Source organism: Massilimicrobiota sp. An142 (assembly GCF_002160725.1).
Classification (GTDB): domain Bacteria; phylum Bacillota_I; class Bacilli_A; order Erysipelotrichales; family Coprobacillaceae; genus Allocoprobacillus; species Allocoprobacillus merdigallinarum.
Window position 1 is genome coordinate 57,672 of record NZ_NFLD01000006.1, and the last position, 56,779, is coordinate 114,450.

Annotated in this window: 53 protein-coding genes, 6 tRNA genes, 1 pseudogene and 1 other annotated feature (1 of these 61 running past the window's edge); of the genes and pseudogenes, 45 read left to right on the forward strand and 15 right to left on the reverse strand. The window is 31.2% G+C overall.

Going from position 1 to position 56,779, the window contains the following annotated elements:
- Nucleotides 1-585 carry the 3' portion of an ATP-binding protein gene (locus B5E87_RS04100; RefSeq protein WP_342670394.1) on the forward strand. Its footprint begins 534 nt before the window's first position, so 585 of the gene's 1,119 nt are visible here — the last part of the coding sequence; its start codon lies beyond the left edge, outside the window; its stop codon occupies nucleotides 583-585.
- A gap of 160 nt (nucleotides 586-745) precedes the next feature.
- Here the strand turns inward: B5E87_RS04100 and B5E87_RS04105 are convergent, their stop codons facing one another.
- Together B5E87_RS04105 and B5E87_RS04110 are read right to left on the reverse strand one after the other, a co-directional pair.
- Nucleotides 746-916 carry an HAD hydrolase family protein gene (locus B5E87_RS04105; RefSeq protein ID WP_087243710.1) on the reverse strand — a complete coding sequence of 57 codons (171 nt, stop codon included), beginning with the start codon at nucleotides 914-916 and terminating at the stop codon, nucleotides 746-748.
- Nucleotides 917-1,182: 266 nt separating this feature from the next.
- Nucleotides 1,183-1,938, reverse strand: a complete 756-nt coding sequence (locus B5E87_RS04110) for an HAD-IIB family hydrolase (RefSeq protein WP_087243662.1) — start codon at nucleotides 1,936-1,938, stop codon at nucleotides 1,183-1,185.
- A 113-nt stretch (nucleotides 1,939-2,051) separates the two neighbouring features.
- On the opposite strand from B5E87_RS04110, the gene B5E87_RS04115 reads away from it, so the two are divergent.
- The 4 genes from B5E87_RS04115 (at nucleotide 2,052) to B5E87_RS04130 (ending at nucleotide 6,355) form a co-directional block, all read left to right on the forward strand.
- Nucleotides 2,052-3,368 carry a glycoside hydrolase family 32 protein gene (locus B5E87_RS04115; protein ID WP_087243663.1) on the forward strand — a complete coding sequence of 439 codons (1,317 nt, stop codon included), beginning with the start codon at nucleotides 2,052-2,054 and terminating at the stop codon, nucleotides 3,366-3,368.
- Nucleotides 3,369-3,518: 150 nt separating this feature from the next.
- Nucleotides 3,519-4,211, forward strand: a complete 693-nt coding sequence (locus B5E87_RS04120) for an ABC transporter ATP-binding protein (protein ID WP_087243664.1) — start codon at nucleotides 3,519-3,521, stop codon at nucleotides 4,209-4,211.
- Between the two features lies 1 nt (nucleotide 4,212).
- Complete coding sequence (locus B5E87_RS04125; RefSeq protein WP_087243665.1) at nucleotides 4,213-5,775, forward strand: putative ABC exporter domain-containing protein; 1,563 nt, start codon at nucleotides 4,213-4,215, stop codon at nucleotides 5,773-5,775.
- Entirely contained in the window at nucleotides 5,768-6,355 is a 588-nt protein-coding gene (locus B5E87_RS04130) for a putative immunity protein (RefSeq protein ID WP_206399229.1), read from the forward strand. Before B5E87_RS04125 ends, B5E87_RS04130 begins: the two co-directional genes overlap by 8 nt.
- 47 nt (nucleotides 6,356-6,402) lie before the next feature.
- On the opposite strand, the gene B5E87_RS04135 is transcribed toward B5E87_RS04130, so the two are convergent.
- Together B5E87_RS04135 and B5E87_RS04140 are read right to left on the reverse strand one after the other, a co-directional pair.
- Nucleotides 6,403-7,416: an ArsR/SmtB family transcription factor gene (locus B5E87_RS04135; protein ID WP_087243666.1), complete on the reverse strand. Its 1,014-nt coding sequence runs from the start codon at nucleotides 7,414-7,416 to the stop codon at nucleotides 6,403-6,405.
- A complete protein-coding gene (locus B5E87_RS04140; protein WP_087243667.1) occupies nucleotides 7,397-8,638 on the reverse strand; it encodes an MFS transporter in 1,242 nt (413 codons plus the stop codon). The genes B5E87_RS04135 and B5E87_RS04140 overlap by 20 nt, the downstream gene beginning before the upstream one ends.
- 167 nt (nucleotides 8,639-8,805) lie before the next feature.
- Between B5E87_RS04140 and B5E87_RS04145 the strand changes: the two genes are divergently transcribed.
- The 7 genes from B5E87_RS04145 (at nucleotide 8,806) to B5E87_RS04175 (ending at nucleotide 15,216) form a co-directional block, all read left to right on the forward strand.
- Nucleotides 8,806-9,324 (forward strand): DUF3592 domain-containing protein, encoded by a 519-nt coding sequence (locus B5E87_RS04145; RefSeq protein WP_087243668.1) that lies wholly within the window; start codon nucleotides 8,806-8,808, stop codon nucleotides 9,322-9,324.
- A gap of 165 nt (nucleotides 9,325-9,489) precedes the next feature.
- Complete coding sequence (locus tag B5E87_RS04150) at nucleotides 9,490-10,188, forward strand: N-acetylmannosamine-6-phosphate 2-epimerase (RefSeq protein ID WP_087243669.1); 699 nt, start codon at nucleotides 9,490-9,492, stop codon at nucleotides 10,186-10,188.
- The gene (locus tag B5E87_RS04155) at nucleotides 10,181-11,452 is read left to right on the forward strand and encodes a PTS sugar transporter subunit IIC (RefSeq protein ID WP_241147123.1); all 1,272 of its coding nucleotides are present in this window, start codon (nucleotides 10,181-10,183) and stop codon (nucleotides 11,450-11,452) included. The genes B5E87_RS04150 and B5E87_RS04155 overlap by 8 nt, the downstream gene beginning before the upstream one ends.
- Nucleotides 11,442-12,206, forward strand: a complete 765-nt coding sequence (locus B5E87_RS04160) for an HAD-IIB family hydrolase (RefSeq protein WP_087243671.1) — start codon at nucleotides 11,442-11,444, stop codon at nucleotides 12,204-12,206. The genes B5E87_RS04155 and B5E87_RS04160 overlap by 11 nt, the downstream gene beginning before the upstream one ends.
- A complete protein-coding gene (locus B5E87_RS04165) occupies nucleotides 12,203-13,717 on the forward strand; it encodes a DUF4127 family protein (RefSeq protein WP_087243672.1) in 1,515 nt (504 codons plus the stop codon). The genes B5E87_RS04160 and B5E87_RS04165 overlap by 4 nt, the downstream gene beginning before the upstream one ends.
- Nucleotides 13,695-14,354, forward strand: a complete 660-nt coding sequence (locus B5E87_RS04170) for a GDSL-type esterase/lipase family protein (protein ID WP_087243673.1) — start codon at nucleotides 13,695-13,697, stop codon at nucleotides 14,352-14,354. Before B5E87_RS04165 ends, B5E87_RS04170 begins: the two co-directional genes overlap by 23 nt.
- A gap of 40 nt (nucleotides 14,355-14,394) precedes the next feature.
- Nucleotides 14,395-15,216 (forward strand): MurR/RpiR family transcriptional regulator, encoded by an 822-nt coding sequence (locus B5E87_RS04175; RefSeq protein WP_087243674.1) that lies wholly within the window; start codon nucleotides 14,395-14,397, stop codon nucleotides 15,214-15,216.
- Between the two features lie 101 nt (nucleotides 15,217-15,317).
- On the opposite strand, the gene B5E87_RS15675 is transcribed toward B5E87_RS04175, so the two are convergent.
- The gene (locus B5E87_RS15675) at nucleotides 15,318-15,413 is read right to left on the reverse strand and encodes an AraC family transcriptional regulator (RefSeq protein WP_087243675.1); all 96 of its coding nucleotides are present in this window, start codon (nucleotides 15,411-15,413) and stop codon (nucleotides 15,318-15,320) included.
- 480 nt (nucleotides 15,414-15,893) lie between these two features.
- Here B5E87_RS15675 and B5E87_RS04185 point away from each other — a divergent pair, with 480 nt between their 5' ends.
- Both B5E87_RS04185 and B5E87_RS04190 read left to right on the forward strand, forming a co-directional pair.
- Nucleotides 15,894-17,357 (forward strand): sensor histidine kinase, encoded by a 1,464-nt coding sequence (locus tag B5E87_RS04185; RefSeq protein ID WP_158095545.1) that lies wholly within the window; start codon nucleotides 15,894-15,896, stop codon nucleotides 17,355-17,357.
- A complete protein-coding gene (locus B5E87_RS04190; protein WP_087243677.1) occupies nucleotides 17,332-18,021 on the forward strand; it encodes a response regulator in 690 nt (229 codons plus the stop codon). Before B5E87_RS04185 ends, B5E87_RS04190 begins: the two co-directional genes overlap by 26 nt.
- Nucleotides 18,022-18,211: 190 nt before the next feature.
- Here the strand turns inward: B5E87_RS04190 and B5E87_RS04195 are convergent, their stop codons facing one another.
- Nucleotides 18,212-20,170 (reverse strand): DUF4118 domain-containing protein, encoded by a 1,959-nt coding sequence (locus tag B5E87_RS04195; protein ID WP_191492496.1) that lies wholly within the window; start codon nucleotides 20,168-20,170, stop codon nucleotides 18,212-18,214.
- Between the two features lie 277 nt (nucleotides 20,171-20,447).
- Between B5E87_RS04195 and kdpF the strand changes: the two genes are divergently transcribed.
- The 19 genes from kdpF (at nucleotide 20,448) to B5E87_RS04290 (ending at nucleotide 41,908) form a co-directional block, all read left to right on the forward strand.
- On the forward strand, nucleotides 20,448-20,525 hold the full coding sequence (gene kdpF / locus B5E87_RS15680) for a K(+)-transporting ATPase subunit F (protein ID WP_143746615.1): 78 nt from the start codon (nucleotides 20,448-20,450) through the stop codon (nucleotides 20,523-20,525).
- 15 nt (nucleotides 20,526-20,540) lie between these two features.
- Nucleotides 20,541-22,289 (forward strand): potassium-transporting ATPase subunit KdpA, encoded by a 1,749-nt coding sequence (locus B5E87_RS04205; protein ID WP_087243679.1) that lies wholly within the window; start codon nucleotides 20,541-20,543, stop codon nucleotides 22,287-22,289.
- Between the two features lie 20 nt (nucleotides 22,290-22,309).
- Nucleotides 22,310-24,367 carry a potassium-transporting ATPase subunit KdpB gene (gene kdpB, locus B5E87_RS04210; protein WP_087243680.1) on the forward strand — a complete coding sequence of 686 codons (2,058 nt, stop codon included), beginning with the start codon at nucleotides 22,310-22,312 and terminating at the stop codon, nucleotides 24,365-24,367.
- Nucleotides 24,368-24,377: 10 nt separating this feature from the next.
- Complete coding sequence (gene kdpC, locus B5E87_RS04215; protein WP_087243681.1) at nucleotides 24,378-25,001, forward strand: potassium-transporting ATPase subunit KdpC; 624 nt, start codon at nucleotides 24,378-24,380, stop codon at nucleotides 24,999-25,001.
- Between the two features lie 119 nt (nucleotides 25,002-25,120).
- A complete protein-coding gene (locus B5E87_RS04220; protein ID WP_087243682.1) occupies nucleotides 25,121-25,834 on the forward strand; it encodes a response regulator transcription factor in 714 nt (237 codons plus the stop codon).
- Between the two features lie 5 nt (nucleotides 25,835-25,839).
- The gene (locus tag B5E87_RS04225; protein WP_087243683.1) at nucleotides 25,840-28,374 is read left to right on the forward strand and encodes a sensor histidine kinase; all 2,535 of its coding nucleotides are present in this window, start codon (nucleotides 25,840-25,842) and stop codon (nucleotides 28,372-28,374) included.
- Nucleotides 28,367-29,077 (forward strand): response regulator transcription factor, encoded by a 711-nt coding sequence (locus tag B5E87_RS04230; protein ID WP_087243684.1) that lies wholly within the window; start codon nucleotides 28,367-28,369, stop codon nucleotides 29,075-29,077. The genes B5E87_RS04225 and B5E87_RS04230 overlap by 8 nt, the downstream gene beginning before the upstream one ends.
- Before the next feature lie 93 nt (nucleotides 29,078-29,170).
- A complete protein-coding gene (locus B5E87_RS04235) occupies nucleotides 29,171-29,533 on the forward strand; it encodes a tetratricopeptide repeat protein (RefSeq protein WP_087243685.1) in 363 nt (120 codons plus the stop codon).
- A gap of 91 nt (nucleotides 29,534-29,624) precedes the next feature.
- Nucleotides 29,625-29,829: a binding site (T-box leader), on the forward strand.
- Nucleotides 29,830-29,943: 114 nt separating this feature from the next.
- Complete coding sequence (locus tag B5E87_RS04240) at nucleotides 29,944-31,164, forward strand: argininosuccinate synthase (protein WP_087243686.1); 1,221 nt, start codon at nucleotides 29,944-29,946, stop codon at nucleotides 31,162-31,164.
- Nucleotides 31,165-31,175: 11 nt separating this feature from the next.
- On the forward strand, nucleotides 31,176-32,561 hold the full coding sequence (argH, locus tag B5E87_RS04245; protein ID WP_087243687.1) for an argininosuccinate lyase: 1,386 nt from the start codon (nucleotides 31,176-31,178) through the stop codon (nucleotides 32,559-32,561).
- Nucleotides 32,554-33,588 (forward strand): N-acetyl-gamma-glutamyl-phosphate reductase, encoded by a 1,035-nt coding sequence (argC, locus tag B5E87_RS04250; RefSeq protein ID WP_087243688.1) that lies wholly within the window; start codon nucleotides 32,554-32,556, stop codon nucleotides 33,586-33,588. The genes argH and argC overlap by 8 nt, the downstream gene beginning before the upstream one ends.
- Before the next feature lie 11 nt (nucleotides 33,589-33,599).
- Nucleotides 33,600-34,817 carry a bifunctional glutamate N-acetyltransferase/amino-acid acetyltransferase ArgJ gene (argJ, locus tag B5E87_RS04255; RefSeq protein ID WP_087243689.1) on the forward strand — a complete coding sequence of 406 codons (1,218 nt, stop codon included), beginning with the start codon at nucleotides 33,600-33,602 and terminating at the stop codon, nucleotides 34,815-34,817.
- A 12-nt stretch (nucleotides 34,818-34,829) separates the two neighbouring features.
- Nucleotides 34,830-35,690 (forward strand): acetylglutamate kinase, encoded by an 861-nt coding sequence (gene argB / locus B5E87_RS04260; RefSeq protein ID WP_087243690.1) that lies wholly within the window; start codon nucleotides 34,830-34,832, stop codon nucleotides 35,688-35,690.
- Between the two features lie 9 nt (nucleotides 35,691-35,699).
- The gene (argF, locus tag B5E87_RS04265; protein ID WP_087243691.1) at nucleotides 35,700-36,692 is read left to right on the forward strand and encodes an ornithine carbamoyltransferase; all 993 of its coding nucleotides are present in this window, start codon (nucleotides 35,700-35,702) and stop codon (nucleotides 36,690-36,692) included.
- Nucleotides 36,693-36,997: 305 nt separating this feature from the next.
- Nucleotides 36,998-37,342, forward strand: coding sequence for a hypothetical protein (locus B5E87_RS04270; protein ID WP_087243692.1), 345 nt, complete (start codon nucleotides 36,998-37,000; stop codon nucleotides 37,340-37,342).
- Between the two features lie 145 nt (nucleotides 37,343-37,487).
- Nucleotides 37,488-38,165 (forward strand): response regulator transcription factor, encoded by a 678-nt coding sequence (locus tag B5E87_RS04275; RefSeq protein WP_241147124.1) that lies wholly within the window; start codon nucleotides 37,488-37,490, stop codon nucleotides 38,163-38,165.
- A complete protein-coding gene (locus B5E87_RS04280; protein WP_158095546.1) occupies nucleotides 38,162-39,148 on the forward strand; it encodes a sensor histidine kinase in 987 nt (328 codons plus the stop codon). The genes B5E87_RS04275 and B5E87_RS04280 overlap by 4 nt, the downstream gene beginning before the upstream one ends.
- A gap of 100 nt (nucleotides 39,149-39,248) precedes the next feature.
- On the forward strand, nucleotides 39,249-40,010 hold the full coding sequence (locus B5E87_RS04285; protein WP_087243694.1) for an ABC transporter ATP-binding protein: 762 nt from the start codon (nucleotides 39,249-39,251) through the stop codon (nucleotides 40,008-40,010).
- Nucleotides 40,007-41,908: an FtsX-like permease family protein gene (locus B5E87_RS04290; RefSeq protein WP_087243695.1), complete on the forward strand. Its 1,902-nt coding sequence runs from the start codon at nucleotides 40,007-40,009 to the stop codon at nucleotides 41,906-41,908. Before B5E87_RS04285 ends, B5E87_RS04290 begins: the two co-directional genes overlap by 4 nt.
- 20 nt (nucleotides 41,909-41,928) lie before the next feature.
- Here B5E87_RS04290 and B5E87_RS04295 read toward each other — a convergent pair.
- Nucleotides 41,929-42,282, reverse strand: a pseudogene (locus tag B5E87_RS04295) (GNAT family N-acetyltransferase); the annotation flags it as partial.
- Between the two features lie 278 nt (nucleotides 42,283-42,560).
- Between B5E87_RS04295 and B5E87_RS04300 the strand changes: the two are divergent.
- From B5E87_RS04300 to B5E87_RS04345, 12 genes are all read left to right on the forward strand, one after another.
- Nucleotides 42,561-43,679: an aldo/keto reductase gene (locus tag B5E87_RS04300; protein ID WP_087243697.1), complete on the forward strand. Its 1,119-nt coding sequence runs from the start codon at nucleotides 42,561-42,563 to the stop codon at nucleotides 43,677-43,679.
- 64 nt (nucleotides 43,680-43,743) lie between these two features.
- The gene (locus tag B5E87_RS04305; RefSeq protein ID WP_087243698.1) at nucleotides 43,744-45,042 is read left to right on the forward strand and encodes an N-acetylmuramoyl-L-alanine amidase; all 1,299 of its coding nucleotides are present in this window, start codon (nucleotides 43,744-43,746) and stop codon (nucleotides 45,040-45,042) included.
- Nucleotides 45,043-45,051: 9 nt separating this feature from the next.
- The gene (locus tag B5E87_RS04310) at nucleotides 45,052-45,492 is read left to right on the forward strand and encodes a PH domain-containing protein (protein ID WP_087243699.1); all 441 of its coding nucleotides are present in this window, start codon (nucleotides 45,052-45,054) and stop codon (nucleotides 45,490-45,492) included.
- 130 nt (nucleotides 45,493-45,622) lie between these two features.
- Nucleotides 45,623-47,035: an amidophosphoribosyltransferase gene (locus B5E87_RS04315; RefSeq protein WP_087243700.1), complete on the forward strand. Its 1,413-nt coding sequence runs from the start codon at nucleotides 45,623-45,625 to the stop codon at nucleotides 47,033-47,035.
- Nucleotides 47,036-47,116: 81 nt separating this feature from the next.
- On the forward strand, nucleotides 47,117-47,251 hold the full coding sequence (locus B5E87_RS15525; RefSeq protein ID WP_275112295.1) for a hypothetical protein: 135 nt from the start codon (nucleotides 47,117-47,119) through the stop codon (nucleotides 47,249-47,251).
- A 149-nt stretch (nucleotides 47,252-47,400) separates the two neighbouring features.
- Complete coding sequence (locus B5E87_RS14980; RefSeq protein ID WP_158095547.1) at nucleotides 47,401-47,553, forward strand: hypothetical protein; 153 nt, start codon at nucleotides 47,401-47,403, stop codon at nucleotides 47,551-47,553.
- Nucleotides 47,554-47,614: 61 nt separating this feature from the next.
- Nucleotides 47,615-48,451: a tRNA 2-thiocytidine biosynthesis TtcA family protein gene (locus B5E87_RS04320; RefSeq protein ID WP_087243701.1), complete on the forward strand. Its 837-nt coding sequence runs from the start codon at nucleotides 47,615-47,617 to the stop codon at nucleotides 48,449-48,451.
- 1 nt (nucleotide 48,452) lies between these two features.
- The gene (locus B5E87_RS04325) at nucleotides 48,453-49,145 is read left to right on the forward strand and encodes a tRNA threonylcarbamoyladenosine dehydratase (RefSeq protein WP_087243702.1); all 693 of its coding nucleotides are present in this window, start codon (nucleotides 48,453-48,455) and stop codon (nucleotides 49,143-49,145) included.
- Between the two features lie 57 nt (nucleotides 49,146-49,202).
- A complete protein-coding gene (locus B5E87_RS04330; RefSeq protein ID WP_087243703.1) occupies nucleotides 49,203-49,613 on the forward strand; it encodes a hypothetical protein in 411 nt (136 codons plus the stop codon).
- Nucleotides 49,614-49,713: 100 nt separating this feature from the next.
- Nucleotides 49,714-51,711 (forward strand): penicillin-binding transpeptidase domain-containing protein, encoded by a 1,998-nt coding sequence (locus tag B5E87_RS04335; RefSeq protein ID WP_087243704.1) that lies wholly within the window; start codon nucleotides 49,714-49,716, stop codon nucleotides 51,709-51,711.
- 299 nt (nucleotides 51,712-52,010) lie between these two features.
- A complete protein-coding gene (locus B5E87_RS04340; protein ID WP_087243705.1) occupies nucleotides 52,011-52,325 on the forward strand; it encodes a hypothetical protein in 315 nt (104 codons plus the stop codon).
- The gene (locus B5E87_RS04345; RefSeq protein WP_087243706.1) at nucleotides 52,322-52,600 is read left to right on the forward strand and encodes a hypothetical protein; all 279 of its coding nucleotides are present in this window, start codon (nucleotides 52,322-52,324) and stop codon (nucleotides 52,598-52,600) included. Before B5E87_RS04340 ends, B5E87_RS04345 begins: the two co-directional genes overlap by 4 nt.
- A 22-nt stretch (nucleotides 52,601-52,622) precedes the next feature.
- Here B5E87_RS04345 and B5E87_RS04350 read toward each other — a convergent pair whose 3' ends face one another.
- The 8 genes from B5E87_RS04350 to B5E87_RS04385 form a co-directional block, all read right to left on the reverse strand.
- A complete protein-coding gene (locus tag B5E87_RS04350; protein WP_087243707.1) occupies nucleotides 52,623-54,479 on the reverse strand; it encodes a VWA domain-containing protein in 1,857 nt (618 codons plus the stop codon).
- Between the two features lie 11 nt (nucleotides 54,480-54,490).
- Nucleotides 54,491-56,128, reverse strand: a complete 1,638-nt coding sequence (locus tag B5E87_RS04355) for an AAA family ATPase (RefSeq protein WP_087243708.1) — start codon at nucleotides 56,126-56,128, stop codon at nucleotides 54,491-54,493.
- 106 nt (nucleotides 56,129-56,234) lie between these two features.
- A tRNA-Glu gene (locus B5E87_RS04360) sits at nucleotides 56,235-56,310 on the reverse strand.
- Nucleotides 56,311-56,317: 7 nt separating this feature from the next.
- Nucleotides 56,318-56,393: transfer RNA gene (locus B5E87_RS04365), tRNA-Asn, on the reverse strand.
- 3 nt (nucleotides 56,394-56,396) lie between these two features.
- Nucleotides 56,397-56,470: transfer RNA gene (locus B5E87_RS04370), tRNA-Gly, on the reverse strand.
- A gap of 7 nt (nucleotides 56,471-56,477) precedes the next feature.
- Nucleotides 56,478-56,566 (reverse strand) — tRNA-Leu (locus tag B5E87_RS04375).
- Between the two features lie 13 nt (nucleotides 56,567-56,579).
- Nucleotides 56,580-56,655: transfer RNA gene (locus B5E87_RS04380), tRNA-Lys, on the reverse strand.
- A 6-nt stretch (nucleotides 56,656-56,661) separates the two neighbouring features.
- A tRNA-Tyr gene (locus tag B5E87_RS04385) sits at nucleotides 56,662-56,745 on the reverse strand.
- Nucleotides 56,746-56,779: the final 34 nt, after the last annotated feature.

Sequence of the window (56,779 nt, forward strand, 5' to 3'; positions counted from 1 at the left end):
ACGACGAAGGTGTTGAATTCATATAAAACGACTGATAACTCTATTTTAAGTATGATTTCAGAGCTAAAGGATTCTAAGGTCGTGAGTGTTGCATATCATGCAAATAACCCTAATGTAGGATTGTCTGCATATAAAGATTTAAACAAATTCAAGTTGTATCTGGCCGATACAGGACTGTTTATTACACTTCAATTTAAGAATAAAGACTTTACAGATAATATTATCTATGAAAAATTATTGAATGACAAACTTTCTGCAAATTTAGGCTATTTATATGAAAATGCAGTTGCACAGATATTAACGTCAACAGGAAATGAATTATTTTATTATACTTTTTCTAATGTTAAGCAAAAGAAAAATTATGAGATTGATTTTATACTATCTAGGAAAAATAAGATTTGCCCTATTGAAGTCAAATCATCAAATTATAAGGTTCATACTTCTATTGATGAATTTTATGTTAAATTTTCTGACAGAATTCTTAATCGCTATATTATTCACTCAAAAGATGTATCTAAAGATAAAGATATATTATGTATTCCATTTTATTTGACACAGTTTATTGCTCAAAAAGAAGATATATAAACTAGGGTATTAACTAAAGGGTCAAATCAAAAATAAGTTCATCTAAAAAAGTAAGATGAATCAATTATTTTGATATAATCAAAAAGGTACCAATTTTCAATTGAACCAGTATCTTAACTTAATCCTTAAAATCTTATATCATTCTTATTGACTATAATTATCATTTCATAGCTTTGATTTCTTCACCACCACTACCCATGGCTACACCAACGTGGCAATATTCTAACATTGGGATATCAATTTTAGCATCTCCAAAAGCTAGGGTATCTTCTATACTGGCATGAAGATGTTTCAGAAGTTCATCAATTACATGAGCTTGTTGGATGGCAATGGCAGCAGATTCAGGTAATTTGTTTTCATAGTTTCATAATGTTCCATCAACATTAATAAATACGATTTTATTCATTTTTTCACTCGTTTGCTTGATACCTTTATTATAGAAAACAATACACGTAAAGCTATATGCTTTTATGAAATCAAAAAAATATGCAGAAATAAGATATGAACTTTAATTTTCATGAAAAAAATTATCATTTAGAAAAGTATATCTCTCATTATAAAAGAGATATATTTTGCTAAACATATAACAAGAAGTCATCATTCTATTTTGTTATAACATTTTAAATTGGCAATCGCTTCAGTAACACTATGTACGTGATACTGAGCTATATCTTTTAATGTTTGAGGAGCATCAACAAAAGTGATAGGAATATCCACATTTGTCAGCATTGGTATATCATTATAGGAATCGCCAATACCAGCTAAGTTTGTGATTTGATAATAATCCTTAATCTTTTGTAAGGCAGTACCTTTGGAACATCCTTTAGGTACAATATCAATGGAATCAGTATTTTGAAATCCTTCAATATCTGGATATAAGTGATTAATTTTTTGTGCTTGCTGATATGCAATTTTTTCATCATGAAAAACAAGAGATATTCCTAAGATGGGATATTTTATCTCATGAATATCGGAAAACAATAGGCATTCATCATCAGAAAATTCTTTTTTTGTTTTATATGTCTGAAAATCATCAGCGTGAATAATTATGATAGCCTGATGATCATATTGCTGATAAAGCTGATGAATGATTGAGCTAGGAATCGTCTGCTTATAAATCACGTTATAATCACAATCTAAAATGAGAGAACCACTTGTGATAATATAAAAATCAGGATGAAGATTTTGAAACAAATGAACAACACCTTGATAAGGACGACCACTACATAGACCAAAGAGATGTCCAAGGCTTTGATAATTTTGAATGGCTTCACAATCTTCATAAGAAATTTGAGGCTGTCTTTCATGAAAAAATAAAGTTCTATCAATATCACTAGCCAAAGCCTGCAACATTATATACACCTTCTCTTTATTTCTATTTTAAAACATTTTATGAGAATTGAACATTTTAAAATCTTTTTCATATCAATAAAAAATGCTATGATACATATAAGGAGGAAAACATCATGAAACCAAAAATACATTTTACAGCACCATATCATTGGATTAATGATCCTAATGGTTTAATTTATTATAAAGGAAATTATCATATTTTTTATCAGCATTTTCCATATGAAAATTTTTGGGGAACAATGCATTGGGGACATGCAACGACAAAAGATTTTATTCATTTTCAGCATTACCCTATTGCCCTATATCCATCAAAAATTTATGATCGCAATGGTTGTTTTTCAGGTTCAGCTATTGAAAAAGATGGAAAATTATATCTTTATTATACGGCTATTCGCTATGCGAAAGAAAATCCTGAGTATGTACATATCCAATATAGTGATGATGATTTGATTGCATCACAGGCATTAATGATATCTGATGATGGTTTTCATTTTGATAATAAGGATGGAAAACAAAAGATTATTGATGTCATAGAAGATAAAGCTTTAGGAGATGTGAGACATACAAGAGATCCTAAAGTGTGGAAAATGAAAAATGGGAAATATGCTTTAATTGTAGGTAGTAAAGTTCCAAGTGAAACAGGATATTGTGGAGAAGTTTTATTATATGAAAGTGAAGATGCTGTTCATTTTACATATAAGAATCGTTTTTTAGATGATCGTATTGGTGATATGTGGGAATGTCCTGATCTGTTTGAAATCAATGGACAATACTTTATGATTTTTTCGCCAGAACATATTCGAGATTCACAGCCAGATAGTGTTGCTGTTATTATGCCTGTAAGCTTTGATGAAGAGACTATGACAATTACAAAACAGGGAGATTATATGTATCTGGATTATGGTTTAGATTTTTATGCGCCTCAAACTTTTCTAGATGAGAATGGTCAGCGCACAATGCTAGCTTGGATGCGTATGCGAGAACCAGTTGAAAATGAATCATGGACAGGATTATATATATTGCCAAGGGTTTTTGAATATAAAAATGATCATGTTTATCAGTCAGTACATCCACATGTTCAACAATACTTCCATCGTCAAGTAGACAGTGTCAGTTTGAAAGAACCATTTTATATGCATGTCAAATTATACTCAAATAGTCAAATTTGTTTAGGTGGCATGAAGCTTTTTATACAGGATGATTGCTTATGTTGTGATAGAATGGAAGTTTCCATTCAACATGATAAAGTTTGTAATGTGAATAAAACACCACCATTAAATGGACATTATGATTTAGAAATTTATTATGATTATCATATTTTTGAAATTTATATCAATGGTGGATATTATGTACTGAGTCAAATTGTCTATGACATCAATGATCATATTGATTATCAAAATGTAGATATCATAGAGATGAAAATGAATTAATGAAAAAAGATTCTAACGATAAGTTAGGATTTTTTTATATGATAATCAATGACATTTGATTTATGATAGCTTATAATAAAATTATCAGCTTGCCCCTTGCAAAAATATCGGAGGGGGGGTATATAATAAAAAAGAAAGAGGAGGGATGATATGATAGAAATACGACACCTGACAAAAAAATATGGAGATTTTAAAGCAGTCGATGATGTTGAACTGATTGCTGAAAGTGGAAAGATTACCATCCTATTAGGACCTAATGGAGCAGGAAAATCAACCACAATTAAGAGTATAGCAAATCTTTTAAAGTTTGAGGGGAGTATTGACATTTGTGGTTATGATAATGCCTCAATTGAGGCGAAACGATGTTTTGGATATGTGCCAGAAACACCAGTTCTCTATGATTTATTAACTGTTGAAGAACATATTGATTTTATTGGTCATGCCTATCAGATTGAAAACTATAAACAAAAAGCAGAAAAATATTTAGAATTATTTCAATTGACTGAAAAAAGAAAGAAGATGGCCAAAGAATTAAGTAAAGGTATGACACAGAAATTAAGTATGTTATTGGCCTTTATGATTGAACCAAAAGCATTATTGGTTGATGAGCCAATGGTGGGGTTAGATCCAGCAAGTATTGAAGAAACACTTAAATTATTAAGAAATATAGCTGATAATGGATGTGCCGTTTTAATCAGTACACATATTATTGATATTGTCAGTGATATTTTTGATGAAGCATATATTATGAAAGAAGGACATATTATCAAAAGAATCAAAAAAGATGAACTTCAAGAAGAGAGCTTAAAAGATTACTTCTTTGAATTAACTGAAGGAGAATAGTATGAAATCATTATGTTTATTATGGTTTATGAAAACAAAAGCGACAGTGAGAAATCTCTTTAAGAAGCCATCAAGTGCAATCTTTACGAGCTTTATTGTCCTTTTATATGGTTTTGTATTTTATAGTTTCTTATTTTTGCCAAAAGATCAAAGTTATATGGTTGTGAATTTTGAATTGCATTCATCTATTTTACTATTTGTTGGATTTTTGGCTTTAATGTTATTTTCTACGATGCTTTCTTCAAGAAAAGCTTTGTTTTCTGGAGAAGATGCTTATTTCTTATTTAGTGGACCCTTTCATAAAAAGCAAATTATGACATTCTTAACATTTCAAACCTTTTTGCAATCCATATTGTTATCATTTTTTGCATTGATTTTCTTTATTGGTATGAATATGGGAATCAGTGTAGATTTTGGATTTATAGGACTAGCATTATTAGGTAGTATGTTAACTATTATGATCTTTCTTGTTTTTATTGATTATAGCTATATTTTATCAATAGGTGATCAAAAATATAAAAAGATAAACTATATAATCGCAGGAATATTTGGGATTGTGCTGGTGATTATTTTAGGACTGACATATTTAGAAACAGGAAGGATTCAAACAATTATGATTGATTTTATTGAATCACCACTGTTTTATTTTGTACCTGTTTTTGGTTGGTTAAAGTTGACTTTGATTTCTTATGTGACCTCTCAAATGGGGATGGTTTGTTTAGGATTATTGCTTTTGGTTATAAGTTTAGTCATTATCTATCTATTATTTATTACTTATAAAGGTGATTTTTATGAACAGGCATTACAAGATTCATTAGAGTTATCTAAACAATTAAAAGAATTTAAAGCAGGTAATCAAGATGCTTTAAGAAATGTGAAAGTGAAAAAAACCAGTGTAAAAAGGTTTTATGATGGTGCTTATGCAGTGTTATCAAAAAATCTATTATTGATGAAAAAGAAAGGGAATATAATCTCATGGAATGATATTATTTCCATAGGTATTTATCTGGTTATAACTATTTTTTCTGATTTAGGATTTGGTTTCTTTATTTATATGATGATAATCTGGTTATTTATGATGATGCAAAGCAGTGATTTAGTGGGTGAATTAAAAAATTATCAGATCTATCTTATACCTGATAAACCTTATAAAAAGCTTATTGCTGTGATGATTCCAACTTTTATGAAAGTATCCATCATTGGAACTTTGTCTTTTATTGTTGTGGGAATGTATTATCATGAAACATTTTTAACCATTTTTATGTATCTGATCAATATGTTTGGTTATATTTTTATTTTTATGAGTGCTAGTGTGCTGACAATACGATTATTAAAAAGTCGTACAACACAAGTCTTTGAAAACATGATGCGTATGTTGATTATGATTGTCAGTGCTTTACCAAGTGTTATATTAACAGTGATTTTTATGATGACGAATGCATTAACGCCAACGGTTCTTACTATGCTTTCAATGGCCTCATTAGCAACGAATTTTATATTAGCGCTTATTATTCTATGGGCATGTCAAGGTATGATGAATGGCAGGGAGTTAAAGAGTGAATAAAATAGATTTAACAGATATGAAAATCAAATGGAAAAGAAAAAATCAAATTCTTTTTTCAAGGGAAAGTGCCTGTTTACAGGATTTGTTGGCGGATATCAAAAAGCAATCACATCAGGCCCTCGTTTTGTGGGCATTGAAATTTGTGGAAGAAATCGTCATCACATTAGAAAATAAATATCCAGATGACAATCGACCTAGAGTCGCTATTGAAAAAACACGTCAATGGGCAAGAGGAGATATCAAAATGCCAGAAGCCAAAAAAGCTATACTTGCTGTACATGCAATGGCTAAAGATATAACAGATGTATCAGATCAGGCTTTATGCCATGCTGTTGGACAGGGTTGTGGAACAGTTCATGTAGAAACACATGCAATTGGACTGGTTGTCTATGAATTAACAGCTATTGTCAGAAGGTATGGTATTGATGACTGTGAGCAGATGTTAATCAAAAGAATCAATGAATATCAGACATATCTTCTAGAATGTGCTAAAAAGACACATCAGTATCAATGGGCAAAATTTATTAGTGATGATCCTCATGCGAATAAGGAATATTTATTAGGACTAAAAAAAGGATAAGTTTAAAATACCCCGTTATGAAAATAGACAAATAACGGGGTTTACTCTTATTCTTTTAATAGTTTTTGATGTAAATATTGAATCATATGTTCAATTTCTGCTTCATTTAATGAATAATAAATACGATTATTTTCTTTTCTAATACGAATAAAATCTCCATCTAACAAAGCATCCATATGATAAGAGATTGTTGGAGTTTTGAGATTCATAGCTTTCGCAAGTTCATGACCATACATAGATTTCTTTTTCAACAAAGTTAAAATTTCAAACTTGGATTTATCACTTAAGACTTTTAAAAAGTATTCTAATTTTTGTTGTTCACTACGTGATTCATGATATGAAGTTAATGCTGTATTTTCTAGACCTGCTCCTATCAATAAAATATAATGATAATCTTCAACCATTAATATAAGCTTATTGTAATTAACAAAAGTAGGATAAATAGAGATAGGTGTTTCATCTATTTTTAAACCAATATGTCCAAAAAATTGATTTAAGTCATCTTGATTGATATTGTGAGTACAGTTAAAAAGCATGGGATTATAATCAATAGATTGATAAATCTCTTGAAACTGTTTAAAGATCTCAAATAATCCATGAATCATTTTATCAGGATGATAAAGTGTTTCAATCAAATCCAATTTTGCTTCATTATCAATAGATAATTTTCTAATACTTTCAATATAATCATTTTGAAAATCAATAAATTTTAAAGTATCTTCTCTTAATTCCTTTGTATCAAAATGTGTAAATTTTTGAATGAGTTCTTCTTGCATATGATGTTTTGGAAATTCACTGACAAAGAAAAATGCATTTAAAATAAAATCAGCCAAACATAAAATTTCATTATTATCTAATTGATATGATTGAAAATAAGTTTGCAGATTTTTTATTTTTTTAGCTTTCCTTATTAATAAATCATGTTGCTTTTTGAGATTTTGAAAGTGTTCATTTTTTTGTTTGATATCTAATGAAATCACTTTTGGACCATTCACACATTCAAATCCTAAATCTCTCCATTCCTTATACCATAAAGGTTCATTATATATTGTCTTTTTCATCTTGATCAATCACCTCATCAATAGAGTTATATAATAGAATTCCTCCTATTATCATAACAAATATTCCTGTAAAAATAAAAATATTTTGAATAGAAAATAAAGAACTTAAAAAACTCATGAAAAATGAGACAAGAGGAATGGTAGAAACACCAAAAGAATTCATAATCGCACTAAAACGTGCTAAATAACTTGAGTGTACTTTTTGTAAAACCATGATTTGACCATACATATTAGCAAAAACAACAATCATACCAAATAGAATAGCAAGTGTCATAATAAGCAAAGATTTGATTATTGTGATAGGGATATAAGAGATAAGTATAGACATGATATAGAAAAAACTCGCTCCAGCAAATAAAGACTGTATCATTTTTTTAGCATTCATATAAGAACTGATATAGGGATAAAGAGCCGCTCCTAAAACACTTCCTATACTAAAGCCCATTGATAAGTAAGCAACCATCTGTGGACCACTGTGATAAACTTCGACGCTTAATGCACTGGAAAAGGCATTAATAGGAACTAAAAATGCATTGATACAACAACAAATCAAGCAAAGATAAATCAATGACTGTTTTGTTTGGGTATAGTGAAATCCTTCTTTTAATAAAGAAATCGTTGATTGCTTTTGAATATTTGAATTATCATGAAAATGAATATGACCAATCATAAGACCACTGACTATAAATGAAAGACAATCAATAATAAAAGTGATCATGATTCCAAAGCTATTTAATAAGATGCCAGCTAATCCCATACCAACAATTTCTAATGATTTAGATAATGATGTATGCAAAGATTGTGCAATGTCATATTTTTCCTTGGGAACTAAAGAAGCAATCATTGGTGTAGAAGAAGGAACTCTTAAGGTTTCTAAAATAGAAATCATAAATGTTGTGAACATAATGATATAAACATTTAATTGTTGAAACATATAGAAAAGAATAAGGAGCATAACTAATAATGAACGTAGAAAATCACTTAAAGCCATGAGCCTTTTTTTATTTCTTTTTTCAATAAATGCTCCCATAAAAGGTGTCAAAAAAATAGTTGGTAAATAGTTAATACCAAAGTTGAAGGCAGAATACATAGCATCACCAGTGATTGCATAAACAAGCCATGTTAAAGCTAAAGCATCAATAGAGTCACCAAAACGATTAAATGCTGATGCAATAGCTAATTTGAAAAATTCTTTTTCATTTTTTAATTGTGTATATTTCATGATATGACCTCCTTATTAGATTGATATCTAATAATATATTCAATACATATAAAATTATAATGCTAATTAGATAAAAGTCAATACCAATATTAGATAATTATCTAATATAATGATGGTTGATTTTTATATAAAGATAGTATTTAATAAAGGTAAAGGGGAGTGAGAAGATGTCAAAAGAGGAAACAACACTATTTGTATTTTTAATTCTTGGAGGTCTTGGTGCTGTTTTTACAGTTATTGGATTTTTGATTATATTTCTACAAAAAAGAAAAATACATCTTTGCCAAGACATGACTGAAGGAAAAGTTGTTGATTATGGTTATAGAGGAAATGGTGTGATTGTGCCAGTTGTTGAATATCGTGTTTTTGGAGAAACTTATCGAAGGAAAAGAAGCTTTCGTGGTTATGTGATGAAAAGTTGGAAATCACAAGAAGAACCTTTTGTAAAAGTAACAAAAAATGACTATTTGTCTATAGCTGGTGGGAGAATGGGTAAACGTGATGCTATGCAAATGTGGCCTTTGGAATCACGTATGCCTGTTTACTATAATCCTTTTAAACCACAGATGTCTTTTGTGGAAAAGATACCAGAGAAATTATCTATAGTTGGACTTGTTTTTTTGCTTACAGGTGTTTTTTTGATTATATTTTCTGTAATTTTATTTTATATGATGAATAGTTTATAGAATGACTTAGAGATGAAAAGTCATTCTTTTTTTTGAAAATACTTTCAAAATATAATCATTTTAGATGAGTTTTAAAAAATTTTTGAAAGTAAAATCTAAAGGGTTTGAAAGCGTTGTTAAAATGAATTTTAAAACGTATAGTGTGATTAGGCAAGGAGGGAGAAGATGGAGAAATTTAAAAATCAATTAATTGTTTCATGTCAGGCATTAGAAGATGAGCCGCTTCATTCATCTTATATTATGTCAAAGATGGCATTGGCTGCCTATCAAGGAGGTGCTAAGGGAATAAGAGCCAATAGTGTTGAAGATATTCAAGCTATTCGTCATGAAGTCTCTTTACCGATTATTGGTATCATTAAAAAAGATTATGATGATAGTGATATATATATCACACCAACGATTCAGGAAGTTGATGATTTGGTTAAAGCAGGAGCTGATATTATTGCTTTAGATGCGACAAATCGCTTAAGACCTTATCATATAACACTAGAAACATTTTTTAAGCAGATTAAAGAAAAATATCCACAACAAAAATGGATGGCTGATTGTTCGACGATAGAAGAAGCGCTATATGCAGATGAATTGGGATTTGATTTTATTGGAACAACACTTGTTGGATATACACCAGAGAGTCAGCATTTAAAGATTGAACATAATGATTTTGAAATCATACGTAGAATACTTGCAAGAGTCAAACATCCTGTGATTGCAGAAGGAAATATTGATACACCACAAAAAGCAAGGCGAGTATTGGAACTAGGATGTTATAGTGTTGTGGTTGGTTCGATTATCACAAGACCACAAATCATTACACAAAGATTTGTCAAAGAAATGAGAAAGGAAAGTGAGAAAAATGATGGATAAAATTTCAAATTTTTTATTACCAATAGCTGAAAAATTATCAAAAAATAGATATTTATCAGCGATTAGAGATGGTTATATTGCAATTATGCCTCTTGTTATTACGGCATCATTGTTTACATTAATAAATAGTGTTTTAATAGGTGAAGGAAATTATTTGGAGCAATGGTTTGGTACTCCATTTAGTGATTTTTCACAACTTGGTAGTGTCATTAGTTCAGCATCTATGTCAATCATGACAGTGTTGCTTGTTTTTACAACAGCAAAAGCACTTGCTAGTCAATATAAAATGGATACATCTATTGCTGGAGCGACAGCTCTAGTATGTTTTCTATGCTTAACACCATTTGTTGCAGATGCAACGCTTGGTGAATATGTGACAACATATTATTTAGGTGCAGCAGCAATGTTTACTGGATTTATTTCAGCGTTAGTATCGGTAGAGCTTTTTAGATTTTTAATGGGATTTAAAGCATTAATTATTAAAATGCCTGATAGCGTTCCTACAGGAATTGCACGTTCATTAAATTCTATCGTTCCTGTTGCTTTAACTGTTATTATCTTTGGTATTGCTCGAATCATCACAGATGCTTTGGGAGCACCATTAAATGATTTAATTTTTAATTGGATACAAACACCATTTACAAATATTGTTTCATCACCAATAGGTTTAGTTGTTATTTATGCATTATATATGTTAATTTGGGGATTTGGTATTCATTCAGCTTATATTTTCAATCCAATTTTAGAACCAATCTATTTGGCAAGTTTAACAGCCAATGTTCAAGCTATTTCATCAGGTGTAGAACCTGCAGCGATTATTACAAAACCATTCCTTGATAGTGTAGCGTTCATGGGTGGTGCTGGAAATATGTTGGCTTTAGTGTTGGCTATCTTTATTGTTTCAAGACGTGAAGACTATCGTACGATAGCTAAATTAGGTTTCGTACCTGCATTGTTTAATATTTCTGAACCATTAATGTTTGGATTACCTGTTGTTATGAATCCTATCTTGATTATTCCTATGATTGTTTCGACTTTAGTTGGTTTAGGTATTGGTTCTTTAGCAACATCTATTGGAGTCATGGCTTATACTTATGTTCAGACACCTTGGACGACACCACCTGTTTTAAGTGCTTTCTTGGCAACTGGGGGAGATGTTCTTTCTGGTATTGTTGCATTAGTTATTCTTGTTTTATCAATCGTTATCTACATCCCATTTGTTAAGGTTATGAATAATACAAAGGAAGAAACAAGTGAAGAATAAGATTGTTGTATTTGATTTAGATGGAACATTATTGGATTCTCAAAATCAAATTATTGGGGGAGATCATACTTTGAAATATCTTGATCTCCTTCAAAGTATGGGATGTACATTAGCTATTTGTACAGGTCGTTTAGACCACGACATATTAAAAGTACAACAAAAATATCAATTATCAATCAAACATAGAATTTCTCAAAATGGAGCTGTTGTCATTAAAGAAAATTATCTTTGTAGTGAATTGCTCAATAAATCCGATGCTTTCAAAATTTATGAACAAATTAAAAAATATCCTGTTCGTATAGAAATGAATACAGTTTCTAATCGTTATTGGACAAGTGAACGTGATCCAGAGTTTCCTAAGGAGCTTTATGATTCTCATATAATTAAGCAAGATTTTGAAGAGATTATATTATGTCAGCCAGTTGTTTTGTTTTTGATTGTTGGACAAACATCTATTTTAGAAGATATTGCCCATATGATTAATCATAATTATAAAAATACACAAGCTATTTTGACATCAGCTAGTTCTTTAGAAATATTGAGTTGTCAGGCATCTAAAGGTCTAGCTTTAAAAAATAATTTTCAAAATGATTATATTTATGCTATAGGAGATTCCCCAAGTGATTTTGCTATGATTGAATATAGTGATTGTTTCTATAATGTAGGTCAGTTTGAAAATCCTAGACAGGCTATTGTAAAACCAAGTATTTTAGAAGCATTAATTGATATTTATGAGAAAGAGAGGACTATATGAAAACGTTACTGATACCGTTGGATGAAAGACCATGTAATTATCAATATCCACAAATGATTTCTCAAACAAATCATCAGATTGAACTGATAATACCACCTCAATCACTATTGGGGAATAAAAAAAAACCAGCTTCTTTAGAAAAACTTGATTGTTTTATATATGAGCATATTCATCAAGTTGATAACATGGTTTTATCAATAGATATGCTTGTATATGGTGGATTGATTCCTTCTCGTTTACACAACAAAAAAAAGGAAGAACTTATATCACGATTAAATATTATTAAACGTCTTAAAGAAATGAATCCAAAGCTAAAAATATATGCTTTTAACTGTATTATGAGATGTCCATCATATAATTCTGCTCAAGAAGAACCAGATTATTATGAAGAGTATGGATATCAATTATTTAGAAGAAAATATTTATTGGATTATCAACAAAGACATGGATTGACAATGGAAGAAGAAAAAGAATTGGAAAGTATATGTATTCCTCAAGATATTATAGATGATTATGAAAAAAGAAGAAATCTTAATACATTTGTCAATATTCAAATTCTGTCTTATCTAGAAAATAAAGATATTGATTTTCTTGTTATTCCACAAGATGATTCTTCTCCTTATGGATATACAGCGATATCACAACAAGAAGTCATTCAAGTCTTAAAAGAAAAGCATTTAGATCAACAAGTCATGATTTATCCTGGTGCTGATGAAGTTGCATTGTCATTGCTGACAAGAGCTTATCATGATTTCTATCAGTTCAAACCAAAAGTTTATCCATATTATGCTTCAATATTAGGTCCAACAATTATCCCCAATTATGAAGATCGACCTATGTATGAAAGCTTAAAATCGCATATCAGAGTTTGTGGAGCAAGAATTGTTGCTACTCCACAGGAAGCAGATTTCATACTGGCTATCAATGCACCTGGAAAAATTATGCAGGAATCTTTTGTCGATGAAAAAGAGAAAGATATCACATATACAAGCTATCGCCAATTGCTTGACTTTGCATATACGATTCAAGAATATATTGAACAGGGCTATCATGTAGCTTTATGTGACAGTGCTTTTAGTAATGGCGGAGATATTCAATTAATTGAATATTTAGACGAATTGAATCTACTTGATAAACTGATCAGTTATGCAGGGTGGAATACAAATTGTAATACATTAGGTACAACTTTAGCTCAGGCATGTTTAGGTGAAACAAATATGATAAAAAATATTTGTTTTAGAATTATTGAAGATGTCTTTTATCAGGCATGTGTACGTAAAGAGGTTGTCAATTATAATTTACCATGTTTAGGATTATCTTATTATGATTTTAAAAATCAACAGGACCAAGTAGAACAGATTATTAAAGATAAACTTCAAGAATATTATAAATCACTCAAAATAAGTCAAAAATATCCTGTTATTATTCATAGAATAAATCTTCCATGGAAAAGAATGTTTGAAATAGGAATGGAAATAGAGGTATGTTATGAGAGAAACAATGAAGTATAATCCTTGTTATTATCAATTAAGAGAAGGGCAACTGGAAAGAATGATGACAATTGTAAAACAGACAAAAACTGCATTACTAGGTGGTGTTGTATTCTTTGGTGATTCTATTACAGAGATGTATGATTTAGAAAAATACTTTCCTCAAATAAAACCAATATATAATTGTGGAATAGGAGGAGCAACTTCAAATGAACTTTTATGGATGGTTGATGAAGCAGTTATTAAATATCAACCAAAGATTGTTGTTATGATGATTGGTATTAATGATTTAGGAAACACAGTCATGCTTTCACCAAAAGATATTGCTGTTAATGTTAAAAATATAATTGATCTCATTCGTGGGAATTGCCCTGATACACAAATTATATTGATGTCTACACTACCTTGTATTGAAACACTCAAAGATTATCATCATGTTCCAGGTATTCGTTGTAACGATCTTGTTGAAATGATTTATCAGCAGTATCAAGAAGTGATATGTGATTCAAAAACAATATTATTATGGACATTTGATGATTTTGTAGATGAAAACAAAGAGGCAAAAGTCAAATATTATCAAGATGGATTACATTTGAATGAAGAAGGGTACAAATGTTTAACTCAAATTTTAGCACCAGTCATTGAAAAATATTTATGATTATAAAAAATAAGTGTTATAATGGCATAGGGGTATTATTATGCGTACATATAATCAAAGTGTTTTGCCGTTGATTGAAATGGCTTATTCTAAATTAACACCATTAGAAAAAAGAATAGCAGACTATTTTATGAATCAAGTTAATGATGAAAATTTATCATCGAAAGCTGTTTCTCAAAGATTATATGTTTCTGAGGCATCATTATCACGTTTTGCGAAAAAAATAGGATTCAAAGGTTATCGTCAATTTGTATATGTATATCAAGATTCACAACAAGTTGTAAAAGATTTAGATGTACTGACAAAACAGGTTTTGAATTTTTATCAGAAAGTCTTAGAAAAGACATATTCATTAATTGATAATGATCAGATGGTTCGTGTAGCCAAGATGCTCGATGAATATAAGCGTATTTATGTTTATGGAATAGGGTCATCAGGTGTTGTTGGCAGAGAATTTAAACTCCGATTTATGCGACTGGGACTAGATGTGGATTATCTTGTTGAAGCTCACTCTATTCGTATGAATATCACACGTATTGATGAAAACTCTTTAGTCTTTGGTATTAGTGTAAGTGGACAAACAAGTGAAGTGATTGATGGGTTAAAAGCTGCCAAAGAAAAAGGAGCGAAAACAGTCATGTTGTCAGCTTATAATAGATATAAGTATCGTGATTATTATGATGAATTTATTTTGATGAGTGGTCTAAAGAATTTGGCAGTTTCAGATAAGATATCGCCACAAATACCAGCATTGATTATGATTGACATACTTTATGCACATTATCTTCACTATAATCAATACAACAAAAGAAAAAAATTACAGATGACTTTAACAGATATAGGATATGAATTAGAAGAATAGGATCTTTATATATGTGCTCGTTTTATTATATTAAAAATGAGCATATCAAAAATGATAGAAGCTGTTTTTTTGTAACAGCTTCTTTTATCTTGAAAATGAATTTATCGAGTTGATCTATATTGTGAGGGAGTCATACCTGTGTTTTGATGAAATATTTTTCCAAAGTAACTTGATGTTTGAAAATCACATTTTTCCATTTATTTCATCAGTGGAAAAATGTGAATATTGTAACATTTTTTGTCTGACTTCAACGATATTGAATCAAATATTGGATCGATGATTGATGAAGATAAATATATGAAAGCAAAGGTATTAGCAGAAGATACAGATAAACATAAACCAACTCCTGCACCATTATTGGAATGTTTAAAGAAATTAAAATTATAGCCAGATGAAGTCATTTATATAATTAGCTTCAAAGAATGCTCACATTGATTTTGAATATGCGAAGTGGAGGAGGGAGTACATCAGATATAGGAATTGATTATTATACTTATATTTTTGATAAACCAATAGATTTATTACAATTATTATGAAATGATACATAACAATCTATTACTAAAAAAAAGAATCACTTATAAAATATTGTGATTCTTTTTTGCGTGGAAAGATAATCATAAAAAGATTGCTTTCTATGGATATATGTTATTTAATAAAAGCAAGAGGTGAAAATGAAAATGAAATTCAAGTCTTATATTCACTCATTGTTGATTACAGTTATATTATTAGTTATAGCATCCTGTGTAGGCTTGTTCTTTCAATATTTAGATTGGTCTGAAATAACGATTGTTTTAATTTATATTATTTCTATACTGATCATCTCCTTATTAACAAAAGGATATATCTATGGAATAATTAGTTCTATTATTGCAACATTTTTATTTAATTATTTCTTTACAGCACCTTATTATACATTATTATTTTATGATTCCAGATATTTTATAACTTTTATATCTATGACATTGACCTCTATTATTGTCAGTACATTAACCTCACGTATCCAACTTTCCCAGAATCAGGCATATAAAAATGCTCAAAATATGAAAATGCTTTATGAATTGACAAATCATCTTTCAAAGATTACAGACAAACAGAGACTTTATGATGAAGTCTATCATATATTAAATCAATATTTTCATTATCCAATAGATTTCATCTTTTTAGATTATCATAATGAACATAAACATCAAGATATTATTGACTGTTTTCGTAATGAAAATCAAAAATATATTATCAAAGATATGTATATTTTCTTTCCTTTATATGGTGTTTCACGATTATTGGGAATTCTCTTTCTTAAAGATGATAATTTTCAACATATGGATGAAACCCAAAAACATATCTTTTATCTTATGATAGATAATATTTCATTAGCCTTAGATCGTATTTATTCAATAGAGGAACAGTTAAAATTAAATGAAGCAAGTATTAAAGAACATTATCGCAGCAATCTTTTACGCTCCATTTCTCATGATTTAAGAACACCGTTATCTGGTATTATGGGAACGTCAGAAATGATTATGGGAATCAACCAACCAACAAGTTCCTCATATCATTTAGCACAGGATATTTATCAAGAGGCTGATTGGTTGTATCTTATGGTACAAAATATTTTGAGTTTAACTAAAGTACAAGAAGGAAAACTTGTGATTCATAAAGAATATGAAGCGATAGAAGAAGTTATAGGAAGTGCTATTTCCCATGTGCAAAAAAATATGTCTGAGAGACAGATTGAGGTTCATGTTCCTGACGAAGTCATGATGGTTCCAATGGATGCACAACTGATTCAGCAAGTCATTATTAATTTACTGGATAATGCCTTTAAACATACTTCAAATAATGAAAAAATAGCCATTAATGCTTACAAACAAGATCATCAATGTTATCTTGTTGTAGAGGACTACGGGGATGGTTTTCTTGGTGAGGATCCTCAAAAACTTTTTGAAATGTTCTATACACAACATCAGTCTTATTCTGATTCCTTTAAGGGAGTAGGACTTGGTTTAACAATATGTAAAGCTATTATAGAGGCACATCAAGGAACTATTGAAGCCAAAGAGTGTCTGAATCATCAAGGAGCACAATTTATAATAACATTACCAATGGAGGATGAATATGAATCAAACAATATTAGTTGTTGAAGATGATGTACAAATTAGAAAATTTATTTGTTATTGTTTAGAAAATAACAATTATCAATACATTACTGCCAGCAACGGACAAGATGCGTTACGAAAGATTTTTTACGAAAATATAGACTTAATATTACTTGATTTGGGATTGCCAGATATGGATGGGGTAGATATTATTCAAAGATTACGAGAATTCTCAGAAATTCCTATTATTGTTGTTTCTGCCAGAGATAAAGACAAAGACAAAGCAGATGCATTAGAATTAGGGGCAGATGATTATTTAACCAAACCCTTTTCAGCAACGGAATTAGTGGCAAGGATTAAAGTGGCTTTTAGACATTTTTATCGTTATAATCAAGTTCAAATTCAAACATATTATAAAGTCAAGGATTTATCTATTGACTTAGATAAAAGGCAAGTCTATTTAAATGATCAACCTATTCATGTAACACCATTAGAATATCAATTACTTGTTTTATTTTTTAAGAATGCAGGAAAAGTTTTAACAACAGATATGATTATTGAAGAAATATATGGAAAAGGGTATGGACATGATACACAGGCACTGAGAGCTCTTATGGCAGGATTAAGAAGAAAAATTGAAAAAAATCCTGCAACACCACAATATATACTTACAGAAATAGGTGTTGGATATAGAATGGTTGATGAATAACTGTATGTATAAATGAAAGTATATTTGGCTAACTTTATAATGATTATTTACAATAAAACAATGAAGGTATTATAAAAACGTCAGTAAATATCATAAAAGATTGTTATTGACGTTTTTATAGTGTCTATTGTCTTAATGATTTTATAATAGAATTATCTTGAGAAGAATATTTAAGAATATGGTTATGATGTTACATATCTTCATGTTCCAAAGATTCATTTAATTGTTGTTTTAAAATCATTTCATTATGAGATTCTTGTTTATAAATTGCATCAATAGCTAAAGCGATTTCATTTAAAATAGCTTTCAATAAAGCTTTTTCATAAGGTGCTAAATCCTCACCTTGTTCCATAGCAATACCAATCACTGCAAAAATATTGTCCTTTTTTCTAACAGCAAGATATAATCCTTTAGCAGCGGGAAGAGTGCTGGTTGAAACACCGGCATTTTTATTGTTGACAAGAACCCACTGGGCTACAGCTAACTCTTTATGATTAATGTATTCTCTTTTAATATCTGAAGTGATATGTGGACCATAAATCATAGGTTTTTGGAGTGTGTTGTTCTTAACGGGATAAAAAATAATTATACGATTTAACATTTTATATAGTTGAAAACATGTAATATTCATAATATCTTGATAAGAATTGCTCGTTTGTAAATTTTGACTTGTTTCTAATAGAATATCCATACTATGTGCATGAATAGAGGCTAAAAGGTTTTCTTTCTTTAATTTGTGAGCCATTGTACTAATGGATATTGATACAATGAACATGACAATAAAAATGAATGGATAATCAGATGAGGACATATTAAAGGTAAATCTTGGATCTATGAAGAAGTAGTTAATAGCAATAATGCTTAAAAAGGTTGAGATGAGATTGTATATTGGATAATATGTGACAATACCAATGAAACATGAAGCTAAAACATAGAGTAAAATAATATTTGTTGTATTGACATGTATTTCATAGAAAATAAAACCTAGTAATGTAGTAATAAGAAAAATAGATAGAGCTAAAATTGTTTCTTTTAATGAAAATTTGATAAATTTTGATAAATCTACAGATTTCTTTTGTGCCGTTGAACGATGATCTGGAATAATATAAATTTCTAGGTTTGGAGCATTCATCGTTAATTGATCGACAATGGTACTTCTTTTGATTAAAGTTGGTTTTTGATAAGAGCGACCTAACACTAATTTAGAGACACCACTTGTTTTGGCATATTGACCTATTTGAAATGCAACATCATCCCCATATGTAGAAACAATATCTGCTTTGAGATGTTTGGCTAAATTTAAATTCGACTGAAGTTGAGCTAAGGCTTTCTTAGAGAGATTATTACTTTTTGAAGTTTCAACATATAAAGCTGTAAAATCTGCATGAAAAGCCTGAGCCATACGCGAAGCTGTACGAATAACTTTTTGATTAGTTGGAGAACTTCCAATGCAAACAAGAATATGCTCTTTAGCAAAAGGTTGATTTTGTTTGGCTGTTACGATATTAACACGATCAGCACAACGTCTTAATGTAATCTCTCTTAAAGCTGTCAGATTATCTCTAATAAAGAAATGTTCCAAAGCTCTTTTGGCTTGTTGTTTATGATAGATTTTCCCTTCTTTTAATCTCTCAATTAAATCATCAATTTCAATATCTACTAATTTGACATCATCAGCATCATCAAAAACATGATCAGGTATTCTTTCATTAACCTTGATTCTTGTAATACTTTCAACAATATCATGTAGACTTTCTAAATGTTGTACATTCACTGTTGTATAAACATCAATACCCGCTCTTAATAATTCTTCAATATCACTATAACGTTTTTGATGTCTTGAACCATGAACATTGGTATGAGCTAATTCATCGACTAGAATAAGTTGAGGATGTCTTTTTAAAGCACCATCTAAATCAAATTCATAGAAAAGACGATCGCGATAAATAATTTTCTTTTTAGGAATCTGTTCTAGACCATAAATAAGATCGGTAGTCTCTTTACGATCATGCGGCTCTATATACCCTATAACAACATCAACACCTTGTACAGATTTTTGATGAGCAGCTTCAAGCATCGCAAATGTTTTACCGACACCAGCACAATAACCGAAAAATATTTTTAGACGTCCTTTTTTTATTGTTTCCATATCTACCACTTCCTTATTTTTTATTGTACATAAATTTTATAAATAAAAAAGTTTTAATAAAAATTTTAATATGATTTTAATATGGGGGCTTGGTGTTTTAACACTTTCTTTATTTTATCTATGCTAAGATATATACGTCTAAAAAAGACAAAAGGGGGAAACGCTATGATGATGGACATAATTATGGTAGCTGTATTAGCTATAGGTTTTCTGCTTATGAAACTTTTTGTAGATTGGAATGATAAACAGATCAATAAAAAGTAACGGAGGGAAGAATATGTGGTTATTAGCGATTGTGATTGTAGCATTAGCAAGTTATTTGGTTTATGCGTTGATCAATCCTGAGAAATTTTAATTTGGAGGAGAGTTTATGTTACAAATAGTATGTACATTACTTGTCTTCGTGGTGATTATTTTTCCTATTGGAAAGTATGTTTATCATATAACAACTCACAAGAAGACATTTGCAGATCCACTTTTTGATCGTATTGATAATGGAATATATAAGATATTAAAAATTGATACATCAAATATGGGGTGGAAAAAGTATGCATTATCTTTATTGTTATTTAATGCATGTTTAGTTTTTGTTGGTTATCTTATTTTAAGAATTCAATCAATAGGTATATTCAATCCTAATGGTATTGAAGGGATGGAAGCAACATTATCTTACAATACAATTATTTCGTTTATGACAAACACAAATTTACAACATTATTCTGGTGAATCAGGTTTATCTTATTTATCACAAATGTTTGTCATCATTATGATGATGTTTACATCTGCAGCAACTGGATATGCTGCATGTGTTGCAATGGTTCGAGGAATCTTAGGTAAACGAATGGGTAACTTCTATTGTGATGTGACACGAATTACAACACGTTTCTTGATTCCTATGGCTTTCATTGTTGGATTATTCCTTGTATCTCAAGGAGTACCTCAAAATTTGAGTCCAAATATAACACTAACAACAATTGAAGGAAAATTGCAAGATATTGCTTCTGGACCAATAGCAGCACTGGAATCAATTAAACACTTAGGAACAAATGGTGGAGGTTTCTTAGGGGCAAACTCATCAACACCACTTGAAAATCCAACAGTTTTATCAAATATTGCTGAATTATATTCAATGATGTTCTTACCAGCAGCTTGTGTATTCACATTTGGTCATATGGTTTATGATAAATATCAAGAAAGAAAAGCTAAAAAATTGGATACAACAGCTTCAAAAGAATTTGATAAACCAAGTTCTAAAGTTTGGTTAGGTAAAGAAGGACGTACAATTTTTGCGGCAATGTCAATTTTGTTTGTTATTGGTTTAGCACTATGTTTCTTTAGTGAAAGTCAAGGAAATAGTGCAGTTGCATCAGCTGGAATTACTCAAACAATTGGAAATATGGAAGGTAAAGAAGTAAGATTTGGAGTTGCCCAGTCTTCGCTCTTTACAACTGTAACGACATCATTTACAACAGGAACAGTTAACAATATGCATGATACATTAACACCATTAGGTGGATTAGTTCCATTATTGCATATGATGTTAAATGTTGTCTTTGGTGGTGTTGGTGTAGGTCTTATGAATATGCTGATTTATGCAATTATTGGTGTATTTATTTGTGGTTTAATGATTGGACGTACACCAGAGTATCTAGGTAAAAAAATAGAAGGAAAAGAAATGAAATTAGCAGCACTATGTATTATTATTCATCCTTTATTAATATTAGGATTTAGCGCTTTAGCTGTTTCAGTTCAAGCAGGATTAGATGGAATTACAAATCCTGGTTTTCATGGATTAACACAGGTATTGTATGAATTTACATCATCTGCAGCTAACAATGGTTCTGGATTTGAAGGATTAGCGGATAATACAGTATTTTGGAATGTTACTTGTGGTTTAGTTATGTTTTTAGGACGTTATCTATCAATTATTATTCAATTAGCTATTGCTGGAAGTTTATTTAATAAAATTGATGTGAACGAGTCAATTGGTACATTAAAAACAAATACTTGGACTTTCGCTATTATCTTAGTTTTTGTTGTTTATATTTTTGCAGCATTAACATTCTTACCAGCTTTAGCTCTTGGACCAATTTCAGAGGGATTGACCTTAGGTCTATAGAAAGGGGTTTAGTTTAATATATGAGTCGTCAAAAAAAAACAAAATTTATTACAAAAGATATTCTTGGTTCTTCTATCAAAGGGGCTTTTGTAAAATTAAATCCTATGTATATGATGAAAAATCCAGTTATGTTTGTTGTTGAAGTTGGATTTGTCATTTGTACTATTCTTGTCTTTTTCCCACATTTATTTAATGATAAGGGAGATAATTTAAGTTTATATAATGCGATTGTTGCGATTATTTTGTTTATTACTTTATTGTTTGCTAACTTTGCTGAATCTGTTGCAGAAGGACGAGGAAAAGCACAGGCTGAAACATTAAAGAAAACAAAGAAAGATACAAAAGCTCGTCTTATCCACGGGGATGGATCAGAAGAAATGATTTCAGCTAGTGAATTACAAAAAGGTGATGTTGTTCTCGTAAAAGCTGGAGAATTAATTCCAAATGATGGTGAAATCATCGAAGGAATTGCGAGTATTGATGAATCTGCGATTACAGGTGAATCGGCACCAGTCACTAAGGAAAGTGGGGGAGATTTTGCTTCAGTCACTGGAGGAACAACGGTTGTTTCAGACTGGATTAAAGTGGAAATTACTTCTGAACCAGGGCATTCATTCTTGGATAAAATGATTGCTTTAGTTGAAGGGGCTTCACGTCAAAAAACACCTAATGAAATAGCTCTAAACACATTATTAGTTTCATTAACAATTATTTTCTTAATCGTTATTGTAACACTTTATCCAATGGCTAATTATTCAGAAGTACAAATACCAATTTCAACATTAATCGCATTAACTGTATGTTTGATTCCTACAACAATAGGAGCTTTATTAAGTGCTATTGGAATTGCGGGAATGGATAGAGTAACACGTTTTAATGTTATTGCTATGTCAGGAAAAGCAGTTGAAGCATGTGGTGATGTTGATACAATGATTCTTGATAAAACAGGAACTATTACTTTTGGAAATCGTTTGGCTAGTGATTTTATCCCTGTATCAGGTATTAAAAAAGAAGAACTCACTGAATACGCTTGGATTGCATCTATAGGTGATGACACACCTGAAGGAAAATCTACTGTTGAATTGGCAGAAAAATTCGGTTGTCAATTACAAAGAAAAAATTATGAAAATGCTGAATTTATTGAATTTACTGCTGCTAGTAAAATGAGTGGTGTGAATACGACTGATGGACATGTTGTTCGTAAAGGTGCCGGTGACGCTATGATTCAATATGTTAAAGAAAATGGTGGTAAGGTACCAGATGATTTAACATTAAAAGTAGATGAAGTTTCAAAACTTGGTGGAACACCTTTGATTGTATGTGCAGATTATAGAATTTTAGGTGTTATTTATTTAAAAGATACTGTAAAACCTGGTTTAGTAGAACGTTTTGAACGTTTGCGTAAAATTGGTATTAAAACTATTATGTGTACTGGAGATAATCCATTAACTGCTGCGACTATTGCTGCTGAAGCAGGTGTTGATGGTTATATTGCGGAATGTAAACCAGAAGATAAAATTGAAGCAATTAAAAAAGAACAATCTGAAGGAAAGATTGTAGCCATGACTGGTGATGGAACAAATGACGCACCAGCACTTGCCCAAGCTAATGTTGGTATTGCTATGAATAGTGGGACATCTGCTGCCAAAGAAGCTGCAAACATGGTTGATTTAGATTCTGACCCTACAAAGATCTTGGAAGTTGTAGAAATTGGTAAACAGTTGTTAATTACTCGAGGATCATTAACGACTTTCTCAATTGCTAATGATATTGCAAAATACTTTGCAATTATACCAGCCATGTTCCAAGCTGTTATACCACAATTAAGTGTTCTTAACATCATGGGATTACAAACATCTGAAAGTGCTATTTTATCTGCATTGATTTTTAACGCAGTGATTATTCCATGTTTGATTCCACTAGCAATGAAAGGTGTTAAGTATAAACCTATGAGTGCATCTAAAATGCTTGGAAGAAATATGCTAATCTATGGATTAGGTGGAGTGATTTGTCCATTTTTAGGAATTAAGATTATTGATATGATTATTGCACCATTATTAGTTTTATTAGGATTATAGGAGGTAAACTATGAAAAAGTTTTTAAGACACTTTAGATTGGCGTTTCTATTTGCAATAGCAATGTTTGTGATATGTGGATTTATTTATCCCATGGTATTAACAGGAGTTTCACAAGTTGTATTTCCAAGTCAATCAAATGGAAGTCTTGTTGAAGTAGATGGAAAAGCAGTGGGTTCTGAAATTGTTGGACAAGATTTTACTGATGAAAGATTGTTCCATTGCAGACCTTCAGCTTACAACTACAATACTTATACACAAGAACAAAAAGATAGTGGAGAATATGCAGGTTTATCATCTGGAAGTAACAACTATGCACCAAGTAATCCTGCTTTGAAAGAAAGATTAGATGAAGATATTGAAAAATTCTTAGAAGAAAATCCTACAGTAAGCAAAGAAGATATTCCTTCTGACATTATTACTGCATCAGGATCAGGATTAGATCCACATATTTCAGTAGAAGCTGCTAAAGTACAAATGGATAGAGTTGCTAAAAATACAGGTTTATCTCAAGAACAATTAGAAAAAATGATTGAAGAAAATACTTCAGGAAAATTCTTAGGTATTTTTGGAGAAGAAACTGTCAATGTTTTAAAATTAAACTTAATGGTTGCACAAGAAATAGATATGATTTAATGAAAAACTCCACTTTATCCAAGTGGAGTTTTTTGGTCTTGTTTATATAGAAAAGACTTTTTTTCGTAATAGCTATATAGTAAAATATAAATATATTTAAAGGGGAAAAGGAAGAAAATATGCAGGCGAATATATTGGTTGTAGAAGATGATCATTCAGTTAGAAATCTTGTGTCTACAACTTTGCAGACACATGGATATCAATTTGATGCTATGATTAATGGTGAGAGTGCTTTATTGGCTATGACATCACATCATTACGATATTATTTTATTAGATTTAGGATTACCTGATCAAGATGGTATAGATATTATCAAAACAGTTCGTACGTTTTCGGTTATTCCCATCATTGTTTTAAGTGCAAGAAGTAGTAATGAAGATAAGATAGCTGCATTGGATGCAGGAGCAGATGATTATTTAACAAAACCATTTAATATTGATGAACTTTTAGCAAGAGTTCGTTCAACTTTACGTAGAGCTGAATATTTACAAAATATGACGACTCAAGAAGAAACGGTTTTTGAAAATGGTGATTTAAAAATTAATTATTTATCAGCGACAGTATCTTTAAAAGGAAAAGAAATACATTTAATGCCAATAGAATATAATTTGCTTTGCCTTTTAGCAAAAAATGTTGGTAAAGTCTTAACTTATCAGTTTATTTTAGATAAAATATGGAAAAATGCATTGGAATCAGATTTGTCCTCATTGCGTGTTTATATGACAACATTAAGAAAAAAGATTGATAAACAGTATGCGGATGATCAAAAATATATTCAAACGCATATAGGTATTGGTTATCGTATGGTTAGACAAAAAAAGAGTGGTGAATAATATTCATGAATGAAGAAAAAAAACATCAAGGGCGTTTAAAAATATTTTTTGGCTATGCAATGCATACTGGAAAAACATATGCAATGTTACAAGAAGCTAAGGAATTGACAGATATGTCTAATGATGTGGTTGTGGGGTATATAGAAAATGTAGAAGGGTTAGAGACGATTTTAAAGGGGTTGGAATGTGTTCCCAATCGTCAGTTAATGCTATCTTCACCAGAGGTAGATATAGATGCTATTTTAGCGAGACATCCACATATAGTATTGATTGATCATATGGCTCATACAAATAGAAATGGTTCTAGGCATTTAAAACGTTATCAAGATATTCTTGAAATACTTGAAGCAGGAATTGATGTTTATACAACTGCCAATGTACAAGATATAGTGAGTTTACAAGATGATATTAATAAGATAACAGGAGAGCATTCAAGTGAAACAATACCTGATTATCTTTTTGAACAAGCACATCAAGTTAAGTTTATTGATAATGAGCCACAATATGAGCATCATTATTCAGTAGAAACTTTAAAAGCATTAAGAGAGTTAGCAATCAAATGTTGTGCACAAAGAATAAAAAAGTTAACTTCCTTACCTTCTAAATCTCATTTTATAAATTCTGAGCATATCTTAGTCTGCTTGTCACCATCACCTTCAAATGCGAAAGTCATAAGAACAGCAGCAAAACTTGCAAATACATATCAAGCAAGATTAACAGCTTTATATATTGCACCATTGGATAAAAAGCTTTCTAAAAAAGAATATCAGTATCTACAAGAAAATATATCTCTAGCAAAAGACTTACAAGCACAAATTGAAGTGCTTAATGATAATAAGGTTGTATTTGAAATAGCTGAATATGCTAGAATCTCTGGGGTTACCAAAATTGTGCTAGGTCAAAGTCCAACGCATTTTTTTCAATGTTCTTCATTATCTGAGCAATTAGTTCGATTAGCACCACAACTAGAAATATATGTTATACCTTATATTGATGAAAGGTCTATTTTTAAGTTAGTAAGACCACAATTAACACTTAATCGTCAAGATTTCATGCGAACAGCAGGTATGTTGATTTTGTCCACATTGATTGGTGGAATCTTTTACTATCTTGATTTTAAAGAATCTAATATTATACTGATTTATATTTTAGGTGTTTTAATGACTGCATTGATTACGACAAGAAGAATTTATAGTTTAGCATCTTCATTCATTAGTGTCTTGATTTTTAATTTTCTTTTTACAAGTCCAAGATTAACATTGAGAGCTTATGATTCAAGGTATATCGTGACATTTATAATCATGTTTATTGTTGCTTTTATTACAAGCAGTATGACAAATAAGTTACAAACAAGTGCAAAAGATTCAGCACAAAATGCTTATCGTATGAAAATATTATTAGAAACAAATCAAAAACTACAGAAGGAAAAAAATAAAGAAGGAATTATTTCTGTAACATGTCATTCACTTATGAAATTATTACAAAGGGATATTATTTTCTATCCTGTTTCAAAGAATAATTTAGAAAAACCACTTATTTTTTGCCAATCGCCAAAGGATACATCCATATTTCAAAATGAAGAAGCTGTTGCAAAATGGGTTCTCAAAAATAATAAACATGCTGGAGCGACAACGAAAACATTATCCAATGCATTATGCCTTTATTTAGCAGTACGTATTGGAGATAAAATTTATGGTATTATCGGTATATATATTGATGGCAAGCCCTTAGATTCATATGAAAATAATATTATGCTTTCTATTTTAGGAGAATTAGCTCTTTCTTTAGAAAATGAAAGTGTTATTAAGGAAAAAGCAACCGCAGATTTAAAAGCCAAAAATGAACAACTCAGAGCTAATCTTTTACGTTCTATATCTCATGATTTGAGAACTCCTCTGACTTCTATCTCTGGTAATGCAGGAATTTTATTAAGTACGGGTACAATCTTAGATGAAGATAAAAAAAAGCAGTTATACAGCGATATTTATGATGATTCTTTATGGCTTATTAATCTTGTAGAAAATTTATTGTCTGTAACTCGTATAGAAAATGGATCAATGAATTTGAATCTAAAAGTAGAATTAATAGAAGATGTGATTAATGAAGCACTTAAGCATATCAATACACGCAGAATACAACATCATATTCAAGTTATTCAAGATGAAAATATATTACTTGCTAAAATAGATGCTAGACTGATTGTTCAAGTCATTATGAATATCTTAGATAATGCTATCAAATATACACCTGATCATACAACAATAACTATACAGAGTTATCTTAAAGATAAAAACATCTATATTGATATTGCTGATGAAGGAAATGGCATTAATGATAAAGATAAGGAACATATTTTTGATATGTTTTATACTGTTAATCGTCAAGTCGCAGATAGTCGCAGAAGTTTAGGATTGGGATTATCTCTTTGTCAGTCCATTATGCAGGCACATCATGGGGAAATTAAAGTTTATGATAATTCGCCTCATGGAACAGTTTTTCAGATATCTTTACCGGCACAGGAGGTAGAAATACATGAATAGTCCAAAAATATTAGTTGTGGAAGATGATAAAGCCGTTCGTAATTTGATTGCTATTACATTACAGACAAGAAATTATAAATATATATTATCTGATAATGGAGAATCAGCTCTTCTAGAGTTTGCCTCTGAACATCCTGATGTTATCCTTCTAGATTTGGGATTACCTGATATAGATGGAATGGAAGTGATTCAAAAAATTCGTGAAAAATCACAAATTCCAATCATTATTCTTAGTGCCAGAGGAGAAGAAAGTGACAAAGTGGCAGCTCTTGATGTTGGAGCAGATGATTATTTGACAAAACCATTCTCGGTAGAAGAATTATTGGCTCGATTGCGTGTCGCATTAAGAAGAACAGAATATATATGGAATAGTGATGCAAAAAACAACCATATATTTGAAAATGGAGATTTAAAGATTGATTATGCTTCAAGTTGTGTGACTCTTAAGGGAGAAGAAATTCATTTAACACCTATTGAATATAAGATATTAAATTTGTTATCAAAAAATATCGGAAAAATTTTAACGCATACTTATTTAACACGAGAAATATGGGGAAGTGCTTTTGATAGTGATGTCGCTTCGTTACGTGTTTTTATGGCTAATTTGCGTAAAAAGATTGAACCAGAAAAAAGTGGTGTGAGTTATATTCAGACACATGTAGGGATAGGTTATCGTATGATGAAGATTGAAAAGAGTGATTAAATTCTCACAGCATTCTCACACAAGCTTTTGTTTTCTCACACTCACTTCACAATATATTTCTTATAATAATAGTGAAGATAAGGAGTGAGTTATATGAAACAAAATAGAAATGAATATATAGTTTTAGAAAAATTAGGAGAAAAGGTTAAAAGTCTTATTGAAAAGGATCGTTCTGAATGTCAGGAGTTAGTTGTTCAGGCATTAGTGAATTATCCACATGCACCTCAACCACAGAATTTACTAGGCATTTTAGCAGAAAAACAAGGAGATTTAGCCCTAGCAATGAAACATTATCGTGCAGCTTGGTCATTATCTCCTAATTACCGACCATCAAGAAAAAATATTGATCGATTGGTATCTTTATCAAGTTTCCAATGTTATTATTATGATCAAGAGTGTTGTGAGATGGAAACGCAAGATTCTCAAGGATTGTTTAAAAGAAAAATTATTATATAATTTGCATTTTCATAAAAAAACTTGTTATATTTGGAAAAAATAAAAAAATATATTGACAAAAGAAAGCTATCCATGTATGATTAACGCATATTAAAAATCGTTGAGCAGGAAAAGTAATTTCTTGAACGCTTCAAGCGAGGTAGTACAGAGTGGAAGGCTACTAAGTGGAAAGGAATGAAACGCACCTGTGAGAGTCCATTAGAAATGAGAGTATAATGGAACGTAACCTGCGTTAAGGGATAGAGTGGTTAGTTTTTCTAACAACTAGAGTGGTACCGTGTATATGCACCTCTGGAGAGATCCAGAGGTTTTTTGTTTATAGAGAGGGTGATTGAATTGCGGCGATTGATAGAAAAAATGAATAAATATAATAAAAGAGAAATACAAAATAATGAAAAGGAGAATGAACAATGGAAAAGAAACAATATAAAAAAGTCGTATTAGCTTACTCAGGGGGATTAGATACATCAATTATTATAGCGTGGTTAAAAGAAAATTATGGCTGTGAAGTGATTGCTGTGGCTGGGGATGTTGGTCAAGGAGATGAACTTGATGGATTAGAAGAAAAAGCTTTAGCAACAGGAGCTTCTAAATATTATTGTGCTGATTGCAAGGAAGAGTTTGTGAATGATTTTATTTTCCCAGCTATCAAAGCCAATGCTGTTTATGAAGGAAAATATCTTTTAGGAACTTCTCTAGCAAGACCGATCATTGCGAAAAAATTAGTAGAGATTGCTAAAAAAGAAGGGGCAGATGCCATTTGTCATGGTTGTACAGGTAAAGGAAATGATCAGGTCAGATTTGAACTGACAATCAAAGCCTTTGCACCGGAATTAGATATTATTGCACCATGGAGAGTATGGGAATTAAAGAGTAGAGAAGATGAAATTGAATATGCCCAAGCGAGAAATATTCCTTTAAAAATTAATAAAGAAACAAATTATTCTAAGGATAAAAACTTATGGCATTTATCACATGAAGGATTAGATTTGGAAAATCCTGCAAATGAACCTATGTATGACAAGATTCTTGAATTAGGTGTCACACCAGAAAAAGCACCAGACAAGCCAACATATATTACAATTACTTTTGAAAAAGGAATTCCAGTTGCTTTAAATGGTGAAAAAATGAATGGTATTGATTTGATTACTGCTTTAAACAAAATTGGCGGAGAAAATGGTATTGGCATCATTGATATGGTTGAAAACAGATTAGTTGGTATGAAATCAAGAGGTGTTTATGAAACACCAGGTGGAACAATTCTTTATAAAGCACATGCTGATTTGGAAGAAATCACAATTGATAAAGAAACACAACATTTCAAATATCAGGTTTCTCAAAAGCTAGCAGATATTTTATATAACGGTCAATGGTATACACCACTAACAAAAGCATTACTTGCTTTTATTGATGAAACACAAAAGACAGTCAATGGAGACGTGAAATTAAAACTATATAAAGGAAATATTATGGGAGCTGGTATGACTTCACCAGATACTTTATATAGTGAACAGACAGCTTCATTTGGAGAAGATGAAGATTATAATCAAATGGATTCTCAAGGATTTATTAATTTATATGGTTTACCTATTAAAGTGAAAGCTTTATTAGATCAACAAAGAAAGAAATAGGAGTTGAAAATATGGCGTTATGGGCAGGGAGATTTAAAAAAGAAATCAATGCCAATGTGAATGCTTTTAATTCATCCATATCATTTGATGCAAGAATGTATAAACATGATATTATGGGGAGTCAGGCACATGCTAAAATGTTAGCAAAACAAGGCATTATTTCTAGGCAGAATTTAACTGAAATTTTAAAGGGATTAGATGACATATTATGTGAATTAGAAAATGGTGATTTGTTATTTGATCCTCATGCTGAAGATATTCATATGTTTATTGAAGCAGAACTCACAAAGCGATACCCAGAAAGTGGTAAAAAACTTCATACTGCCAGATCACGTAATGATCAGGTTGCTTTAGATTTAAGGTTATATACACGTGATGAAATCAAAGATATTCAGGGTATGTTGATGGAATTGATGCATGTGCTTATCAATCAGGCTAAACAGCATACACATACCATTATGTGTGGTTATACACATTTGCAACGTGCTCAGCCTATTACCTTTGCCCATCATTTAATGGCTTATGTAGAAATGTTTTATCGTGATTATACAAGATTGGATGACTGCATGAAACGACTCAATGTTTCACCATTAGGTAGTGGGGCATTAGCGACGACAACATATCCTATTGATCGTCATTTTGTAGCACAGGAACTTCATATGAATGATATTATGTATAACTCATTAGATGGTGTCAGTGATCGTGATTATGCGATTGAACTAGCCAATGATTTGGCTATGATTATGATGCATTTATCACGTTTGAGTGAAGAAATCATTTTATGGTGTTCATGGGAGTTTAAATATATTGAACTGGACGATGCTTATGCGACAGGATCAAGCATCATGCCACAAAAGAAAAATCCAGATATTGCGGAACTGGTTAGAGGAAAAAGTGCCAGAGTTATCAATGATGTTTCTACATTACTGACAATGATGAAAGGTTTACCGCTTGCTTATAATAAGGACATGCAGGAAGATAAGGAAACTTTATTTGATGCGATTGATCAGGTGAAATTATGTTTACCAGTCTTTAGTGATATGATCAACACAATGAAAGTGAATAAACAACGTATGCAAGAATGTGCAGCTAAAGGATTTATTAATGCAACGGATTGTGCAGATTATCTTGTGAAAAAAGGAAAAGCTTTTAGAGATGCTTACAAAACAACAGGAGAGCTTGTTGCTTATTGTATTGATCATGATGAAGTTCTTGAAACTCTTCCACTTGATATCTATAAGTCTTTTGATGAAGTTTTTGAAAAAGATGTTTATCAGGCTATATCACTTTTAACTTGTGTTGAAAATAGACTTGTTGATGGAGGACCTGCTCCTCAAACATGCCAAAAAGCCATCGCAAGAATGGAAAAACAATTGGAGGCGTTGAATCATGGTTAAAGTAGGAATTATCGGTGCTAGTGGATATGCTGGGGCAGAGTTATATCGTTTGTTGTTGAATCATCCACATGTTGAAATTGTTGCAATCAGCTCTCAAAGTTATGAAGGAAAGATGATTTCAGATTTATATCCATCATTTTATGGAGTTTTTGATATGACATTCACGAATGATCAGGAAGTCATTGAAAAAGCTGATATGATTTTTGCATCATTGCCTCATGGTCTCAGTGAAAAATATGCCAAACAATGTGATGAACAAGGAAAGAAGTTTATAGATTTAGGTGCAGATTTTCGTTTGGATCAAGAAAAAGATTATCAACAATGGTATCAACATGATTATCAATATCCACAATTACATGAAAAACAGGTTTATGGTTTAAGTGAAGTCAATCGTGAACAGATTAAACAGGCATCAATTATCGGAAATCCAGGATGTTATCCAACATCCATTACTTTAGGGTTATATCCATTATTAAAAAATCATATGCAAAAAGATGAAAAGATTATCATTGATTCTAAATCTGGAACAACAGGAGCTGGAAAGTCTTTAACAGAAGATACCCATTTTCCTAAATGTAATGAATCATTTCATCCATATAAAATAGCAAGTCATCGTCATACACCAGAAATTGAACAGGAATTATCAAAGATGGCTCATCAGGCTGTTCATGTCATGTTTACACCACATCTATTACCTGTTAATCGTGGGATTATTTCAACAATATATGTTCCATTAAAAGATAATGTTGATTTTGATGATGTTTATGATATCTATCAAAAGATTTATCAGGATGAGTATTTTGTAAGAGTTTTGCCAAAAGGACAAGTGGCTGATTTAAAATTTGTTCAATACTCTAACTTCTGTGATATATCTTTACATTATGATGAGAGATATCATCAGCTGATTGTTGTTTCAACAATAGATAATATGGTGAAAGGGGCAGCTGGACAAGCTATCCAAAATATGAATTTGATGTATGGTTTTGATGAAAAAGAAGGATTAATGATGGTACCAGCATCATTTTAAGGGGGAAAAATATGTTCAAAGATATAGATGGAGGTGTGTGTGCACCTATTGGTTTTCAGGCGGCAGGAATACACTGTGGTATTAGAAAAAATAAAAATAAAAAAGATTTAGCTTTAATTGTCAGTGATGTTATGAGTCATTGTGCCAGCACATATACTCAAAATAAGGTGAAAGGAGCACCTATTTATGTCACACAACAACACTTACAAAATCATGAAGCACAGGCTATTATCTGTAATAGTGGTAATGCCAATACATGCAATCCTGATGGCATTGAAATAGCAGATCAAATTTGTCAATTATGTGGAAATGAACTTCATATTGATGCAAATGACATTGTTGTGGCATCTACCGGAGTCATTGGCCAGCCTTTAAGTCTGACACCTTTTCAAAATCATATGTCAGATTTGATCAATGCTTTATCAACGAAGGGAAGTCAGGATGCCTGTGAAGGTATTATGACAACAGATACTGTGAAAAAAGAATATGCGGTTGAATTTGAACTTGATGGCAAGACTTGTCATATTGGAGCAATCGCAAAGGGTAGTGGGATGATTCACCCTAACATGGCTACAATGTTAGCCTTTGTGACAAGTGATGTTGCGATTTCTAAAGACATGTTAAATGAGGTTATTCATGAAGTTGTTGATGATACATTTAATATGGTGAGTGTTGATGGGGATACTTCTACTAATGATATGTTGACATTAATGTGTAATGGTCTAGCTCAAAATAATGAAATTACACAAAAAGATGAAAACTATCAGTGCTTTAAAAAAGCATTGATGTATATTTGTACATGTTTATCTCAAGCTATTGCGAAAGATGGTGAAGGAGCAACAAAACTTTTAACTTGTAGTGTTTTACATGCAAAGACAAAAAAGGATGCGAAGATTGTTGCTAAATCTGTTATTACAAGTTCACTTTTGAAAGCTGCTATGTTTGGTGAAGATGCAAATTGGGGACGTATCTTATGTGCTATTGGTTATAGTGATGCTGATTATGATATTCAAAAAATTGATGTTGATTTTAAAAGTAAAAAGGGGAAAATTTGTGTTTGTCAAAATGGTGGTGGATATCCTTTTAGTGAGGAAGAAGCTGCTCATATCTTAAGTGAAGATGAGATAGAAATAATCATAGATTTACATGATGGAGATGATCAGGCAACTGCCTGGGGATGTGATTTAACTTATGACTATGTCAAAATTAACGGCGATTATCGCACATAAAGGGGAATAATTATGAATCAAAACGCAGTGATTAAAGCAGAAATTTTATCTCAGGCATTACCATATATTCAAAAATATCATGATAAAGTTGTTGTGATTAAATATGGTGGCAATGCCATGATTAATGAAGAATTAAAGATGAATGTGATTCAGGATGTCGTGTTATTATCAGAAATTGGGATTAAAGTCATTCTGGTACATGGTGGTGGACCAGAAATTAATCAGACATTAAAGAAGATGAATATTGAATCTCAGTTTATTCATGGTTTAAGATATACGGATGATGAAACAATGAATGTTGTGCAAATGGTTTTAGCTGGTAAAACAAATAAAGATCTTGTAAAATTAATTATGCAAAAAGGTGGTAATGCAGTAGGAATCAGTGGTATTGATAACCAGCTAATAGTTGCGAAAAAACATGAATCTCAAGATGATTTGGGATATGTAGGGGATATTGTCAAAATTAATGCTCATATCATTATAGATTTATTAGATAAAGGCTATATTCCAGTTGTTTCAAGTGTGGGGACTGATGAAACAGGACAGACTTATAATATTAATGCTGATACGGCAGCTGCTGAAATTGCAGCCCAAATCCAAGCAGAGAATATGATTTTGGTGAGTGATATACCAGGATTATTAATGGATAAAGATGATGAATCAACATTGATTCCTTTGGTTCATGTCTATGAAGTGAAAGGATTAACAGATAAAGGGATTATTAGTGGTGGTATGATTCCTAAAGTAGAATGTTGTGTGAGGGCCATTCGCGAAAATGTAAAAAAAGCAGTGATTATTGATGGTCGTATTCCTCATTCTATTTTAATTGAAATGTTATCTAAAGATGGTATTGGAACAATGTTTACAAGATAGGAGGATTATATGGTCAATTTAAAAAATAGAAGCTTTTTAACATTAAAAGATTATTCTAAAGAAGAAATTCGTTATTTATTAGATATGGCACATCGTTTAAAAAAGGCAAAGAAAAATGGAAGAGTTGGAACAGCATTAAAAGGAAAAAATGTAGTCTTATTATTTGAAAAAACATCAACACGTACACGTTGTGCCTTTGAAGTTGCCACTTTAGATGAAGGTGGACATGTGACTTTTTTAAGCAATTCACAAATGGGGAAAAAAGAATCTTTAGAAGACACAGCGAAAGTTTTAGGAAGAATGTATGATGGTATAGAATTTAGAGGATTTGAACAAAAGACTGTTGAAGATTTAGCCAAATACTCAGGTGTCCCTGTATGGAATGGATTAACGGATGTTGATCATCCAACTCAGACATTGGCTGATTTTATGACTATTGAAGAACATTTAAATAAACCATTAGAAGAAGTCAAATTTGTTTTTACAGGAGATATTAGAAATAATGTCTGTTATGGGCTGATGTATGGTGCAATGAAAATGGGAATGCATTTTGTATGTTTAGGACCCAAAGATTTACAAATTGATCCTGAAGTTTTAGCGTATTGTCAACAGGAAGCACAAAAATCAGGTGGAAAAATTGAGGTTTTAGATAATGTTGATGAAGCGGTGAAAGATGCTGATGTCATTTATACAGATATTTGGGTTAGCATGGGAGAAGATGAATCTTTATATGAACCAAGAGTCAAAATGTTATCACCTTATAAAGTGACAACAGAAATGATGAAAAAAACGGGAAAAGAGTCTACACTTTTTATGCATTGTTTACCATCATTTCATGACTTTGAAACAGAAGTCGCTAAGGCTAAATATGAACAGGGAATTGATATTAGAGAAGTTGAAGATGAAGTTTTCAGATCATCACAATCTGTTGTTTTTGATGAAGCTGAAAATAGAATGCATACAATTAAAGCTGTCATGGTAGCCACAATTGGTAATTATTAGAAAAAGAAACTGTTAATTTCTAAACTGATTAACAGTTTTTTCATATATTATCCACATCAAAGACTTATAATCATAGTGTATAAAAGATGGGAGAATAAAAAAATGAAAAAATTATTGTTAGTATGACTTGTTGTTTGTTTAAGTGGGTGTACACAAACAATTCAAAATGATCAGTTAAAAAATAGTCAATCAATCAAACAAGATGACAAACAAAAAGTTGTAGAAGATGAAAAAATAAAACAGCTTATGGATGGGATAAAACAGACAATGCTGAAGAGATATATCAGGAGTTAACAAATAAAAAAGTGGTTCATGAAATAGATGATATTATCACAATTGGCAATGATCAAAATAACCCTACTTTACGCTTGGATTTTGCTTATCAGGATGGTCAATTGGTTCAATTTGTTAATAAGGAATATGGTTTTTTAGATACATTACCAACACGTATGACAAGTGAACAACAAGCCAAAGAAACAGCAAAGACTTTTGCGAAAGTTTTCTTGAATCAAGATGTCAAGTTACAAAAAACAACAGCTTTAAGTGGCTATGACACTGACCAATTTATAACATTTGAAGACGAAGATCATCACACATATCTTGTGGCATTAAATATTAATGTTTTATTGAAATATAATGAAAGTTCATGATAAAGGAAACTTATTATATTTTTAGTATTGATAGTCAAGAAAATCTATGAATAGATTTAGCATAATGTTACATTTTTGTAATGTTGTGCTTTTTTCTTTTCGTGAAGATTTGAAAAATATATAATATTTTTAAGAGGTGATGGAAATGGAAAAAATGCACATCATGATTGTAGAAGATGATGAAACACTTGCTAGAGAAATAAAAGATTTTTTGATGAGATGGGGATATTATGCTGTTATCGCAACACATTTTGAAAATATTGTTGAAGATTTTTATAATTATAAACCTCATCTTATTTTAATGGATATTAATTTACCGTATTATGATGGTTTTTACTGGTGTACACAAATTAGAAATACATCACAAGTTCCTTTGATTTTTATAAGCAGTCGTAATGATGATCATGATAAAATCAGAGCCATTCTTCAAGGTGGGGATGATTATGTCGATAAGCCATTTCATTTGGAATTGTTGAAGGCTAAGATTGAAGCTATTTTAAGAAGAACATATCAATATAAAGTTAAAGATCAAATGAGAATCAATGCCGATATTTATTATGATAAAACAAAGGGCAGCTTGTTTTATCATGAACATAAGATTCATCTGACAAAATCAGAAAGTCAGATAGTTTGTCTTTTATTAGAATCTCAAGGAGCCATAGTCACAAGACAGGCATTAATGGAAGCGTTGTGGAATACCGATGAATTTATTTCAGATAATTCTTTAACAGTGCTTATTTCCAGATTGCGTACAAAATTAAAAGATGAATGTCATCAGGATATTATTTGTACAAAGAAAGGACAGGGATATTATATATCATGATTTATTTACGAAAATATAGTTGCTATATCCTTGTCATAACATTGATTATATTGGCTTATAATCTCTATTTTATTTATCTTGTTCCTAGAGCTAATACACAATATCTGATTTATTTTGATGTTGTTGTAGGGGTATGTCTTCTTTCTTTCATTTTTTTAGACTTTATGCATGAAAAAAACCGTTTAGATAAGAAAAAGGATTATTTACAATCAACAGAAGTCATTTGTTTTGAGTTTGATCATTTTGATAATATTGATATTGCCTATCACGATGTTCATGTTCTTCAAAAGCAGCTAGATGAAATATATCAAGTCAATAATGATTTACAGGATTATATGACAAAATGGTGCCATGAAATTAAAATTCCATTATCAGCTAGTTTATTGATCAATCAGAAAAATACAGATTATCAACAAAAACAAAATATGCAGGAACAGTTAGAAAAAATGAACCAGTATCTTAATCAAATCATGGTGGTGAGTCGTATTCAAAGTCAGATTCATGATATATACATTAAACCTGTTTCATTAAAAGACAGTGTTTATCAATCCATCAAGAATAATCAATTCTTTTTGATTAATAAGCATTTTGAAATGGATGTAAATGTAGAAGATTTACAGATATATAGTGATAAAACATGGCTCATCTATGTCTTAGATCAGATTATCAACAATGCCATTAAATATGCCAAAGAGTCACCTCAATTAAAAATCTGGAGTGAACATCATGAAGAGCAGATCAATTTATATATTGAAGACAATGGAGAAGGTATTCAATCACAAGATTTGCCTAGAATTTTTGAAAAAGGATTTACTGGTCAAAATCATCATAATGGACAATATAAATCTACTGGAATGGGATTATATATGGTGGAAAAAGTCATTTCTCAATTAGGACATTCTATTGAAGTAGATAGTGCTTTTCAAGAGTTTACCCGTGTTCATATAACATTTCGGGATCAAAGAGATTATTTTTATCGCTAACCTTTCAGTCAATGTAAGATATAAATAGATATTGTTATCAAGATGTAAGGATTTCTCATCAATGATATCTTAAAATGGAAAGTGTTAGGAGGAATGATTTATGGATAAGAAAAAAGTTGTTGAAATCAAAGGATTAGTCAAAAACTATGGAACAAGAGGTTTTCAAACAAGAGTCTTAAAAGGTATTGATTTAACCATTTATGAAAATGATTTTATTGCGATTATGGGACCGAGTGGAAGTGGAAAGACAACGTTGTTGAATATTTTATCAACGATTGATAAACCGACACAAGGAACAGTTCTATTGGATGGTAAAGATGTTACAAAGTTAAAAAATAAAGAATTATCTCAGATACGAAGAGATAAGATTGGTTTTATTTTTCAAGATTATAATTTGTTGGATACAATGACTTTACAAGATAATATTTCCTTGCCATTATCATTAAATGGTGTTTCTTCTCAGGAATGTATATCAAAATGCCAGGCTTTAGCACAGGTTTTTGGATTAAAGGAGCATTTAAAGAAATATCCTTACCAATTATCAGGCGGACAAAAACAAAGAGGAGCCACTTGTCGTGCATTAATCAGTGAACCTGAAATCATATTTGCAGATGAACCAACGGGCGCTCTCGATTCAAAATCAAGCCGTGATTTACTGGAACGTCTTAAAATGGTCAATGATGAAGGAAAAGCGACTATCTTAATGGTGACACATGATGCTTTAAGTGCTTCGTATGCTAAAGATGTCTATATTTTAAGTGATGGTATGATGAAATGTCGTTTAACGCGAGGAGATTCTCGTAAAGAATTTTATGATCGTATCATTGATATGCAAGTGTCTATGGGAAGTGATTTTTCATGAGTTTAGCCAAATTATCCATCATGAACTTCAAAGCAAGTTTTAAAAACTATGTTTCACTGATTATATCATTAGCTTTTACAGTTCTTATTATTTTTAATTTCTTTAATCTTATGGATTCTTCTATTATGGAATCATTAGGAAAAATAAATAGTCAAAATATAAAGATTGTCATTCAATGTGTGATTGTTGTTTTAAGCTGTTTTATGTTTTTCTTTATCTGGTATGCTACAAACGTTTTTTTAACCAAACGTAAAAAAGAAATTGGTGTCTATGTGTTTATGGGACTCACAAATCAAAGAATTGGAAAACTTTATATGTTGGAAACAATGCTGATTGGTCTTGTTGCTTTGGTTATGGGAATCGGTTTTGGCATTTTAATATCTCAGTTGTTTACAATGACTTTAGTAACGATTTCTGATATCGAAGTCAATCTTTCTTTTGAAATTTCATTGTCAGCCATTTTATGGAGCAGTTTGATTTACTTTATTGTTTATATGATTTTTGTTTTCAAAGGATATATCAATTTAGTAAGAAGCAGTGTTTTAGATATGGTCAGTGCCAATCGTCAAAATGAATATGTGAAACAAAATAAAGTGATTCTCTTTTTAAAAGCCATACTTGGAATTATCATTCTGGTTTTAGGATATTATTATGCCATTAAAGAAGGTGGCATGGAAACAATGGCTAATGCCTTATTAGCAGTTATTTTGGTCATCATTGGTGTCTATTTGCTCTTTGGTGGTTTCATTCCATTGATTTATCAGACATTGGCTTCCAATAAAAGATTTCTATACAAGAAACAAAGAACCTTATGGATCAATCAGATTATCTTTCGTATGAAGAAAAATTATCGTACTTATGCGATTGTAACAGTATTAATGATATGTGCCCTCACAGCATTAGCTACAGGTGTGGCTATGCATGAACGTTGTCAGATGATACATGATTTTGAAAATGTCTATACGTATCAGATTTTTTCTCAACAGGCTAATCTCCAAAATGAATTTATGCGAGTGATAGAAGAACATAATGATGTGCAGTATAGTTCCTATATTGAAATGTTGCAGATTGAAGGGAGTTATGCCAGTACAACCCATCAAAAGAATACATTTGCTTTGATTCCTTATTCTCAACTCAAAAAATTAGCCCAGGATTCTCATCAGGCATTTGAACTTAAACAGCCACAAAATGATGAAGTGATTGATTTAGCTCATCAATATATCCTTTCATTAATTACAACTGATGAATTAGAAGATGTACAGATACAAAATCAAGTCTATGATACAATTCAAAGAACAACTGTCCCTTATTTAGGGTATTTACAGGAACAGGTTTCTTTCTATTGTGTCAGTGATGACGAATATGAAAGATTAAAATCTGCAGGAGCATCTTTATATGTCTATAATTATAAAATTGAAAATACCAAAATGTTAAATGCATCTGTTGATGATATTCAACAACATCAGGATTGTGTAGGTCTCATTAAAATTGATCCTCAAAATGATTCTACGCAATGGATTCAAATGCTTTATCCTGTTTGTATCTTTATGTTTATGGTCTTTATTTTTGCGAGTGGAAGTATCATTTTTATGAAACTTTATAATGATGCTTTTGAAGAAAAAGAACGTTATCGTGTTCTAAGAAAAATAGGGATTAGTACAAAAACATTAAAAGCAGGTGTGCAAAAAGAATTGTTATTGACATATATTGTCCCATTTTTACTTATGAGTCTTTCTTCTTATTTTTCAGTGCATGCATTGGCAAATATGATGCAGACAGATCTGTTATCAGTCAATATATTGAGTGTAGGCGTCATTGCTATATTCTTTGTTGTATGTTATGGCTTATCAGTTGTTATATACAGTCAAAATGCAGGTATTTATGAAAAAGGATTCTAGTATCTCATCTAGAATCTTTTTTATTCAAAATATAAAACCATATCATACCAAGTTTCATTCGCAAGTGTTGATTGAGATAGACCAAGATTCATAAATCCAAACTTTTCATAATAATGAATGAGTTCCTCTTTACAAGTTAAAATACAACCTTTGCGATTTTGTTTTCTTGCATCCTCAATCAGCTGATACATCAGCTTTGAAGCATAATCATGATTTTGGTGCTTTAATGATGTATTGACACCTAAAATAGCTTGCCACTTTCCATTTTCATTATGAATACGAGGATCATGAAACATAACATCCTGAATGCGAGAATGATCAGTCACAGGACCATTGATAAAAGCAAGGATTTCTTTTTGCTCTTCCATAATCCAAAAGTGTTGAGGATATGTTTCTCATCTGTGTTTGTATTCAATTTCTGATATTCTTTCTTCAGGCGGATAACACTCATTACATATTTGCACAAGCATAGATAAATCTTCTAGACGAGCATGACGTATCATCATAAAGTTTCTCCTCATATTTAATAGATTGATATTGATTATAAAGTGTTAACTTTATTTTGAAAATATATATGGCATATAAAAAAATAAAATCTAAAGCTATATGTTTTGATAAAAAAATAGTATGATAATCATAGAGGTGAAATAGGATGGAAAAAAGGAAGTTTGAAAAATTAGGGATTGAATCATCGTTACTAGGTTTTGGATGCATGCGTTTTCCTTTAGATGAAAATGGGAATATTGAAGAAAAAGAAGCTGAACAGATGCTAGATATGGCGATTGCAAATGGAGTCACTTATATTGATACAGCATATCCATATCATAATGGAGATAGTGAACCATTTGTTGGGAAAGTCTTGAAAAAATATGATAGACATCAATATACATTAGCGACAAAATTGCCAATCTGGAATGTCAATAGTCAACAGGAAGCCAGAGAAATCTTTGAATCACAACTACAAAGATTAGATGTGGAATATGTAGATTTTTATTTGTTGCACGCTTTAGATGAAAAGAAATGGGAAAAAGTATTAGAATATCATATTATTGAATTATGTGAACAATTAAGACAGGAAGGAAAAATTAAATATTTAGGATTTAGTTTCCATGATGAATATCCTGTTTTTGAAAAAATATTAAAAGCTCATGATTGGGATTTTTGTCAGTTACAGTTAAATTATATGGATATGAATATCCAAGCTGGACAAAAGGGTGTTGATTTAGCCAACCAATTAGGAGTACCTATTGTTGTTATGGAGCCTATTAAGGGTGGAAGTTTGGCTACTTTACCACAAGATGTGACACAAATGTTTAAGGATTATGATGCAAACAGAACTTTAGCATCTTGGGCATTAAGATATGTAGGAACTTTGCCTGGTGTAAAAGTCATCTTAAGTGGGATGTCAACATTATCACAGGTTGAAGATAATTTAAAAACTTTTGAAGATTATCAGAATTTAAATGATGAAGAAATGAATATCGTTCAAAAAGTTGCAGATACATTACATGCTCGTACAAGAAATGGATGTACAGGTTGTGGATACTGTATGCCTTGTCCTTTTGGTGTTGATATACCTGCTAACTTTAGATATTGGAATAATTGTTTTGTTTATGATGATGAAAAATTATTTAAAGGAAAATATGAGAAAATGGAAGATCAGGCTAAGGCCAGTCATTGTCAGCAATGTGGAGCATGTGAAAGAATGTGTCCACAACAATTACCAATTCGAGAGGATTTAAAACGTGTTGTACAAGATTTTGAGAGATAATCCATCTCTCTTTTTTTTATATCGGAAAGATGATAAAATGAATATACTGAAGGGAGAAGGTATTATGACGAAAAAGAAATGGATCATATTGATTTTATCCATTATGATTGTCGTTGCAGGAGGAATTGGTGGATATATCTGGTATCAAAATGATCAAAAACAAAAAATATTAGATTCTATTCAACTGACTTTTACTGATCAGACAGTTATAGAATATGGGACTAACTGTCAGGCAGAGGAATTGGTTGCTAAACAAAGTGGACAATTATCAGCTCCTCAAATAGATACAATGACAATAGGAAAGCAGACTTTAGAATATAAAGTTTCTAAAGGTGAATTAAGTAAAACATTTTCACATGAAATAGAAGTGAAGGATACACAGTTGCCAGAAATTAAATTGACAAAAGAGTCTGTAACACTTGATTATGGTGATCAATTTGATATGAAAAAATATATTGAATCGGTGAGGGATAAAGTAGATGGCGATTTAACATATGTCAGCCAAGATAAAGTTAAAGATGATCAAAATAACTACTATACATATGAAAGTAATGTCAATACAAAGAAGGCTGGAACATATAAAGTTGTTTTGAAAGCAGTCGATAAAAATCAAAACAAAGCTGAAAAAACATTGAAAGTGACAGTAAAAGAGGAAGTTAAACAAGAAGTAATAAAACCTCAAAGTTCATCATCAACAACCTCATCTTCTTCATCTTCATCAAAACAATATGTCGCTTCACCCAATAATAAAGTGATTGTGATTGATCCGGGACATCAGGGACAGGGGAACAGCTCTTTAGAACCTATTGGTCCAGGAGCATCAACAAAGAAAGCAAAGGTTGCTGGTGGAGCAACAGGAACATCAACAGGTATTCCTGAATCTCAGACAACATTAGCAATTGGTCTCAAATTAAGAAATGAATTACAAAGTAGAGGCTATACTGTTATTATGACAAGAACAAGTCAAGGTGTTAATATTTCTAATAAAGAGCGTGCTATGATTGGTAATAACAATAATGCTGCAGCAGTGATTCATTTACATTGTGATGGAGCTGGATCAAGTGCCAGAGGAGCACATACGATTGCACCTGCAAGTGATAATCCTTATTGTTCATCTATTTATAGTGCTTCATCAAGACTAGCCCAAAATGTGATTAGCTCTTATTGTGCCAAGACAGGAATTAAAAGTCGTGGAGTGTCTTATCGTAATGATTTGTCTGGATTAAATTGGAGTGAAGTCCCAGCTATTTATATTGAAATGGGGTTTATTACGAATCCAACAGAAGATCAACTTTTAAATGATGATGCTTTTCAAACAAAATGTGCACAAGGTATTGCTGATGGAATAGATGCTTATTTTTAAGGAGGGTATATGAAACGTTATCGTTCAAAGATAGGTATAATGTGGATTATAGCTATCGCTGTTATTGTATGGTGCAATTATATGTTACTAAAGCCAGTTACATGGCGATTAGATGATTGGGGTATGTGGTTAACATTACTCATTTTCATTCCTATTGATGTTTTATTTGTGATATGTACTTTTTGGACATATTATGAGTTTCATGATGATTATTTGGAAGTCAGAAATGGTTATTTCTTTCATGAGGATATTCCATACTATGATATTCGTTCTTTTAAAGAAACGCATAATCCACTGGGTTCCTGTGGTTTATCACTTGATCGTCTTGATATCATATATAAAGCACAAAAGGGAAGAAATGGAAATAGTGAAGTCTTGATTTCACCAGTTAAAAAGCAGGAGTTTATTCAAGAATTAGAAAAACGTAGTCGAATCTTTTTATCAAAATAGTCATGAAGAAAAATGACTATTTTTTAGTTGCGATAAAAAAGTCGTAAAATAATAAAAAGTTTGTAGACTTTTTTTATGAAATTGATTAGAATAGGGATGTAAATTAGAAGACAAAGGAGATAGGAACAGTATGAGTGGTTTTTTTGGGGTAGCGTCACAAAATGATTGTGTCATGGATTTGTTTTTTGGAGTAGATTATCATTCACATTTAGGAACAAGAAGAGGTGGTATGGCCGTTTATGGAAAGGATGGTTTTCAACGTTCTATACATAATATAGAAAATTCACCTTTTAGAACAAAGTTTGAAAAAGATGTTGAAGAATTTGCTGGAAATATTGGAATTGGATGTATTTCTGATAGTGAGGCACAGCCATTGTTGGTGAATTCGCATTTAGGATCATTTGCGATTACAACAGTTGGAAGAATTAATAATTTAGATGAATTAAGAACATTATGCTTTGAACAGGGAAAGACACATTTCTTGGAAATGAGCGGGGGAGAAATCAATCCAACAGAAATGGTGGCTGCATTAATTAATCAAAAAGAGTCAATTGTGGAAGGAATTCAACATGCTCAAAAATTAGTCAAAGGATCAATGAGTATATTGGTAATGACGAATGAAGGGATTTATTGTGCAAGAGATAAATTAGGAAGAACGCCTGTTATTATTGGAAGAAAAGATGATGCTTATTGTGTCACTTTTGAAAGTTCTGCTTTCTTAAATCTTGGTTATCATCATTATAAAGATTTAGGATCAGGAGAAATTGGTTTTATTTATCCTCATGGATTTACACAAAAAGTCAAACCAAATGATCAAATGAAAATTTGTTCATTCTTATGGGTTTATTATGGATATCCAACTTCTACATATGAAGGTGTGAATGTTGAAAAAATGCGTTATGATTGTGGAAGTATGCTCGCAAAACGTGATCAGGGAACAGTGACACCTGATAGTGTAGCTGGTGTACCAGATTCAGGATTGGCGCATGCAATTGGATATGCTAATGAATCTGGAATTCCATTTGCAAGACCATTTATTAAATATACACCAACTTGGCCACGTTCATTTATGCCACAAAGTCAAGGTCAAAGAAATTTAATCGCAAAAATGAAACTCATTCCTGTAAAAGAATTAATTAAAAATAAAAGTTTATTATTGATTGATGACTCTATTGTCAGAGGAACACAATTAAGAGAAACAACAGAGTTTTTATATCAATCTGGAGCTAAAGAAGTTCATGTGAGACCAGCCTGTCCACCTATCTTATATGGATGTAAATACTTGAATTTCTCACGTTCTAATTCAGAATTAGATTTGATTACACGCCGTGTGATTAAAGATTTAGAACAAGGTGATGTCACTGATGAAATATTAGCTGAATATGCAAATCCTGATAGTGAAAAATATCAACAAATGTTAGATGAAATCTGTAAGAGATTGAAATTCACTTCTTTAAGATATCATCGTTTAGATGATTTGATTGAATCTATTGGTATTGAACCTTGTAAGTTATGTACTTATTGTTGGGATGGAAAAGAATAAAAGTGATTAGAGCGTATGCTTTAATCACTTTTATTTGATTATTTTCAAAATATAATATATAAAGAATAAAGAGGTGAAACGATGATTACATTTGAGAATATAACACAAACAAAATCAGTTTATACACATTTTTTACCCATTTTATTAATTCCTCTGATAACGCCCTATTTAAAAAAAGCAGACATTCCATTTGAAACACTTGGATTAGAAGATTGAACTGTTGATCATCAATTGACTGGTGAAATTCAACCAATATATAAAAAAATGTAGAAGACGCAAGAGAAAAATATAGAGATGCAGGATATCAAAATGTAAGATGCATAGGTGCGATTATAACGCGTATATCTCCTGATGATTTTTATGCTATGTCACTTCAATTCTTTGGTGATACAATGGATTGGGATTTTGCTAGAGAACAACGTTTGGCTAAGGAAAAATCTGATGCATTTTATGAATCTTCTTATAAAGATTGGCTTCCAGAAGGAACGTTACCAGTTTGTGACAATAAAAATAAATAAAAATTGTCAAATGATAAGATGTTTGATATAGTTTGGATGTATGAAATTAAAGGAGAAATACATGGATAGAACAAAACAGATTGAACAAAGTATTATAAAGAAATATCGCAAACCCATATGGAGAAAATTTGTGAAGGCTATTCAGACATATGATCTTATTCAACCAGGTGATAATATTGCAGTGTGCATTTCTGGGGGAAAAGATTCTATGTTAATGGCTAAGTTATTACAGGAAATTAAACGTCATGGACAGTTTGATTTTGGATTGGTTTTCTTATCAATGGATCCAGGATATAATGAAAAAAATCGTAAAAAGATTGAAGAGAACGCAAAAATTATGGGAATACCTGTTCAGTTTTTTGAATCAGATATTTTCAAGGTTGTTACAAATATCGAAAAATCACCATGTTATTTATGCGCAAGAATGCGACGTGGTTTTTTATATGCGAAAGCTAAAGAGTTAGGATGCAATAAAATAGCATTAGGACATCATTTTGATGATGTCATTGAAACAATCCTTATGGGAATGTTTTATGGTTCGCAAATACAAACAATGATGCCTAAGTTACATAGTACAAACTTTGAAGGAATGGAATTAATTAGACCGATGTATTTAATAGAAGAAAAAGATATTATCAATTGGTGTAAATATAATGATTTGTCTTTTATTCAATGTGCCTGCCGTTTTACTGAAGAAATGGAAGAATTAGGGGAAGTGCATCATACTTCTAAACGAGAAGAAATGAAAAATTTATTAAAATATTTAGAAACAATGAATCCTAATGTGAAAAAGAATGTTTTTAAAAGTGTAGAAAATGTGAATTTGGCAACCATTATTTCATATAGCGATGAATCAGGAAGACATCATTTTTTAGATGATTATGACAAAGGAGAATAAAATGTTTTCAAGATTTGAATTATTAGTAGGAGAAGATAATATCCAAAAGTTAAATCAGGCTCATGTCATTGTATTTGGCGTTGGTGGTGTTGGTGGATATGTTGTTGAAGCACTGGTAAGAAGTGGTATTGGACATATCACGATTGTGGATAATGATGTTATTTCTTTGTCGAATTTAAATCGTCAAATTATCGCAACACAGGAAACCATTGGTCAAAAGAAAGTTGATGTGATGAAAAAAAGAATATTATCAATTCATCCTGAGTGTGAGGTGACAACATTGGATATGTTTTATTTACCTGAAACAGCTGATCAAATTGATTTATCACAATACGATTATGTGGTAGATGCCATAGATACAATCACTTCTAAAATAGAATTGGCTGTTCGTTGCGACCAAAAAATACCTTTGATCAGTTCAATGGGAACAGGAAATAAAATGAATCCAGCATTATTACAAGTTAGTGATATTTATAAAACATCTGTTTGTCCACTTGCTAAGGTGATGCGTAGAGAATTGAAGAAACGTCGTGTCAAACACTTAAAAGTTGTTTATTCTCAAGAATTACCAATGAAATCTTTTGCATCAGATGAAATAACCCATAAAAGAACTATCCCAGGAAGTACAGCTTTTGTACCCTCTAGTGCGGGACTTTTAATTGCCAGTGAAGTTGTTAAAGATTTGTTGAAATAAACAAATCTTTTTTCACATTTATGGATTATTGACATATGTTAAATTGAGGTGTAAAACATGCGTGAACAACTTCAATCTTATATTTATACAGAAAAATTTTTAGCTCAACTTTATCGTCGAGCAGCAGCTTTAGCTTCATCACAGGAAGAAAAAAATGCATTATTGGCTTTTGCTCAAAATGCTGAAACAAATGCCAATTACTTGAATTATTTTTATAAGTTAGAATATGGTGTTAACTTTGATCCAATGGTCCCAGAGATTAATTTACAGGGAGGATACAGGGCAGTATTAAATGAAATATTGAAACTTGAAATCAGTTCTTATCTTGAATATCGTAAACTCACATACAATCAAAGTAACAATGAGTTTAGAGAAACAGTGAGAGCTATTTCTGATACAAAGCTTGGACATATTTTAACAGTTTTAGCAATTATTACGAATTTGAATACTCCACAGACCAATGGCTAACAGTTTTGTTAGTCATTTTTGTATTCTTTTAGAAATATTGACTAAATATTTTCTTTATTTTTGAAAAGTGATATACTAAGCTTACAAAGGAGGAGAAGATATGGGAGTCGTATATACGAATCGTAATCGAAAGAAATATATTGCTATTGGAGGTCTTGTAGCGATTGTTGTGATTGTGGCAGTAGTGTTATTCTTTTTATTATCAGGGAATAATAATGAATCCACATTAAAGAACTTTTATGCACAAATATCTGAAAAGAAATATGAAGATATGTACAATAGTCTAAGTAGCGAATCACAGAAATCTTATGATCAGCAAACATTTGTGGAAAGAAATCAGAATATTTATGAAGGTATTGAAGCAAGTAATTTTCAAATTGAAGTTACAGATGAAACTGATAATGAATTAACGTATAATGTGAAAATGAATACAATTGCTGGAGAAGTTACTTTTGAAAATAAAACAACGATTGAAGATGGAAAAATTGTGTGGGATGATTCATTTATTTTTCCAGATTTAACACAAAATGATAGAGTGAGAGTTTCAGAAGATGAAGCAATCAGAGGACAAATTTTAGATCGTAATGGAAAAATGTTGGCAGGACAAGGAGAAGCTTATTCTGTTGGTTTAGTAAGAGGTAAACTGAATGGTGAAAATGATTACGACCAACTGGCTGAGTTGTTAGGTTTAACAAAAGAAAGCATTCAAAAAACAATGAGTGCATCATGGATTCAAGATGATTCTTTTGTTCCATTAACAACAATTCCATCAACAGATACACAGTTAGAAAACCAATTACTACAAATTCCAGGAGTACAGCTCAATACAGTTGAAGTTCGTACTTATCCATATGGTGAAGTGACATCACACTTAACTGGATATATGCAACAGGTGACTGCTGAAGATTTAGAAAAACATCAAGGTGAAGGTTATACAGAAACATCAATGATTGGAAGAAGCGGTATTGAAGCAGCATATGAAAAACAGTTAAAAGGAACGAATGGGGCAACAATTTCTATTGTTGATGAGAATGGAAGTACAAAGAGTACAGTTGCTACGCAGGAAAAACAGGATGGACAGGATATCACATTAACGATTGATATTGATTTACAAAGAGATTTATATAATGCGTTTGATGAAGATCAAAGTGCATCAGTTGCGATGAATCCAACAAATGGTGAAGTTTTGGCTTTAGTCAGCACACCATCTTTTGACAGCAATGATTTTATTTATGGTTTTTCAACGGAAGAATGGGATGATTTAAACAATGATGAAGATCAACCATTAACAAATCGTTTTAGAGCAACTTGGGTGCCTGGTTCAACAATGAAGGCTATAACAGCAGCCATTGGATTGGAAACTGATTCTTTAGATGCATCTAAAGATTTTGGAGCTGAAATGAAATGGCAAAAAGATTCTAGTTGGGGAGATTATTTTGTCACAACTTTACATGCACCAAATCCAAATAATTTAAGAAATGCTTTAATTTATTCTGATAATGTTTATTTTGCGAAAGCAGCATTAGAAATTGGAAAAGATAATCTTGAAAAAGGATATAAATCTTTAATGATTGGAGAAGATATTCCTTTTGAATTGGCTCTTACAAAATCACAATATACAAGTGATTCATTTGATGATGAAATACTAATTGCAGATAGTGGATATGGACAAGGACAGATTCTTATGAATCCAGTTCAAATGACATCTATTTATAGTTCTTTTATGAATGATGGTAAAATGATGACACCACATGTTGTGAAATCAACAGAAACATCAGTTTGGGCAGAACCATTTTCTAAAGAAACAACGGATGAAATTAAATCTGATTTGATTCAAGTTGTTGAAGACAATAATGGAACTGCACATGCTTTAAATAACAGTCAATATCAGTTAGCCGCAAAAACAGGAACTGGAGAGATTAAAGATTCACAAGATGATACAACAGGAACAGAGCTTGGATGGTTATCTGTTGCTTCTACTGATTCATCAAAACCAATTGTCATTACAACAATGGTAGAAGATGTCAAAGGTCGTGGTGGAAGTAATTATGTTGTTAATGGTGTTAAACAGCCACTTATGTCATATTTACAAAAATAACGGAGTGATGACTCCGTTTTTTAAATACTTTTTTTTGAAAATATAAAATAGCTTTACTGTAAAAATGAATATGTTATACTGATAGTGAGAAGAGATATTATTTTAAATATTTAAATTATTTTCATATCAAATAATATATTATAAAGATAAGGTAGGTGAAAAAGGTATGAAAAGAATAGGAATGTTTGTATTGAGTGCAGTTTTAGCTTTTGCTATGAGTGGATGGATGTCAAGTCAATGACAATCAGGTTGATATGGTAGAGGTGGCAGAAAAATGAGTCAGTTATTCACAAGAAGTCATGCAAAAGACAGAAGAAGATCCCAGTGATATTGCATCACAAGAACAAATCTATCAGGATATGGAAGCTGAATTTCAAGATGTCATGGAAGAAGATACACTTAAAGATGTCCAAATAAAAATTGTGACATTTATCATGAATGAGTTATCATCGTATTTATTACCTGTCACAATTCAATCTGTTTTTATTGAAGAAGGTGATAGTCAAGTTTTGACAGTTAAATTCAAAAATCAAAACCAAAAACAGGGAGAAGTTATTTTAAGAATGCAGGAAAATAATGGAAAGATTTCATATGTAGGAGTTTATGGAAAATGAATAGGAAAATAGATCAATTATTTATAAAGATACAATGGTTTATTATTTTGATAGCAGGTATATTTTTATTACTTCATGGAACGCATCAGAATTTAGTTATTATCATATGGATATTTTCCATATTATGCAATGCTTTTTGGGCAAGAGGAAGTCGTATTGCAAATATAGAATATACTTATTTTCGTTTGTTTCGTCGCTATCCAACAATTTGGTTAGCCATTAGAATGCTGTTGGTTGTGATGATGTCATTATTCGTTATTGGATATACAATATAAAAACATCTCAAATGAGATGTTTTTATATTGCAATTTCTTTTAATTTGTTAATGAGCATATCGGGTAAAGTTTGTATATCTTCTATAAATAAACTGTTAGGATATGTTTTTGTAATTAATGGGGCAGTTTGAATACCAATTCCAATGACATCTATATTCTTATCTTTTTTATAAAGATGTGTTAATTCATGAATATGTTCAACACCATGAGTATCACCATCAGATAATACAAAAACAAAACCTTTTCTTTGTCTTTTATAGTCAGCTAGTTTTTTTAATACATATTCTAAAGCTATATCCTCGTGTGTTCCACCAGATGTATGCATTGCAAAGATACGATCTAACATATATCTTTTTTGACAGTCTTGAAAAGATATAATTTCAGTGAGTTGTACTTTGGTTTGTCCTAAAGCTTTATGAGATGAGATGCAAAAGGGGATTTTTAAAGTTTGTAATACTCTTGCGAGTTCAAAACAGCCTTTCATAGTATTGATTATTTTTTCTCCGCTCATTGATTCACTTGTATCGACAAGAATATAAACGCATAAATCTTTCTTTTGACCTTGTTTATGTTCCTTAAAAACACGACCATCTAAAGTAGCACGGTAAAGATTTTGCTGATCTAAATGTCTACCATATTCTAATCTATGTTTTGTACGACTTTTAGAAGCATACATTCTTTCACGTTTAAACAGTCTTGCCAGTTTATTACTTCGGACTATACTTTCATGTTGACTTCTTAAAGCAATAATACCATATTGAGTTGGTGTTGTTCTTTCTAAAGGAGATAAAACAATAGATTGTTCAATAGTTGATTGATATGTTTGGGTTTGAAGCCTTTTTTCTGATTGTTTTTTTTGTTTTTCTTCACGTCTATGAATATCTTGTAAAATTTGATGATTATTTGTTTTTTCTGCTTCATTTTCTAGAGATTCAATACGTTGAAATTCTTCATCAGAAAGATTCATTTTGTATTTTGTTGGTGTTTCTTGTGGCTGAGTATCATTAGAAGTACTCTTTTGAAATTGAACAGCAATTTCACTGGACATTTGTGAAAAAAGACTGTTGGAGATGCCAGATATTTGAGAGCCGTTTTGAATAGTATCGATGATTTCTTTGACAGTTTCTTCCATAATAGGTGAACAGAGCTGTAAAATCATTTGAGCTATTTCTAAACGTTCAGTTGTATTATGGGTTTGTAAACGTCCCTTAATAGCAAGTTTTCTTATTTCAGTAAAATGCTGATGCAAATAGCGTGGCAGATAAACAATGCTATCATTTAATTTAAAGCGATAACCATAAGTGCAGATAGCCATTATTTCTTTAATGATTTTATCCATAAGAAATGAGGTGTCATGATGATTATGGTTTTCTTTCATAAAAGCCAGTATGATGGCTTGTCTGGCATACATTAAAGCATTCCATGTTTCAGGATATTCTATTCCCATAGCATTTTCAACTGCACCTTCTTCAATGGCTTTTAAGACTAATGGAAGATTGGTTTGATAGACATAATGGAAAAGAATATCTTTCAAATCACGATATTTGATTTCTTTATTTAAATATGCTTTGGCACTTTGATTGGCCATATCTAAAGCTTCAGTGGCTTTTTGATAGACATGGGATAGCACTTGAAAATCAGTATATAACAAAGAAGCCAGTTCGTGTAATTCCAGACCTTCCATAAACATGGCATAACCTTGAGGATGAAAGTTTGCAAGATAACGATAAGGGGCTTGTTCGCCTAAAATAATGAGTGCTTTTTGATTTTGGATTTGTGAATAATGCTGATTGCTTGTATCTATTTGTAATTGAACAGGCATTCTGGCATAGAGAGCAGCATTTTTTTTAAGTTTTCTTTTTTCATCTTGTGATAACATATTTTATACCTTTATGCTTCCTGTTCAACAAATTCATGAACGATTAATGACATCACTGAAGAAGCAGCACCGTTTGTTGATAAAATTTGACGAACATCTTCCAGATTAAGAATTTCATCATCTTCCTCAGCTAATTCAGAAATAATAGTGACTAGACTGGCACGTAATACATCACCATCTAAGTCAACTGTTTTATTAGCCCAGTTTAATAAGGTTCTCAAGTCAATTCTTTGTGTTGTTTCATTTCCTTCGTTTATAATAACATTATTGAAAGCATCGAGTAATGATGCCATTTGAGTTGCTGTTTTTAAGTCGATATCTGTTTCCTTGACAATAATTTGTGCCATTTTATCAATAGGTAATTGACTGATTTTTATTTTATTTTGAATACGTGATTTATGAGAAAGGTTCATTTCATTCGTTCCAGCATAACCAATATTCATACTTTCAGCAAATCTAAACAAAGGATGTGCATGAATAATTTCACCATTATCTAGTATTTTTTGCTTTGTACCATCGAGAACATCATTTAATGAAGAAATAATATCACTATCAACCATATTAATTTCATCAAAAATAAACATTCCACCATATTTCATCATTAAACTTAAAGGACCATATTCAAAAACAGTTTCACCATTTCTTAAAACATATTTTCCAAATAATGTTGATTCATCAATAGAACGACTTCCTACCATTTTCAGTGATGGTAAACCTAATGCCCCAGCAACACAAAGTAATTTTGTTGTTTTACCTGTTCCTGAAGGACCATAGTATAAACAAGACCAAGTTTTTCCTCTTTGAAATGATTTGATTAAATCAAAATCATTTTGATCTAAAAAATGACGATTTTGCATATATAAACGTTCATTATCTTTAATAGATTCCTGTAAAAATAATGGAAGCTTTTGTTTTTCCTGATCACTATAAAGAGGATTGATATCTAAAATAGTATAAGAAGCTGTGGATAAAGATTCATAAAATTTTTCTTGAGATTGTAAATCAAGTAAGAGATTTTGAGGATCTTTTTGAAACAGAAAGGTTTCACATAATGATTGTGTGTTAAATGTAATATGTTGATGTTGCATAAATTCTTCAACAGAATCATAATGTAAAGATAAGAAACAGTCAGGTTGATTCATCATTTCTTTTACAAGTTCAATGAGCCTATTTGCTATATGTAAAACATATTTATATTCATTGGCATCCCATTGTTGACCATGCTCATGTTGTGACATATCAATATGACGCCAATTTTCATAAATATCAGCAAATTCTTCAATCTGATATTGATTATATAAGTAATTAATAGCTGTTAAAAGTAAACGATATAGACTATCGCTTTCTTCATTGATAGTTGCCATAATAAAACGATGCTCATGAAAAGAATATTCTAAATAAGCTTCTATTTTATTTTGATGAGTGATTTGAAATAAAAGAGAATGCTCATGGATAAAAACAAAAACAAAATCATGTTGATAGTGACTATGAACAATACCTTGTATAGCTTTAGCAGTATCATGTTGATAAGGATATGTTGTGTGAGGGATGAGCTCATCTGTGCTTTCAGTCCCATATAGAATCATGTCACTATGATATCCTGGTGAGATCGAATAGGGTTTAAATTGTTTAAGTGTATCAAGTATCATATATCTTACTCCTTTTCTGTTTCATATTATAACATGTATCAGACATATCACAAATTATGTGCTTATATAAATAAAAAAACGATCATAAGATCGTTTGCTTGAAAAATGGTGACCTGTACGGGATTCGAACCCGTGAATGCATGCGTGAAAGGCATGTGAGTTAACCGTTTCTCCAACAGGCCATAAAAATGGCGCTTGAAGTAGGACTCGAACCTACGACCGATCGGTTAACAGCCGATTGCTCTACCAACTGAGCTATTCAAGCGTATGGAGCGGGTGATGGGAATCGAACCCACGTAGTCAGCTTGGAAGGCTGAAGTTCTACCATTGAACTACACCCGCAAAAGAATGGTGCCCAGGGCCGGAGTCGAACCGGCACGGATTTTAAGGTCCGCAGGATTTTAAGTCCTGTGCGTCTACCAATTTCGCCACCTGGGCATATGTGCTTTTATGGTGACCCGCAGGCGACTCGAACGCCTGACCCTCTGATTAAAAGTCAGATGCTCTACCTACTGAGCTAGCGGGTCAAAAGATGGTGGGGAGGGGCGGATTCGAACCACCGAACCGAAAGGAACTGAGTTACAGTCAGCCGCGTTTAGCCACTTCGCTACCTCCCCGTATATGGTGCCGGCTAAAGGACTTGAACCCTCA

What these genes read in the sequence shown, in the direction of transcription:
- B5E87_RS04285 (WP_087243694.1), top strand. Translation starts at nt 39,249, where the DNA reads ATGGATAAGAAAAAAGTTGTTGAAATCAAAGGATTAGTCAAAAACTAT.
- B5E87_RS04225 (WP_087243683.1), top strand. Translation starts at nt 25,840, where the DNA reads ATGAATGAAGAAAAAAAACATCAAGGGCGTTTAAAAATATTTTTTGGC.
- B5E87_RS04300 (WP_087243697.1), top strand. Translation starts at nt 42,561, where the DNA reads ATGGAAAAAAGGAAGTTTGAAAAATTAGGGATTGAATCATCGTTACTA.
- kdpF (WP_143746615.1), top strand. Translation starts at nt 20,448, where the DNA reads ATGTGGTTATTAGCGATTGTGATTGTAGCATTAGCAAGTTATTTGGTT.
- B5E87_RS04115 (WP_087243663.1), top strand. Translation starts at nt 2,052, where the DNA reads ATGAAACCAAAAATACATTTTACAGCACCATATCATTGGATTAATGAT.
- B5E87_RS04150 (WP_087243669.1), top strand. Translation starts at nt 9,490, where the DNA reads ATGGAGAAATTTAAAAATCAATTAATTGTTTCATGTCAGGCATTAGAA.
- B5E87_RS04175 (WP_087243674.1), top strand. Translation starts at nt 14,395, where the DNA reads ATGCGTACATATAATCAAAGTGTTTTGCCGTTGATTGAAATGGCTTAT.
- B5E87_RS04230 (WP_087243684.1), top strand. Translation starts at nt 28,367, where the DNA reads ATGAATAGTCCAAAAATATTAGTTGTGGAAGATGATAAAGCCGTTCGT.
- B5E87_RS04290 (WP_087243695.1), top strand. Translation starts at nt 40,007, where the DNA reads ATGAGTTTAGCCAAATTATCCATCATGAACTTCAAAGCAAGTTTTAAA.
- B5E87_RS04185 (WP_158095545.1), top strand. Translation starts at nt 15,894, where the DNA reads ATGAAATTCAAGTCTTATATTCACTCATTGTTGATTACAGTTATATTA.
- B5E87_RS04125 (WP_087243665.1), top strand. Translation starts at nt 4,213, where the DNA reads ATGAAATCATTATGTTTATTATGGTTTATGAAAACAAAAGCGACAGTG.
- B5E87_RS04155 (WP_241147123.1), top strand. Translation starts at nt 10,181, where the DNA reads ATGGATAAAATTTCAAATTTTTTATTACCAATAGCTGAAAAATTATCA.
- B5E87_RS04110 (WP_087243662.1), bottom strand. Translation starts at nt 1,938, where the DNA reads ATGTTGCAGGCTTTGGCTAGTGATATTGATAGAACTTTATTTTTTCAT.
- argC (WP_087243688.1), top strand. Translation starts at nt 32,554, where the DNA reads ATGGTTAAAGTAGGAATTATCGGTGCTAGTGGATATGCTGGGGCAGAG.
- argJ (WP_087243689.1), top strand. Translation starts at nt 33,600, where the DNA reads ATGTTCAAAGATATAGATGGAGGTGTGTGTGCACCTATTGGTTTTCAG.
- argH (WP_087243687.1), top strand. Translation starts at nt 31,176, where the DNA reads ATGGCGTTATGGGCAGGGAGATTTAAAAAAGAAATCAATGCCAATGTG.
- B5E87_RS04340 (WP_087243705.1), top strand. Translation starts at nt 52,011, where the DNA reads ATGCAAAAGACAGAAGAAGATCCCAGTGATATTGCATCACAAGAACAA.
- B5E87_RS04170 (WP_087243673.1), top strand. Translation starts at nt 13,695, where the DNA reads ATGAGAGAAACAATGAAGTATAATCCTTGTTATTATCAATTAAGAGAA.
- B5E87_RS04350 (WP_087243707.1), bottom strand. Translation starts at nt 54,479, where the DNA reads ATGTTATCACAAGATGAAAAAAGAAAACTTAAAAAAAATGCTGCTCTC.
- B5E87_RS04235 (WP_087243685.1), top strand. Translation starts at nt 29,171, where the DNA reads ATGAAACAAAATAGAAATGAATATATAGTTTTAGAAAAATTAGGAGAA.
- B5E87_RS04280 (WP_158095546.1), top strand. Translation starts at nt 38,162, where the DNA reads ATGATTTATTTACGAAAATATAGTTGCTATATCCTTGTCATAACATTG.
- B5E87_RS04145 (WP_087243668.1), top strand. Translation starts at nt 8,806, where the DNA reads ATGTCAAAAGAGGAAACAACACTATTTGTATTTTTAATTCTTGGAGGT.
- B5E87_RS04320 (WP_087243701.1), top strand. Translation starts at nt 47,615, where the DNA reads ATGGATAGAACAAAACAGATTGAACAAAGTATTATAAAGAAATATCGC.
- B5E87_RS04220 (WP_087243682.1), top strand. Translation starts at nt 25,121, where the DNA reads ATGCAGGCGAATATATTGGTTGTAGAAGATGATCATTCAGTTAGAAAT.
- B5E87_RS04195 (WP_191492496.1), bottom strand. Translation starts at nt 20,170, where the DNA reads ATGGAAACAATAAAAAAAGGACGTCTAAAAATATTTTTCGGTTATTGT.
- B5E87_RS04330 (WP_087243703.1), top strand. Translation starts at nt 49,203, where the DNA reads ATGCGTGAACAACTTCAATCTTATATTTATACAGAAAAATTTTTAGCT.
- B5E87_RS04135 (WP_087243666.1), bottom strand. Translation starts at nt 7,416, where the DNA reads ATGAAAAAGACAATATATAATGAACCTTTATGGTATAAGGAATGGAGA.
- B5E87_RS04205 (WP_087243679.1), top strand. Translation starts at nt 20,541, where the DNA reads ATGTTACAAATAGTATGTACATTACTTGTCTTCGTGGTGATTATTTTT.
- B5E87_RS04335 (WP_087243704.1), top strand. Translation starts at nt 49,714, where the DNA reads ATGGGAGTCGTATATACGAATCGTAATCGAAAGAAATATATTGCTATT.
- B5E87_RS04275 (WP_241147124.1), top strand. Translation starts at nt 37,488, where the DNA reads ATGGAAAAAATGCACATCATGATTGTAGAAGATGATGAAACACTTGCT.
- B5E87_RS15525 (WP_275112295.1), top strand. Translation starts at nt 47,117, where the DNA reads ATGATTACATTTGAGAATATAACACAAACAAAATCAGTTTATACACAT.
- B5E87_RS14980 (WP_158095547.1), top strand. Translation starts at nt 47,401, where the DNA reads ATGTCACTTCAATTCTTTGGTGATACAATGGATTGGGATTTTGCTAGA.
- B5E87_RS04140 (WP_087243667.1), bottom strand. Translation starts at nt 8,638, where the DNA reads ATGAAATATACACAATTAAAAAATGAAAAAGAATTTTTCAAATTAGCT.
- B5E87_RS04165 (WP_087243672.1), top strand. Translation starts at nt 12,203, where the DNA reads ATGAAAACGTTACTGATACCGTTGGATGAAAGACCATGTAATTATCAA.
- B5E87_RS04120 (WP_087243664.1), top strand. Translation starts at nt 3,519, where the DNA reads ATGATAGAAATACGACACCTGACAAAAAAATATGGAGATTTTAAAGCA.
- B5E87_RS04315 (WP_087243700.1), top strand. Translation starts at nt 45,623, where the DNA reads ATGAGTGGTTTTTTTGGGGTAGCGTCACAAAATGATTGTGTCATGGAT.
- kdpB (WP_087243680.1), top strand. Translation starts at nt 22,310, where the DNA reads ATGAGTCGTCAAAAAAAAACAAAATTTATTACAAAAGATATTCTTGGT.
- B5E87_RS04190 (WP_087243677.1), top strand. Translation starts at nt 17,332, where the DNA reads ATGAATCAAACAATATTAGTTGTTGAAGATGATGTACAAATTAGAAAA.
- B5E87_RS04345 (WP_087243706.1), top strand. Translation starts at nt 52,322, where the DNA reads ATGAATAGGAAAATAGATCAATTATTTATAAAGATACAATGGTTTATT.
- B5E87_RS04355 (WP_087243708.1), bottom strand. Translation starts at nt 56,128, where the DNA reads ATGATACTTGATACACTTAAACAATTTAAACCCTATTCGATCTCACCA.
- argB (WP_087243690.1), top strand. Translation starts at nt 34,830, where the DNA reads ATGAATCAAAACGCAGTGATTAAAGCAGAAATTTTATCTCAGGCATTA.
- kdpC (WP_087243681.1), top strand. Translation starts at nt 24,378, where the DNA reads ATGAAAAAGTTTTTAAGACACTTTAGATTGGCGTTTCTATTTGCAATA.
- B5E87_RS04240 (WP_087243686.1), top strand. Translation starts at nt 29,944, where the DNA reads ATGGAAAAGAAACAATATAAAAAAGTCGTATTAGCTTACTCAGGGGGA.
- B5E87_RS15675 (WP_087243675.1), bottom strand. Translation starts at nt 15,413, where the DNA reads ATGGAAAAATGTGATTTTCAAACATCAAGTTACTTTGGAAAAATATTT.
- argF (WP_087243691.1), top strand. Translation starts at nt 35,700, where the DNA reads ATGGTCAATTTAAAAAATAGAAGCTTTTTAACATTAAAAGATTATTCT.
- B5E87_RS04310 (WP_087243699.1), top strand. Translation starts at nt 45,052, where the DNA reads ATGAAACGTTATCGTTCAAAGATAGGTATAATGTGGATTATAGCTATC.
- B5E87_RS04305 (WP_087243698.1), top strand. Translation starts at nt 43,744, where the DNA reads ATGACGAAAAAGAAATGGATCATATTGATTTTATCCATTATGATTGTC.
- B5E87_RS04325 (WP_087243702.1), top strand. Translation starts at nt 48,453, where the DNA reads ATGTTTTCAAGATTTGAATTATTAGTAGGAGAAGATAATATCCAAAAG.